At 42.5% G+C, this 57,671-nt stretch carries 46 protein-coding genes (1 of these 46 only partly in view); 18 read left to right on the forward strand and 28 right to left on the reverse strand.

Annotated features, from left to right (window positions below):
• From LLW17_RS08565 to LLW17_RS08590, 6 genes are all read left to right on the forward strand, one after another.
• Positions 1-997, forward strand: partial view of a hybrid sensor histidine kinase/response regulator gene (locus LLW17_RS08565; RefSeq protein ID WP_228229841.1) — the 3' end only. 1,736 nt of this gene lie to the left of the window's left edge; 997 of the gene's 2,733 nt are visible here — the last part of the coding sequence; its start codon lies beyond the left edge, outside the window; its stop codon occupies positions 995-997.
• Positions 998-1,154: 157 nt separating this feature from the next.
• Positions 1,155-2,018 carry a sigma-70 family RNA polymerase sigma factor gene (locus tag LLW17_RS08570; RefSeq protein ID WP_099646131.1) on the forward strand — a complete coding sequence of 288 codons (864 nt, stop codon included), beginning with the start codon at positions 1,155-1,157 and terminating at the stop codon, positions 2,016-2,018.
• 176 nt (positions 2,019-2,194) lie between these two features.
• Positions 2,195-2,605: a BLUF domain-containing protein gene (locus tag LLW17_RS08575; protein ID WP_228229842.1), complete on the forward strand. Its 411-nt coding sequence runs from the start codon at positions 2,195-2,197 to the stop codon at positions 2,603-2,605.
• A gap of 26 nt (positions 2,606-2,631) precedes the next feature.
• Positions 2,632-3,291 carry a ribulose-phosphate 3-epimerase gene (gene rpe, locus LLW17_RS08580; protein ID WP_228229843.1) on the forward strand — a complete coding sequence of 220 codons (660 nt, stop codon included), beginning with the start codon at positions 2,632-2,634 and terminating at the stop codon, positions 3,289-3,291.
• 87 nt (positions 3,292-3,378) lie between these two features.
• Complete coding sequence (locus LLW17_RS08585; RefSeq protein ID WP_228229844.1) at positions 3,379-4,503, forward strand: glycerate kinase; 1,125 nt, start codon at positions 3,379-3,381, stop codon at positions 4,501-4,503.
• Position 4,504: 1 nt separating this feature from the next.
• Entirely contained in the window at positions 4,505-5,851 is a 1,347-nt protein-coding gene (locus tag LLW17_RS08590) for a GntP family permease (protein WP_228229845.1), read from the forward strand.
• A gap of 346 nt (positions 5,852-6,197) precedes the next feature.
• Here the strand turns inward: LLW17_RS08590 and LLW17_RS08595 are convergent, their stop codons facing one another.
• The 5 genes from LLW17_RS08595 to LLW17_RS08615 all read right to left on the reverse strand — a co-directional run bounded on the left by LLW17_RS08595 (position 6,198) and on the right by LLW17_RS08615 (position 16,701).
• Positions 6,198-8,117 (reverse strand): OmpA family protein, encoded by a 1,920-nt coding sequence (locus tag LLW17_RS08595; RefSeq protein WP_228229846.1) that lies wholly within the window; start codon positions 8,115-8,117, stop codon positions 6,198-6,200.
• Positions 8,118-8,127: 10 nt separating this feature from the next.
• Positions 8,128-9,054 carry a PorP/SprF family type IX secretion system membrane protein gene (locus tag LLW17_RS08600; protein WP_228229847.1) on the reverse strand — a complete coding sequence of 309 codons (927 nt, stop codon included), beginning with the start codon at positions 9,052-9,054 and terminating at the stop codon, positions 8,128-8,130.
• A gap of 19 nt (positions 9,055-9,073) precedes the next feature.
• Positions 9,074-13,855, reverse strand: coding sequence for an Ig-like domain-containing protein (locus tag LLW17_RS08605; RefSeq protein ID WP_228229848.1), 4,782 nt, complete (start codon positions 13,853-13,855; stop codon positions 9,074-9,076).
• The gene (locus LLW17_RS08610; RefSeq protein ID WP_228229849.1) at positions 13,828-14,997 is read right to left on the reverse strand and encodes a hypothetical protein; all 1,170 of its coding nucleotides are present in this window, start codon (positions 14,995-14,997) and stop codon (positions 13,828-13,830) included. The genes LLW17_RS08605 and LLW17_RS08610 overlap by 28 nt, the downstream gene beginning before the upstream one ends.
• A gap of 441 nt (positions 14,998-15,438) precedes the next feature.
• Positions 15,439-16,701: an NAD(P)/FAD-dependent oxidoreductase gene (locus LLW17_RS08615; RefSeq protein ID WP_228229850.1), complete on the reverse strand. Its 1,263-nt coding sequence runs from the start codon at positions 16,699-16,701 to the stop codon at positions 15,439-15,441.
• Between the two features lie 325 nt (positions 16,702-17,026).
• Between LLW17_RS08615 and fbp the strand changes: the two genes are divergently transcribed.
• Positions 17,027-18,034, forward strand: a complete 1,008-nt coding sequence (fbp, locus tag LLW17_RS08620; RefSeq protein ID WP_228229851.1) for a class 1 fructose-bisphosphatase — start codon at positions 17,027-17,029, stop codon at positions 18,032-18,034.
• Between the two features lie 313 nt (positions 18,035-18,347).
• Here fbp and LLW17_RS08625 read toward each other — a convergent pair whose 3' ends face one another.
• The 8 genes from LLW17_RS08625 to LLW17_RS08660 form a co-directional block, all read right to left on the reverse strand.
• Entirely contained in the window at positions 18,348-19,229 is an 882-nt protein-coding gene (locus tag LLW17_RS08625) for an ABC transporter ATP-binding protein (RefSeq protein WP_228229852.1), read from the reverse strand.
• Complete coding sequence (modB, locus tag LLW17_RS08630) at positions 19,226-19,897, reverse strand: molybdate ABC transporter permease subunit (protein WP_228229853.1); 672 nt, start codon at positions 19,895-19,897, stop codon at positions 19,226-19,228. Before modB ends, LLW17_RS08625 begins: the two co-directional genes overlap by 4 nt.
• Positions 19,894-20,298: a TOBE domain-containing protein gene (locus LLW17_RS08635; RefSeq protein ID WP_228229854.1), complete on the reverse strand. Its 405-nt coding sequence runs from the start codon at positions 20,296-20,298 to the stop codon at positions 19,894-19,896. The genes modB and LLW17_RS08635 overlap by 4 nt, the downstream gene beginning before the upstream one ends.
• The gene (modA, locus tag LLW17_RS08640; RefSeq protein WP_228229855.1) at positions 20,291-21,073 is read right to left on the reverse strand and encodes a molybdate ABC transporter substrate-binding protein; all 783 of its coding nucleotides are present in this window, start codon (positions 21,071-21,073) and stop codon (positions 20,291-20,293) included. Before modA ends, LLW17_RS08635 begins: the two co-directional genes overlap by 8 nt.
• Positions 21,074-21,098: 25 nt before the next feature.
• Positions 21,099-21,509, reverse strand: coding sequence for a VOC family protein (locus LLW17_RS08645; RefSeq protein ID WP_228229856.1), 411 nt, complete (start codon positions 21,507-21,509; stop codon positions 21,099-21,101).
• Between the two features lie 125 nt (positions 21,510-21,634).
• Positions 21,635-22,342: a DsbA family oxidoreductase gene (locus LLW17_RS08650; RefSeq protein ID WP_228229857.1), complete on the reverse strand. Its 708-nt coding sequence runs from the start codon at positions 22,340-22,342 to the stop codon at positions 21,635-21,637.
• A 116-nt stretch (positions 22,343-22,458) separates the two neighbouring features.
• Positions 22,459-22,812, reverse strand: coding sequence for a cupin domain-containing protein (locus tag LLW17_RS08655; protein ID WP_228229858.1), 354 nt, complete (start codon positions 22,810-22,812; stop codon positions 22,459-22,461).
• A 22-nt stretch (positions 22,813-22,834) separates the two neighbouring features.
• Complete coding sequence (locus tag LLW17_RS08660; protein WP_228229859.1) at positions 22,835-23,650, reverse strand: SDR family oxidoreductase; 816 nt, start codon at positions 23,648-23,650, stop codon at positions 22,835-22,837.
• A 238-nt stretch (positions 23,651-23,888) separates the two neighbouring features.
• Between LLW17_RS08660 and LLW17_RS08665 the strand changes: the two genes are divergently transcribed.
• Positions 23,889-24,926 (forward strand): LacI family DNA-binding transcriptional regulator, encoded by a 1,038-nt coding sequence (locus LLW17_RS08665; protein ID WP_228229860.1) that lies wholly within the window; start codon positions 23,889-23,891, stop codon positions 24,924-24,926.
• 25 nt (positions 24,927-24,951) lie between these two features.
• Here LLW17_RS08665 and LLW17_RS08670 read toward each other — a convergent pair whose 3' ends face one another.
• The 11 genes from LLW17_RS08670 to LLW17_RS08720 form a co-directional block, all read right to left on the reverse strand.
• Positions 24,952-26,568, reverse strand: coding sequence for a UxaA family hydrolase (locus LLW17_RS08670; protein WP_228229861.1), 1,617 nt, complete (start codon positions 26,566-26,568; stop codon positions 24,952-24,954).
• A 33-nt stretch (positions 26,569-26,601) separates the two neighbouring features.
• Complete coding sequence (locus LLW17_RS08675) at positions 26,602-28,056, reverse strand: tagaturonate reductase (protein ID WP_228229862.1); 1,455 nt, start codon at positions 28,054-28,056, stop codon at positions 26,602-26,604.
• 22 nt (positions 28,057-28,078) lie between these two features.
• A complete protein-coding gene (locus tag LLW17_RS08680) occupies positions 28,079-29,365 on the reverse strand; it encodes a TRAP transporter large permease (RefSeq protein ID WP_228229863.1) in 1,287 nt (428 codons plus the stop codon).
• A complete protein-coding gene (locus LLW17_RS08685) occupies positions 29,362-29,832 on the reverse strand; it encodes a TRAP transporter small permease (protein ID WP_228229864.1) in 471 nt (156 codons plus the stop codon). Before LLW17_RS08685 ends, LLW17_RS08680 begins: the two co-directional genes overlap by 4 nt.
• 1 nt (position 29,833) lies before the next feature.
• On the reverse strand, positions 29,834-30,820 hold the full coding sequence (locus LLW17_RS08690; RefSeq protein WP_228229865.1) for a TRAP transporter substrate-binding protein: 987 nt from the start codon (positions 30,818-30,820) through the stop codon (positions 29,834-29,836).
• Complete coding sequence (locus LLW17_RS08695) at positions 30,817-31,488, reverse strand: bifunctional 4-hydroxy-2-oxoglutarate aldolase/2-dehydro-3-deoxy-phosphogluconate aldolase (RefSeq protein WP_228229866.1); 672 nt, start codon at positions 31,486-31,488, stop codon at positions 30,817-30,819. Before LLW17_RS08695 ends, LLW17_RS08690 begins: the two co-directional genes overlap by 4 nt.
• Before the next feature lie 10 nt (positions 31,489-31,498).
• Positions 31,499-32,512 (reverse strand): sugar kinase, encoded by a 1,014-nt coding sequence (locus LLW17_RS08700; protein WP_228229867.1) that lies wholly within the window; start codon positions 32,510-32,512, stop codon positions 31,499-31,501.
• Positions 32,512-33,939 (reverse strand): glucuronate isomerase, encoded by a 1,428-nt coding sequence (uxaC, locus tag LLW17_RS08705; protein ID WP_228229868.1) that lies wholly within the window; start codon positions 33,937-33,939, stop codon positions 32,512-32,514. The genes LLW17_RS08700 and uxaC overlap by 1 nt, the downstream gene beginning before the upstream one ends.
• Before the next feature lie 20 nt (positions 33,940-33,959).
• Positions 33,960-34,724 (reverse strand): SDR family oxidoreductase, encoded by a 765-nt coding sequence (locus tag LLW17_RS08710; protein WP_189319429.1) that lies wholly within the window; start codon positions 34,722-34,724, stop codon positions 33,960-33,962.
• Positions 34,721-35,554, reverse strand: a complete 834-nt coding sequence (kduI, locus tag LLW17_RS08715; protein WP_228229869.1) for a 5-dehydro-4-deoxy-D-glucuronate isomerase — start codon at positions 35,552-35,554, stop codon at positions 34,721-34,723. The genes LLW17_RS08710 and kduI overlap by 4 nt, the downstream gene beginning before the upstream one ends.
• A 153-nt stretch (positions 35,555-35,707) precedes the next feature.
• A complete protein-coding gene (locus LLW17_RS08720) occupies positions 35,708-36,712 on the reverse strand; it encodes a DUF4861 family protein (protein WP_228229870.1) in 1,005 nt (334 codons plus the stop codon).
• A 376-nt stretch (positions 36,713-37,088) separates the two neighbouring features.
• Between LLW17_RS08720 and LLW17_RS08725 the strand changes: the two genes are divergently transcribed.
• The 10 genes from LLW17_RS08725 (at position 37,089) to rhaM (ending at position 54,035) form a co-directional block, all read left to right on the forward strand.
• Positions 37,089-39,326, forward strand: a complete 2,238-nt coding sequence (locus tag LLW17_RS08725) for a fasciclin domain-containing protein (RefSeq protein WP_228229871.1) — start codon at positions 37,089-37,091, stop codon at positions 39,324-39,326.
• Between the two features lies 1 nt (position 39,327).
• On the forward strand, positions 39,328-41,706 hold the full coding sequence (locus LLW17_RS08730; RefSeq protein ID WP_228229872.1) for a SusC/RagA family TonB-linked outer membrane protein: 2,379 nt from the start codon (positions 39,328-39,330) through the stop codon (positions 41,704-41,706).
• 285 nt (positions 41,707-41,991) lie between these two features.
• Positions 41,992-42,612, forward strand: a complete 621-nt coding sequence (locus LLW17_RS08735; RefSeq protein WP_228229873.1) for a hypothetical protein — start codon at positions 41,992-41,994, stop codon at positions 42,610-42,612.
• Positions 42,613-42,623: 11 nt separating this feature from the next.
• Positions 42,624-44,117, forward strand: a complete 1,494-nt coding sequence (locus LLW17_RS08740) for a RagB/SusD family nutrient uptake outer membrane protein (protein WP_228229874.1) — start codon at positions 42,624-42,626, stop codon at positions 44,115-44,117.
• A gap of 9 nt (positions 44,118-44,126) precedes the next feature.
• Positions 44,127-45,812 carry a fasciclin domain-containing protein gene (locus tag LLW17_RS08745; RefSeq protein WP_228229875.1) on the forward strand — a complete coding sequence of 562 codons (1,686 nt, stop codon included), beginning with the start codon at positions 44,127-44,129 and terminating at the stop codon, positions 45,810-45,812.
• 31 nt (positions 45,813-45,843) lie between these two features.
• Positions 45,844-47,301, forward strand: a complete 1,458-nt coding sequence (locus LLW17_RS08750; RefSeq protein ID WP_228229876.1) for a fasciclin domain-containing protein — start codon at positions 45,844-45,846, stop codon at positions 47,299-47,301.
• Positions 47,302-47,321: 20 nt separating this feature from the next.
• Entirely contained in the window at positions 47,322-50,507 is a 3,186-nt protein-coding gene (locus tag LLW17_RS08755; protein WP_228229877.1) for a SusC/RagA family TonB-linked outer membrane protein, read from the forward strand.
• Positions 50,508-50,536: 29 nt separating this feature from the next.
• The gene (locus LLW17_RS08760; RefSeq protein WP_228229878.1) at positions 50,537-52,297 is read left to right on the forward strand and encodes a RagB/SusD family nutrient uptake outer membrane protein; all 1,761 of its coding nucleotides are present in this window, start codon (positions 50,537-50,539) and stop codon (positions 52,295-52,297) included.
• 59 nt (positions 52,298-52,356) lie between these two features.
• Positions 52,357-53,703 carry a sulfatase-like hydrolase/transferase gene (locus tag LLW17_RS08765; RefSeq protein WP_228229879.1) on the forward strand — a complete coding sequence of 449 codons (1,347 nt, stop codon included), beginning with the start codon at positions 52,357-52,359 and terminating at the stop codon, positions 53,701-53,703.
• Between the two features lie 11 nt (positions 53,704-53,714).
• Positions 53,715-54,035: an L-rhamnose mutarotase gene (gene rhaM / locus LLW17_RS08770; RefSeq protein ID WP_228229880.1), complete on the forward strand. Its 321-nt coding sequence runs from the start codon at positions 53,715-53,717 to the stop codon at positions 54,033-54,035.
• Between the two features lie 19 nt (positions 54,036-54,054).
• Here rhaM and LLW17_RS08775 read toward each other — a convergent pair whose 3' ends face one another.
• The 4 genes from LLW17_RS08775 to LLW17_RS08790 form a co-directional block, all read right to left on the reverse strand.
• Positions 54,055-54,588 (reverse strand): DUF8685 domain-containing protein, encoded by a 534-nt coding sequence (locus LLW17_RS08775; protein WP_228229881.1) that lies wholly within the window; start codon positions 54,586-54,588, stop codon positions 54,055-54,057.
• A gap of 43 nt (positions 54,589-54,631) precedes the next feature.
• The gene (locus LLW17_RS08780; RefSeq protein WP_228229882.1) at positions 54,632-55,369 is read right to left on the reverse strand and encodes a hypothetical protein; all 738 of its coding nucleotides are present in this window, start codon (positions 55,367-55,369) and stop codon (positions 54,632-54,634) included.
• Positions 55,370-55,457: 88 nt separating this feature from the next.
• Positions 55,458-56,453: a DUF3078 domain-containing protein gene (locus tag LLW17_RS08785; RefSeq protein WP_228229883.1), complete on the reverse strand. Its 996-nt coding sequence runs from the start codon at positions 56,451-56,453 to the stop codon at positions 55,458-55,460.
• Positions 56,454-56,473: 20 nt separating this feature from the next.
• Positions 56,474-57,652, reverse strand: a complete 1,179-nt coding sequence (locus tag LLW17_RS08790; RefSeq protein WP_228229884.1) for an AIR synthase related protein — start codon at positions 57,650-57,652, stop codon at positions 56,474-56,476.
• Positions 57,653-57,671: the final 19 nt, after the last annotated feature.

A 57,671-nucleotide genomic window follows, 5' to 3' on the forward strand; every position in this document is an offset into this window, starting at 1 on the left:
TGCCAAAATAAATGGTACGGGACTTGGCCTGGCAATTACCAAAGAACTAATCAATCTTAAAAAAGGTGAACTCCACGCGAAGAGTAAACTGGGTAAGGGTTCAGAATTTTATTTCAGCGTTAGCTTTAAGACAAGTAAATTAAAAACACTTAAAAACAGTCCTCAACAAAATAGTGCGAAAAATAAATCTGTTGAGGGTCTCAAAGTCTTGGTTGCAGAAGATAACAGGATGAATCAGTTTTACATCACTCAACTTTTACAGGGTCTGGGTGTTGAAGTTGACATCGCAGAGAATGGTCAGGAAGCCGTAAGCATACATCAAAGCGGAAAAAAAGAATATGATCTTATTCTTATGGATATGCACATGCCGGTGATGAACGGTTTGGAGGCCATTTCACACATCAGACAATCCAACAAGGACGCGATTAAAAAAGTACCTATAGTAGCCTGCTCGGCAGACGTATTTCCCGAGTCGCGCAAGAAAGCCATTAACGCCGGTATTGATTTTTATCTTACAAAACCCCTCAAGGAAGAGGCCTTAAAAGAGGTTCTATTCTGGCTGGTTGATGAAAATAAGGATATTGACCTGGAGTCTGTCACGGTCGCTCCTTCTCCAGATTCGGAATTATCAGAAAAATCGAAGTCTGTAGACATCGCAAATTTGCTGGAGATTTTTGATAACGACAGGGAATTTGTGATTGCACTTTTAGAGGTTTTTATTAAAGAAACCCCCGATGACTTAAAGAGTTTGCGTAAATGTGCAGAACAGGAATACTACCTGCAAGCCAGTACGGTCGCTCATAAAATGAAGTCGAGCTTTATGAATCTGGGAATGACCAGACACGGGTATCATTTGCAGCAAATAGAAAGTCTTATAAAGAGTGAGGCTACCTTAGAAGAAGCTAAAATGCATTTAAGGACTTTTGAAGATTTATACACCAAGGCGCTAACCGAGGTAAACATGAAACTTATAGAGCTCAAAACCAAAAAGAAATAAATCAACAAGCCGCTGATTTTCAGAATCATAACAAAATATCAATACAAATCACATCAGGGTCTGTTAAATTTTTCTAAAAAAAATCACATTCCGTTGTAACCTTTTCTCTACTTGTTACGTATAATAGGTATAATGCTCAATTAATACGTAAACGTCAATGAGACAACTCAAGATTACTAAACAGGTTACCAACAGGGAAACCGCTTCTTTAGACAAGTACCTTCAGGAAATAGGGAAAGTAGATCTTATTACAGCCGAAGACGAGGTAGAACTCGCTCAGCGCATCAAGGCCGGTGATCAACGTGCATTAGAAAAACTGACCAAAGCTAACTTGCGATTTGTGGTTTCGGTTGCTAAACAATACCAAAATCAGGGTTTAACACTTCCCGATCTTATCAACGAAGGAAACCTGGGCTTGATTAAAGCTGCCAGACGTTTTGATGAGACCCGAGGTTTCAAATTTATTTCCTATGCAGTTTGGTGGATTAGACAATCTATACTTCAGGCTTTAGCAGAGCAATCCCGTATTGTTAGGCTTCCGCTCAATAAAATTGGTTCGATCAACAAAATCAATAAAACCTATGCGTTTTTAGAGCAGGCCAATCAAAGACCTCCAAGTCCGGAAGAGATTGCAAAAGAATTGGACATGACCATCAACGATGTTAAGGAGTCTTTGAAAAATGCCGGCAGACACGTGAGTATGGATGCGCCGCTTATCGATGGGGAAGATTCTAACCTGTATGACGTTTTACGTTCGGGCGAATCTCCAAATCCTGATCGCGAACTCATAACAGAGTCACTGCGTACCGAAATTGAACGTGCCCTGGAAACCTTAACTCCTCGTGAAGCTGATGTAGTGCGCCTTTATTTTGGTTTAGGCAATCAACAACCTATGACTCTTGAAGAAATAGGAGAGACTTTTGAGCTTACCCGCGAGCGTGTGCGTCAGATTAAAGAAAAAGCTATACGTCGTTTGAAGCATACCTCACGAAGTAAAATCCTAAAAACCTACCTGGGATAGGCGTTTTTTACAAGAATTCGTTAAAAGTAAGGAGATAAGCAGGTTTTTTACTAAATTGCCAGCATCTCCAAGAAAATATTTAAAGCAACAACAGTTCATCATAACTGTTCGTTTTTTGATTGATGAATGAATCCCCGGCTGATTACCGGGGATTTTTTATTTCATACTTTTATCTTATGTTTTATTATTTAATTTACCTCAGCGATTCTTCTAACCTGACTAAGCAGGATGCTATTCAGGATATTTTAGACCATGTAGCAGATTGGAATAAAGAGCTCGATATTTCAGGATTTTTAGTTTACCGGGATGGGAATTTTCTACAGCTTCTGGAAGGAAATAAAAATGAAGTTCTCACATTATTCAATAAAATAAAGAGAGATCCCAGACATAAGAATGTTACCAAAATATTGGAGGATGAATCTGAAAACCGAATTTTTAGCGATTATGAATCCGGCTTTCTTGTTCCAAAAAACAAACTCGTCAGAGACAAACTAAATAATTATCTTTTAAATCTGAAACTTTTAGAAAATCCAAAAATCAATTCGACCCTTTCTATTTTAGAGAATATTTTGACCAAAATGTATTAACCTCTTCTCTAGCAAAAAAATATTACATGAAACCTACATACCTTGCTCCCTCCCTTCTAGCCGCAGATTTTGCAAACCTTGAACGTGATATTAAAATGGTTAATGCCAGCGATGCAGACTGGTTTCATGTAGATATTATGGATGGTGTTTTTGTACCGAATATCTCATTTGGGATGCCGGTAGTACAGGCCATCACCCGTCACGCCACCAAGGTCATGGATGTTCACCTGATGATTGTAGATCCTGATCGTTATATACAGGCCTTTGCAGATCTGGGAGCTACTCACCTTACCGTACATTACGAGGCGTGCACGCATTTACACAGAACCCTTCAGGCGATAAAAGCTGCAGGTATGAAGGCAGGTGTTGCCCTTAACCCACACACTCCGGTAGACTTACTCAAAGACATTATACATGATATTGACATTGTCATTATAATGAGCGTCAATCCCGGTTTTGGAGGTCAAAGCTTTATAGAGAATACCTACAAAAAAATACGGGCCCTTAAAGAAATCATCATCACGCATAATGCCCCTACCCTAATTGAGATTGACGGCGGCGTGACCGATCAAAATGCAAACAAACTCATAGATTGTGGTGCTGATGTACTGGTGGCCGGAAGCTTTGTTTTTAAAGCCAAAAACCCAACCGAAACCATAGCTGAATTGAAAAAGCTCATGGGCTAAATCTAAAGCCTTACCCGGTTCAAGAGGCCGACAGGATTTCAGAATTAACAAATTAAGATTAACTTACTTAATCTTAAATCGTTTCCATTGAAAATCCTAATCGCACCAGACTCGTTCAAAGAAAGTTTACAGGCCACACAAGTTGCTGAAGCTATTGCTGAAGGAATCAAAACCTCGATACCTGATGCAATTTGCAAACTCCTGCCCTTTTCTGACGGTGGCGAAGGTGCTTTTGAAGTACTTGAGGCGCTTAATCTGGGGGCATTGGTAAACACCACCACTTACGACCCTTTGGGAAGAATTATTGAAGCTCCTTATTTTGCATTTACAGATAACAAAACAGCCTGGATCGAACTTTCACAGGCTTCGGGTCTGGCACTTCTTAAAAACCACGAGCAAAACCCACTTAACACTTCAACTTTCGGAACCGGAATCCAGATTAAAAAAGCAATTGAAGCCGGTCTACATAATATTATTCTGGGCATAGGCGGTAGTGCCACGCACGATGTCGCCACCGGAATTTTCACTGCTTTGGGCGGAAGGCTTTTAGATGCCGGGGGCCATGAACTTAAAGCAGATGGTGCATCACTTCAAAATTGCAAATCCCTTGATTTCAGCCAACTCATACCGGAATTACAAAAAACCCATTTCACCATTGCCTGCGATGTGATCAACCCGCTTACCGGTCCCAACGGTGCTGCACATACCTATGCTGCTCAAAAGGGCGCTCATGCTGCAATGATTGAGCAGTTGGAAAAAGCCACACGTTCCTTTTCAAAATTGCTGGAAGTCAAAACACAAAAAGATATTGTAAACCAGGAAGGTGCCGGTGCTGCCGGAGGCACTGCGGCCGGTATGCTGGCTTTTACCAATGCCCGCCTCAAAAACGGCTTTGATATCCTGGCTGAACTTACCAATCTGGAAGAACGTATTCAGACCGCTGATTTGATTATAACCGGAGAGGGCCGTACCGATGACCAGAGCAGATTTGGAAAAGTTCCCTTTAAAATCGCCAACCTTGCTAAAAAACACAATAAACCGGTACTGCTCTATTCCGGTGGGATCACAGCAAATCCTCATATTCTCAGCAACTCAGGTTTTACAGCCACCTTTGCTCTGAAAACCCCGGAAATGTCACTGGATTTTGCCAAGCAAAATGCCTTTAAATTGCTTGCGCAAAAAGTGACTGATACCATTAAACAATTCATTTGATATGGGCATAGATCTTATTCTAATCGCACTGGTCATCATCTGGATCATTTTTGGAACCAGTTATTTACGCTGGCATCCGTTTTTCGTTTTGCTCATCAGCGCTCTTGGGCTCGCCTTTTTATTGGGAACTCCACTACAGGAAATACCGGGAGTAATCAATCTGGGTTTCGGAAAAATGTTTCAGAATATCGGCCTGCTCATCTTATTTGGGTCTTTTATAGGTTCGGCTTTAGAAGCGAGTCATGCCACAAAAACCATTGCTCGTAGTATTCTAAAGAAGCTTCGTTTTTTACCTCTGCCTTTTGTCATGAGCGGGCTGGGTTATTTGGTATCAATCCCCGTATTTTGCGATGCTGCATTTGTAATTTTGACACCTTTGACTAAAAAACTGGCTCTGGGCAACCCCTTTAAGCGCAATGGCCTTACCATTGCCCTGTCTACCGGTTTATTTTCGGCACACGTTCTGGTGCCTCCTACTCCCGGCCCACTTGCTGCAGCCTCAAATCCGGGGCTCACTAATTTATACCTGCTTATTTTGGGCGGTGGATCTTTCGCTCTGATTTTAATGCTTATCGGTGCCGGGTATGCCTTTTACCTTTTTAGAAAAAAACCTCATAATTCTGAAGAGCATATTCCTGAAGTACAGGTCGAAGAAGCAGAAGAAGAACACAGTCATCCTGCATTTATGCCGGCCATAATTCCTTTGGCTTTGCCAATTGTTCTAATGGCTTTAGCTGCCTGTACGCCCTTTTTTAAAACCGATGCTACTGTTCTACTTACAGGATTAATCGAATTTTGCGGGGATCCGGTAATAGCGCTTTTGATAGGAGTACTTACAGCCTTTTATCTGTTCTTAAGACAAAAGATAGCGATTCAGGAAATTATAGAGTCGGGCATACGCCAGGCAGCTCCTATTCTATTAATCACTGCAATGGGAGGCGCCTTAGGTACTGTGATTCAACAGGCTAATCTGACTCAGGGTATTGATCTCAGCGCATTTAATACCGGCATTGGTCTGGCAATTCCCTTTCTATTAGCCGCTATTTTAAAGTCTGCACAAGGTTCATCTACGGTAGCCATGATAACTGTTTCATCTATAATGCTACCACTCCTGGCGGCGATGGGTCTTGATTCAGAAATTGGAAAAGTATGGGTTATTTTGGCCATTGGGGCCGGCTCCGTTACCGTTTCGCACGCAAACGATTCGTATTTCTGGATTGTAAGTCAACTGGGCGACATGACGGTTAAACAAGCCTATCGTACGCACACCTTTGCCACATTTCTGCAGGGTGTCTTGGGATTCCTAATTCTTTTGGCAGCTTACAACCTGTGGCTGTTAGGAAACTAAATAAAAAAAGGCAGATCAGCACTCCAGCATATAATCGGTACGCCCCCTACAGCTCACGAATTATATTTTAAATGGAGTGTGATCTACCATCTTTTTGAAATCAAATGACTGAATTTACTGGTAATTCATTTCTTAATTCAGACTTTCCAAAGAACTAAAATACCCGTCATTATTTTTTACGGAATTCCTCATTTTCGACAAAATTTAACAGAAAAATGAAGACTTTAACACTTTGAACTTTGCTCTATTGTGCCAAATCCTAAAATCAAAAGCCCGAAGCTTTAAAGCTTCGGGCCTCTCCCCAAATCAACAGCAAAGGCTGCCTAAACCCTTCCTTCTTTAAACCCTAGCGTCTCAACACAATAAATTCTGACCTTCGATTTTCAGAATACTCCACCTCCGTGCAATCAACTCCCTGTTCATCACAGATATTTATGGGTCTGCTTTCGCCATAACCAATAGCACTCTCAATGCGGTTTGCTGCTATTCCGCGACTAATTAGCCAATCTCGAGTCGCCTCTGCACGGTTTGTAGATAATACTTTATTAAAATAATCTGTACCACGCTGGTCTGTATGTGACTCAATTTTTATGACCATTTCAGGATATGCATTCATAACGTCAACCACTTTTTGAAGTTGAATGGCCGCTACCGAATTTATATTATATCGGTAATATTCAAAATAAATGGGATCGACCTTTATTTTTTCGACATCACCATCTGTTGTAAAAATATCTGAGAGATCTTTGATTTTAAAATCAAGCATTTTCATTGTTCGCCCCGGTGTGACATCGGTACTTAAATCTAAACCGTCTTTGCTATAGCCTGCTTTGTGCGCTTCGATAGTATATTTTGTTTCACAAAGCACTTCAAGCTGGTACTCCCCGTTTTCATCTGTTCGTATCTCACTATATTTCTCATTTTCGTTTACATATAGCGTAACTGTTGCATCCGCTAGAGGCTGCTTCGTTTCCAGATCGTAAACCGTTCCTGAAATAAACTGCTGACAACGCTCGAGATTATAGGTGAACTCATAAATATCATCATCGCCTTTACCCCCTGCGCGATCTGATGAAAAATAACCGGTATTAGGCTTCTTTCCTTCTACGTAGGCAAAATCATCTGCGTTGGTATTGATCACCGGGCCCAGATTTATGGGAGTTCCAAAAATGCCATCTTTATAGAATGACTTATACATATCAAGACCTCCAAAACCCACGTGGCCGGCAGAGCTGAAATACAAAACATCATTTTTAAAGAATGGAAAAAAATCATCTACAATTGTATTAATTTCAGGTCCCAGATTTCTAGGCTGTGAAGTCGTACCATCTTCATAAACATCGCAAACATATATATCTGCCTTACCGTAGCCTCCGGGCATATCTGAAGCAAAAAACAGCTTCTTCCCATCTGGTGTGATATAAGGTTGGCCAGTCGAATAATTATCTCCGTTAAAGGCTAAAAGCTCTTTTTTCAATTTCTTTTGGGTCAGATCTACCCGGTATATTTTGAAAAAATTGCGCTTTTCATCATTAAATACTTTTTTACTTCCACTTTGAAAACTTGAGGCGTAATACATGTAACGACCATCAGCCGTGAAGGATGTAGTCCCATCGTGAAAGGGGGTCTCAATATCTTCACTAAAAAGGCTTACTTCGGAAGCAACTTCAGGCCTGGAAATTTTGTAAATAGACAAATAGGGCGTTTTATTTCGCTCGTATATTTTGTTGTCTTCCTTATTTCTGGATGAAGTAAAAACAAAATCCTCTTTATAAAAACTAGCAGCAAAATCTGCGTATTGGGAATTTAAGGGCAAATTTTTTACAGTATATAGCGTATCTGCCTGTAATAACTCAACAAATCTCGATTGCTCCTCATCATAATTCAAATATTTATTTCTGTTATTTGCTCGGCTAAAAAAAATCATTGCCATCTGATTTGCCTTATCATATTCCTTAAGCCTGCGAAGCGTGTCGTAATAATAATACCCTTTTGAAACATCATCATCAGGGCTGTCAATATCCCGCCAATTTTTGTAAGCCTTAAGTGCATTGACATAATCTTTTAAATTGTAGTAAGTATACCCCAAACGCTGCCAGGTTTCAGGCGATACAGTTGCAGCATTTGCAATATAACTTTCATAAGCCAAAGCAGCATCTGCATAGGCAGAGCGTCCAAAAAGAGCGTCTGCCTCATTGAGATCTTTCTGAGCAAAGCCTGAAAGAACTATACTGAAGATTAGAAATACAAAAATTTTAATTTTCATGGAGTTTTATTTAAAAGAATCTGGGTGAATACGTAGCACCGCGTTTACGGGCCAAAGAAAATTTAATCAGCAACTCGTGGCTACCGTCGTTATATTGATTAAAATCTGAGGTATTGTATTCATAGGCATAACCTATAAAAATAGAATCGGTAATTTGAAAACCGGCCAGCGCTCCTACTGAGGCATCCATACTGTAAGCCAGACCTAGTGTGAGTTTTTCGTATAATAGAAAATTTGCAGAAAGATTAGTACGTAAGGGTGCTCCCTGCACGTAATCAAATAACACTGCAGGTTTAAATTTGGTTCTGGAGCCTATATCAAAAATATACCCACCTATTAAAAAGATACTCATCTCTTCGGTCTCTACACGAGTATCTTCCTCATCAAAATATTCCTGCGAAAAGAAATTAGGGGTAGATAAACCCAAATACCATTTATCAGTGTATAAATAAGTCCCGGCACCTAAGATCCCTAAAAACTCATTATCTATGTTATTCATAAATGCGGGATCATTGGGGTTCTCGTAGATCCCTTTTGTAAAATCAACGTTGAGTATCCTAAAACCTGCCTTAAGACCGAAAGCCAGATAGGTATCAACCCCAACCTGGAGGGAATAGGAAAAATTACCATCTATATTCACATCTTCTATGGGCCCCAGAACATCTCGGGTAATGTTAAGCCCCAGACCCACATTATAGGTTACCGGACTTTCAATGCCCACATTATTCGTTTCCGGTGCTCCATCTATCCCCGTAAGCTGATTCTTATAATCTGCAGTAATATTGAGATAGTCGGTAGAACCCACGTATGCTGGGTTTATAGTCATAGTATTGTACATGTACTGTGTGTAATTAGGGTTTTGCTGTGCTGAAATCTCAAAAACAAAGCTGATAAAGCCAAAAACAAGCACTATGTTGGTTTTAATTTTAAAAATCATGATTATCGCTTTTGAAGTTTTAGTTTGCCAGATATAACCAGCCTTTGAGTGTACGTCCTCCGTTTATTTCCAGTACATAATAATAGGTTCCACTAGGAAGACCTTTTGAGGTATTGAAACCGGTGGTTACGTTGGCAATACCATCCCAATCATTCTTATAATTTACACTTGAGAAAACTTTTTGCCCTACACGATTAAAAACCATCAGGGTATTTTCAGGATACTGCTCAAGACAGCGTATTTTAAACAGATCATTTATACCGTCTCCATTTGGTGAAAACTCGTTGAACACCATCAGACAATCGGGATTAAGATCAACCTCAGCCCTGTTGTTCCCCAAGTCCAAATCCATGGGATAGGAGTTTATGATAATCGCTTGATTGAGATAATTTTCGCCATCTTTTACACGTGCCGAAACCATCAAGACTGCACTGTCGTTTGCTGCAAGTTCTGGTATGAGCCAAATTCCGGTAGATGAGTTATAGGTTCCTATTGAAGTTTGGAAACTCACCAACTCCAGATCTGACGGAAGCTTATCCTCAACCTCTATAAGACTGGTACTAACAGAACCACTATTCTCAACAGTCACGGTATAAACCACGACCTCTCCTATTGCAGGCATATCATTATCTACGGTTTTGGAAATTGTTAAGTCTGAACAGGCCACTGGAGTAACTTCTACAGAAGCAGCAGTATTAAGAATACAACCTGTATTAGCCTCATAACTTACCGAAACGCTTTCAATACCCGGAATATCCCAAATCACGACCACAAAATTATCTGTGGCTGAACCTCCCGAAATCACATTACCTGATGCAGATACCTGCCAATTGTAGTTAGTCATACCTGACTGCGTTGTATAGGTAACTTCTGCCCCCAGACAGGGAGTATTTACCGAAGCACTAATTGTTGGAGTAACCGGATTAGTTAGTGTAACTGTGACCGCGAAGCGAGCATCAACCTCAGCTCCCAATACGACCAAAGCGGCATAATAAATTTTTCCATCTTCCAGCAGGGTATTGTCTGCAAGCACATTACCTCCTGTTGCTGCATCATACCAGATTACGGTATCCTGATCGAGTTCCAAATCTGCCACCACAGCCGCTTCGCTAATACAGAAAGCCTGTTGCGGGTTTCCGGTTGCAATTGCAGATTGAATCGTGAGTTCATTTGAAGTAACATCAGAACTGGAATTTCCAAAATCATCAGTCGCCGTTGCCATCACATCGTAAGTGCCATCTGCAAGCGGACTCGGAATTGTAAGCGTCCAGGTATTATCGCCGTTGTCGATCAGGTTTCCATCACCTTCGGTATAGGTCACTCCGGCTACAACCATTACCAAATCATCAGCCGAGTCAGCAGTTCCGGTAATCGTTGGAGTGTTGTCATTGGTTACCAAAGGATTTACCGTTGGAACCGTAGGTGGCGTGGTGTCAATGGTGAGTTCATCAATTGTAGCATCGGTCGAAGTATTCCTGGCAGTATCGGTAGCTGTAGCCATCACATCATAAGTACCATCTGCCAACGGACTAGAAATTGTTAGTGTCCAGGTGTTATCGCCATTGTCAACTAAATTTCCGTCTCCTTCGGTATAGGTCACCCCAGCTACAATCACTACCAAATCGTCAGCTGAATCAGCAGTTCCGGTAATCGTGGGCGTGTTGTCATTCGTTACCAAAGGATCTACCGTTGGGATCGTAGGTGCCGTGGTATCAATCGTAAGTTCGTCAACAGTCGCATCGGTCGAAGCATTCCCGGCAGCATCGGTAGCTGTAGCCATCACATCGTAAGTGCCATCGGCAAGCGGACTCGGGATTGTCAGCGTCCAGGTATTATCGCCGTTGTCAACTAAGTCTCCATCACCTTCGGTATAGGTTACTCCATCAACCACCACAACCAAATCATCAGCAGAATCAGCAGTTCCGGTAATCGTTGGAGTATTGTCATTCGTTACCAAAGGATCTACCGTCGGAACTGTAGGTGGCGTGGTGTCAATCGTAAGTTCATCAACTGTAGCATCGGTCGAAGCATTCCCGGCAGCATCGGTAGCCGTTGCCATTACATCATAAGTACCATCGGCAAGCGGACTGGGAATTGTCAGCGTCCAGGTGTTATCGCCATTGTCAACCAGATTTCCGTCGCCTTCGGTATAGGTTACTCCAGCTACAATCACTACCAAATCATCAGCAGAGTCAGCAGTTCCGGTAATAGTCGGAGTATTATCGTTTGTTACCAAAGGATCTACCGTTGGAACCGTAGGTGGCGTAGTATCAATCGTAAGTTCATCAACTGTAGCATCAGTTGAAACATTACTGACAGGATCAGTGGCTGTAGCTACTACATCGTAAGTGCCATCAGCAAGCGGACCCGGGATTGTCAGCGTCCAGGTATTATCCCCGTTGTCAACTAAGTTTCCGTCGCCTTCGGTATAAGTTACTCCAGCTACAACCACCACCAAATCATCAGCCGAATCAGCGGTTCCGGTAATCGTTGGAGTATTATCGTTTGTTACTAAAGGATCTACCGTTGGGACCGTAGGTGGCGTGGTGTCAATGGTGAGTTCATTAAAAGTGGCATCCATACTGGTATTCCCCACCGCATCGGTAGATATGGCAATCACATCATAAACCCGATCTGCAAGAGGGATAGGTATGTTCAACGTCCAGGTATTGTCGCCGTTATCGATTAGATTTCCATCTCCTTTAGCATACGAAATACCACCAACGATAATGGTCAAATTGGCTCCTGAATCTGCAGTACCTGTTAGCACAGGAGTATTATCGCTGGTTACCAGAAAATCTACTGTGGGTATTACAGGTGCTGTGGTATCAATCGTAAGTTCATCAACAGTCGTATCAACCGAAGCGTTACCGGCGGCATCGGTCGCAGTAGCCATCACATCGTAAGCACCATCGGCAAGGGGACTCGGGATTGTTAATCTCCAGGTGTTATTACCGTTGTCAACCAGGTTTCCGTCCCCTTCAATATAGGTCGTTCCATCAACGCTCACCGTGAGATTATCTATGGAATCAGCAGTACCGGTAACAATCGGTGTGCTGTCGTTTGTAGTCAGGAAATTTACTGTAGGAACAGTGGGCGGCGTAAGATCAATTACAAGTTCATCGGTAGTGGGATCTGTTGCCGAAAGCGCACCCTGAGTAGCAGTTGCAGTTACTTCATAGGTTCCTTCTGCTAAAACAACCGGAATAACCAGGGTCCAGGTATCGTCTCCATTATCCGTGAGATTTCCATCCCCTTCAGCATAGGTCACACCTGCTACATTAACCGTAAGATTATCTACAGAATCAGCCGTACCATTGAGTGTAGGACTCGTATTTGTCGTAATCAAAGGGATAACCTGAGGTGTAGTGGGCAAACTGGTGTTGATCGTCAGCTCATCAACAGTGGCATCTGTACTTATATTCCCGGCGGCATCGGTGGCTTCAACTGCAACATCATAAATTCCGTCTTTAAGTACATTTCCGGCAGGAATGGTCAATGTCCAGGTATTGTTTCCATTATCTACCAGATTTCCGTCCCCTTCATCATAGGTTATTCCATTTACGGTAACCGCAATCTGATCCATAGAATCAGCCGTACCCGTAATTACAGGAGTAGTATCGCTGGTTTGCGTGGCATTTACAGTAGGAACTGTTGGCGCTAACGTATCAATGGTTAATTCATCGAGCGTAACATCTACCGAAGTATTACCGGCTACATCAGCAGCCATGACGATTACATCATAGATTCCATCAGCAAGAGGATTTGGAACGTTTAGCGTCCAGGTATTATCTCCGTTATCGGTAAGATTTCCATCTCCTTCGGCATAGACTACACCGTCAACACTTACGCTTAAATTATCTATAGAATCAGTAGTACCCGTAAGTGTCGGAGTGTTGTCATTGGTTACCAAAAAGTCAACCGTTGGAACCGCGGGGGGCGTATCATCAATGGTATAGTTTACAGCAGTTTGTACTGTTGTTTCACAAAGCAGTAAATTTTGAGAAGTAACCGCAGCTTCAATCGTCAAGTCATCATCTGCCAATAATTGAGCTCCGGGAACGTCTACCGTAAAGGTCAAACCTGAGGCGACAGTTGTATTAAAAGCAAAGGTATTTACGGTCACCTGTACCGGATCTCCTATCTGCGCATCGCCTCCTACACTACCCCTAATAGAAACAGTAGAATTAATTTCTGCAGTATTTAGAATATTGTCTGTTGTAACCGGATCCAGAGCAATGGTAGGCTGCGGACCTCCGTCAAGCGTCACTTCAACCAATTTTAGATCTCCCGGGGCATTTTCACAACCTGTTACCGTATCAACCAAACTTACATAAACCCTAAACGGATTGTCTGCTTCAGTTAGACCTTCCACTTCCAGCTCACCGGCCGCATTGATGGTATAGGTAAGATTTCCCTGTACCAAACCATTAGTGATGGCTACGGAGCCGGAAGAATCCAGATAGTAGTTAAAACTGCCGTTGAGGGTTGTGGTGGGAACAATGTTTAAAATTTCGGGAATACAAATGGGTAAGTCGAAGCCCAAAACCGTAATATCTCCCGACTCGGGTAACGGATTGACCGATACATTCACTGCTAATCTACCCGATTCTTCGGTGCAGCCCGCCACAAATGAAGCAACATAAAAAGTAGTGTCTGTACTGAGTGGCGCTGTTACAAAAGCATCGCCACTTGCAACACTAGCAAGCAGGTTTCCGCCTACAGGGCTATCGTACCAGCGCATTTGAGCACCGGCAGATGCTGAAGTAGCAATCAAACTGGCAGTATCTCCTGCACACACCTCAGATTTTGAGAAGCTGCATCGATAACCGGAATCGCAGGTGTAAGTGCCACATCAAAAAGGTCGAGACGCTGAAAAGCATTAACGCCCAGTAACGAACTGTATCTTATCACGATGCGATCTGCAGGTCCCGCAACTTCAAAAGGAACCTGCGTCACCGCACCGCTCTGCAATATTCCCAGCAAATCAAGGTTTAATAGGGATGCCAGATTTGAAGAACTAATTAATGCAGTGCCATTATAAGCTTCAAACTGTATGTTATTTAAAACACCTAGTGCAATTAATGTGGGATCTATTCTTAGACTAATCTTAAAGTCTTCATCAGGCTGAGAGGCTCTGTCAAAATAGATAATTTGTTCAATAGACGCAGCGACGTCAATAACCCCAAGACTTAGTTCAGAGAATGTAGTTGCATCATTATCAATAGCGCGCTCGGGGTTTTGCACTCCCGCATCCCCTATCTGCAAAATGTCTAGACTCAGACCATCACCATCAAAAGAAGTGAAGGCCGGGTCATTGCATTGTAAAGTTCCCGTAGCATAATAGCCTCCAAACACGTCAAGAGTTCTGGTATTGTTTAAGCCGATTAAGCTGCCCAGACGGTTGGCTATGTAAATACGGTTATAAGCCTGATCAGGTGTAATAGCAATATAATATTCACCAACAGTATCTGTTACCAGTCGAACTCGTGCATTGTCAAATGTATTAGGATCTACAGAATCTGCCTGTAAAATTGTTGTATTCCCATTTCTGGCCTCAACCAAAATCTCCTGATTTCCAACCAATGCGATGCCTAAAACATCTGACAGAAGATTTCCAAGACCACCGGAAAGCAGGAGCCTGAGAATATCATCTTCAGTTTGAATTTTAAGATAGGTGGTTGTATTTGCGGGTATAGTGCTTGTATAGCCCAGTTCAAGAAAACCTGTGTAAGCTCCAATACCCAGAGCTAACCCGGAATTAGACTCAATTTGAGCCCGCGTACCTAAGTTTTCATCTATGGCTAAAGCCGAATTGCTCACGTGATCTTCATCAATTACCTGAGTGGCGTAAACATCTGCCTGTGCGTAAGTGGTTAACCAAAAAACCGGAAGTAGAATATACCCCAGCCCCAATAAGATTGTGCGTAGTTTTAGATTCATAAAGTGAATTTTGAAATTAAACAGACCTTAAAACCAAAACCTATTGTAACCCAATAGAATTGCCTTCAAAATCCTGATGCAGAAATACATTTCTGATCAAAATCTTAACTCAACCAAAGCCTAGGAGCTCTTTGAACCGAGTGAACGTTTTTGGAGAATAGCTGTGAATGGGCATTCACTTCGAGAAACAAAAATAAACGCAGTAATCTTTAAAATGCAAATTTTATACGACTAAACGTAAATTAAACCGTTTTAGTTGATGGTTTTTGCAATTTCTTACAAGTAGATAAATAATGAATAATAAATGTAAAAACATCAATTTAAATGAATATTTACAAGTAAATAATCCTATTTTTTAAGAATAAATTGATTATAAGGAATAAAAATAGTAAATACCTCACAAAAGCAGCTTCACAAATACGTAGGGTATTTCTTGTTAAATTATCGTTTATTTTTAGGCCTGATAATTAATCGTAAATCCTGATTTTTCGTGAAGTATTCTATAGACCAGTTGTAGAACGTGCGAACCCGGTTTCTATAGTCTATTAAAGCAAAAAGATGTACAAACACCCAAATAAACCAGGCCAAAAATCCATTAAAATGAATCGTTTCAGGCAGGTCTGCAACTGCTTTATTGCTGCCTATTATGGCCATTGAACCTTTATCGGTATAAACAAAGGCCTGTAAAGCCTTCCCTTCTGCAGCCCGTTTAAAATTCTTTGCCAGAGCAGTCCCCTGTTGCATAGCAACCTGAGCCAATTGGGGATGCCCTTCCGGGAAGTTAGCGTCTGAAGTCATAATACTTGCATCACCAATTGCATAAATATCCTTAAGATTAAGTACCTCATTGCTGGCATTTACAGCAAGACGATTCCCCCGCTGATAGCATTCTTCCGGGATTCCTTTAAAACGATAACCGGTCACACCGGTCGCCCAAATCAGGTTTTTACTGTAAATGTGGGAACCGTCTTTCATCATGACTTTTTCGCCATCGAAATCCACAACCCGGGTATTAAGCAAAACCTCAACTCCCATTTCCTGAAGCTTTTTCAGCGTATACTCCTGGCTTTTTGCACTCATTGGGGACAACAACTCATTGCCGCCATTAACCAGATAAATACGCGAACCACTACCTGCAAGCTCCGGAAATTCTTTACGAATGGTGTTGTTTCGCAATTCAGCAAAAACCCCGCTTATTTCAACCCCAGTTGGCCCTCCGCCTGCGATAACCATATTCAGGTACGGCAGGCGCATAGACTTATCGTTAATTCGTGTAGCCTCCTCCAGACGTTGCAGTAAAATATTGCGCATATCAAGGGCGTCCTCAAGGGATTTCATTGGGATGGCGTACTTATGGCAATTGTCAAGTCCAAAAAAATTAGTTTGAGTACCGGTGGCTAAAACCAAAAAATCATACTCCAGTTCTCCGGTATCTAAAACCAGTCGCTTCTCTTCCGGTTTAATTTCCTGAAGGCTGCCCATATGAAACCGAAAATTTTCCTGATCTCTGAATAGATTACGAAAAGGGAACGTAATGCTCGAAGGATCTAAAAATCCTGTAGACACCTGATACAGCAAAGGCGGGAAAAAATTGTAATTATTCTTATCTACCAGGGTGATTCGGTAATCTGCAGAATTCCCGATCTTTCTTACCAGATTCACACCGGCAAATCCGCCACCTATAACTACAATGTGTTTTTTCATATCGCTGCTGTTCGTATTTCGAAATTACCGGTTTTTACGCAGATGCACCGCTTTTTAGGTCTTTTTTAAGCTGAAATAAAACCGAAAACGTAATAGTAATTCAATGAGATTCAACAGCTTAATTTTTTAATTTCAAAACTGAAATTTATTGCTAAAAAGAAATCGTCTTTTAGTACTGTTTTGAGATGTTTGAAGTATTTTTACCTTCGAAATAATTTAAACTATTCGTATTTTAATCAAACCGAAAACGATTTCGTTTTAAATTATCTGTACCACTATTTTAAAATAAGCCTTAATTATTCAACAAAACAACCGACACTCATTTATGGAAAGACACACCACTCTTGGCGAATTTATCATTAAGAACCAACAGGATTTTCCCTATGCAAAAGGTGAACTCACCTCTCTTTTAAGCGCCATACGTCTTGCCGGTAAAATGGTAAATCAGGAGATTAATAAGGCGGGGCTGGCCGAAATACGCGGGAAAGCCGGAAAAGAAAATGTGCAGGGAGAAGTACAGGCTAAACTGGATGTTCTCGCCAATGATATGTTCATTAGTACACTAAGGGATCGTGGCGACATCTGCGGTTTGGCTTCCGAAGAATTAGAAGATTTTCTGGTCTTTAATGAAGATCGCCATAAAAATGCAAATTATGTGGTGCTTATAGATCCGCTTGACGGTTCTTCCAATATTGATGTAGGCATAACGGTAGGAACTATTTTTAGCGTTTACCGGCGTTTGAGTCCGCTGGGGACTCCCGTTACTGCGGAAGATTTCCTGCAACCGGGAACCAGCCAGGTAGCTGCCGGATACTTGATCTACGGAACCTCAACCATGCTGGTCTACACTACGGGTAGCGGCACACACGGATTTACCTTCGACCCCGGGATTGGCTCGTTCTTTTTATCGCATCCTGATATGATGTACCCGCAATCAGGGCGCACCTACTCCATTAACGAAGGGAACTACGTGCATTTCCCTAGTGGAATTAAAAAATTTATTAAGTGGGTTCAGGAACTTGATGAAGAAGAAAACAGACCGTTTTCAGCTCGCTATTGTGGTTCAATGGTAGCTGATTTTCACAGAAACATGATTCAGGGCGGTGTGTTTTTATATCCGGAAGGAACCAAATCTCCTAACGGAAAGCTGCGCTTGCTTTACGAATGCAACCCGATGGCCTTTTTGGCAGAACAAGCCGGTGGAAAATGTTCTGACGGCTACGGAAGAATTATGGAGCGTCAACCTAAAGAACTGCACGAGCGCGCCCCGTTTTATTGCGGTTGCAAGACCGAAGTTGATAAAATTGAATGGTTTTTACAGCAGGAAAACTAGTTTAATGCTGAGTTCTGAATTCAGAGTTCTGAATTTCTTATTTCTTAAGATGTAAAAAAGGTTTAATCGTGGAAGCGTTTAATCGTTAAATCGTTTTTCTTTTGATCCGCATTGTATCTCTTACTCGCTGAAAACTGAAAACTGAGACTGCATACTGTTGAAAATCGTGGAAAAGTTTAATCGTGGAATCGTTTTCTTTTAATACGCGTTTTACCTCTTCTTCACTGCATACTGACAACTGAGACTGCATACTGTTAAGAATCGACTAGGCGTTTGCAGTAACCTTAAACTTTAAATCTTGAATCTTGAATTTCTATCCGTTTTCCAGTTTATAGACTAACGGATTGAAAGCCTTACTCACCACCAGAACATGATCGCCGGGCTGAAGCTTTTCGGCTTCCTCGTGACTTACGACCACTTTTACCACCTGTGTGTGAATCAGTATTGACAGAACACTTACAATCTCTTCCTGTTCAAGTTTTAAAACTTCGCCGGTAAACTTAAATTTTCCGCTGATGCTTTGACCTGTAAATAAGGTTTCCGGCTTGCCCTGTGCAATGACTTTACCGGCTTCAAGATGATACACATAATCGGAGAGTTTTATGATTTCGCTCACATCGTGAGAAATGAGTATCGTGGTCAATTTAAACTCCTCGTGAATGCGCTTCAGATACCCCTGCAATTTATGTCGAATACCCGCATCAAGCGCGGCCAGAGGCTCGTCAAGCAGTAAGATTTCCGGTTTTTGAACCACCGCGCGGGCAAGAGCCACGCGTTGTTTCTGTCCGCCACTAAGGCTTTCGGGTTTGCGGTGCTGCAAATCTCCGAGTTCCATCAATTCCAGTAACTGGTTGACTAAAGTTTGCGAGGTACTTTTCGCCTTTGCGAAATTCAGATTTTCTAAAACCGTCATATGCGGAAACAAGGCGTAATCCTGAAATACATAGCCTACTCCCCGCTTCCGGACACTTCGGTTCGTGCCATTTTCAGCATCAAACCACACCGCTCCCCCAACGCTCAACATCCCGGAATCAGGCTGCATCAAACCCGCGATCATCCGTAAAGTCGAGGTTTTTCCGGCACCAGACGGGCCGTAAAGCGTCACAAATTGACCTTCTGCGATCTCCAGATTGAGATCGAGCTGCATCACTCCGTTTGCGCCTTGCAAAGATTTTTTGAGATTGATCTGTATCATTTCCAAAAGCCCTTAAGATATTTACCATTTACCAGATACACTATCAATAAAATACAAAAGGTAATTGCGAAAAGTACCAGTGAGTAGGCATTTGCAGCATCGTAATTAAGCGCTTCAACCTCATCGTAAATCGCTATTGAAGCCACTTTGGTCTTTCCGGGAATGTTGCCGCCTATCATCAAAACCACCCCAAATTCGCCCACCGTATGCGCAAACGAAAGCACGATACCCGTGAGTAATGCAGGTTTAATTTGCGGCAGTTGCACACGCAGCAAGGTCTCCCATTTTGATTTGCCCATTACGTAGGAAGCTTCGGTGATTGATTTTGAGATTCCGCTTAAACCCGCCTGAATAGGATGCACCATAAACGGTAAACTGTAAATAATCGATGCGACCACCAGCCCGGGAAAGGAAAAAATAAGTTTGATGCCCAGCCACTCACTCAGCCAGCTTCCAAAGGCATTATTCGGACTAAAAGCGACTAAAAAATAGAAGCCTAAAACCGTGGGCGGCAGCACCAAAGGCATACTCACTAAAGCTTCTACAACCGGCTTGATGCGCGAGGTCGAACGGCTTAATTTATAAGCGATAGGTATCGCGATTACAAATAAAATCAGCGTAGTGACGAGCGCCAGTTTAAAGGTGAGTAAAAGCGGTTCCCAATTCATAAGGCGCGCAACATTACTTCATTCAACTTTATCATAGCGGTCACTTCCTGACCCAATTCTAAATTCAGATTGTCTACAGCATTGCTGCTTATGATGGCACTAATGCTTCCGTTGGTAGTTTCAAGCTTTAGTTTAGACAGCAATTTTCCCTGCTCCAGTTGAGCAATTGTTGCGGGTATTTGATTTTGAAGACTAATTTGAAACTGAGTTCCGGTACCGATGATGACTTCAGTCTCTTTAAAAACCACAGCTACGGCGGTTTCGGGCTTGAGATACGAAGCGCTTTGCGGGGTATCAATCACGATGGCTTTAAACAGCTGCCCGTTTTGGAGTTCAACGCCCACAAGACTGAGATTGCCGCTCACTTCAACCGTTTTTATATGCCCCCGGAGTTCATTCATCTACCGAATATCCAAAATCTTTCAGGATTTTCTGCGCTTCGGGCGAAAAAAGATAGGTATAAAAAGCGCGGGCTGCTTCGGTATTGCCCCTTTCACGCTTGATGACAACCGCTGCCTGAGCGATGGGTTCGTACAGGCTTTCATCCAAAAGCAGGTATTTCCCCTGAGCATGCTGAGCTTCACTTTTCACCACAGCGAGCGCGGTAAAGCCCATTTCGGCTGCGCCGGAAGTAATAAATTGATTGGTCTGCGCGATGCTTTCGCCGTAAACCAGTTTAGCCTCGATCTGTTCGTAAATTCCACTGCTTTTTAAGACCGAAACAGCCGCACTGCCGTAAGGCGCCGTCTGCGGATTGGCCAATGCGATATGCTGAACAGAATCAGTTATCAAAGTCGAAAGTGCAGGTGTTTGATCTGCCTTATAAGACCATAATACCAGTTTGCCGAATGCGTAAATTTTTGGTTTATCTAAGGCAAAACCGGCTTCGTAAACCGCTTGCGGATATGCCGTATCTGCCGAAATAAACACATCGTAAGGCGCGCCTTCTTTGATCTGAGCGGTGAGTTTACCCGACGAACTGATCACCAGATCGCTCGCGATCCCCGTTTGGGTCTCAAAATCTGCAGCGAGGGCTTTCATCGCAAACTGCATATTGGCAGCCGTGGCCAGTCTTAAGGTTTGATCCTGTGATTTTTTCGCGCAGGCGGAAAGCAACAGCACTGCAAGAACAGCCGCAATAGGAAACTTAATACATTTACAAGGAACAGATTTCATCCGGAAGGTTTTCGCCTAAAGAAAACTAGAGAATCTGATTAAATTCCAAACGTTCCCCATCGGGTCCCGTGATGTTGAAATACTTGCAGCCCTTGTTCCAAAAATTGAGAAACACCGGAGCATCTTCCTGTATCTCATAACCCGCAGTCTGAAGCTCCTGAAAAACCGCTTCCACATCGTCTACATCAAAAGCAATGTGATCAATATGACCGTGCGATCTGCTGCGGATCTCTTCCAGATCTTTGGCGGGAAACTCGTAAAGCTCCATAATCACGTCGCCACTCTGCATCATCACGACATTTCCCTTTTCATCATTATGGTCAAACTGGGCACGCATGGCTTCTGTAAACCCGAGTTTGCTGTAAAATGCAACCGAAGTTTTGAGATCGGTAACCGGAATGCCCACGTGTTGTATTTTGGAAATTTTGAAATTCATAGATTTAAAAATTGAGTTCACAAATTAGGATTTTTGAACAAGATTTCGATCCACGAATGATCCCATCTTGAAAACAAAAAACTCCTGAAACACATTTCAGGAGTTTTATCATTTAAAAAATGCTATTAATCACAGTTACCATCCACATCACAGCTTGTGCCCTGCAGGACTTCAAGCTCCGGATGGTCCTGCCTGGCATACCACTCGCTGTAGGATTTTTGAAGTACGTTTAAAAATTGCTCTTCGGGCTGCGCTCCGGAAACGGCATATTTACGGTCAAAAACAAAAAACGGAACACCGTTCACGCCAATTTTTCTGGCCTCAACAATATCCTGTTCAATATGTGCTGCAAACTGACTTTCGTTCAATTCGCTCTCAATCGTTTCTTTTTCAAGACCTACTTCCTGCCCCAACTCAACAAGGGTTTCGACATCGTCTATGTTTCGGCCCTCTATAAAATACGCCTTTAAGAGACGCTCTTTCATAGCATCCTGAAGCCCAATCTGCCCGGCCAGATGAATGAGTTGATGCCCTCTATGGGTATTGGCCACTACGATCTTATCGTAATCATAGTCAAGGCCGGTTTCTTTAGCAAAATCAGTAACGCGCGCAATGGCCTGTTTAGCCTGTGCTTCGCTCATTCCTTTATGCTTCTGTAAAAAATCTACACTGTGAATAGAGGTATCTGTCTTTAGGCCCGGAGCCAGGTCAAAACTTTTCCAGATTACTTCGATGTTATCGCGTTGCGAAAACTGCTCAAGTGCATTATCAAATTTACGCTTGCCGATATAGCAAAACGGACACATGATATCACTCCAGATTTCGACTTTCATTTTTTCAATTTTCATCATCTTTAATTCAAAAGTTCAGTGAATTCGTCGGTATTTGACCTCATCACTAACACCAAATTCGGTGTTTAATTAGCCCTAAAAATCAGCTTAAAACTGTTTTAATCCTGCTTTAAAAAATCTTGCCGCGAGGGATTAAAGGAATCTATTAATATGCCGGGCTCGATACATTCTGCCCAGTGAAGAGCGTTTGGCGGCACAAAAAAACCATCCCCGGCTTCTAAAATTTCGCTCCTCCCGCTTATCGTGATCTTAAATTTCCCGGAAACCACGTAGGAACCCTGAGAGTGTATGTGAGCGTGAAGAGTTCCCACCGCTCCTTTTTCAAATTTAACACTCACGAGCATAAGATCGTTATTGTGTGCGATAATCTGGCGTGTGATCCCGGAATCTGCGTGCTCCCAATTTGCATTTTGAGATTTGAAAAACGAGTCGCTTTCTTTTACTTTCTCCATAAATATCTATTACGGCATTAGGCTATACCCCCGAAAAAGCTTTAAAACCACCGTCTACCGTAACCACAGTACCGGTTACGAAATTAGCGGCATCGCTACACAACCAGTGAATGGCACCGTGCAAATCTTCGGGATTACCAAATTTACCCAAAGGGGTATGGGTAATAATCGTCTCGCCACGTGCAGTAAGACTGCCGTCTGGGTTGGTAAGCAATTCGCGGTTTTGCTCAGTTAGGAAAAAGCCCGGAGCCAAAGCATTGACGCGAATGGGCGTTTTCATTTTTTGAGCGAATTCAACCGCTAAGTATTGTGTGAGGTTTTCAATCGCTGATTTCGCCGAAGAATACCCCATAACCCGCGTAAGCGGCAGGTGCGCCGATACTGAAGAAATATTTAGAATACTGGGATTTTTTGATTTCTCAAGAAGCGGCAGAAATACCTGAATGGGTAAAAAGCTACCTATGTAATTCAGATCAATCACCTTGCGCATCGCCTCCAGATCTACATCGTGCAGGCTTTGGTCTGGTGTGATTACCGCTCCTTTCATATTACCCCCTGCTGCGTTGATGAGCACATCAATATGGCCATAATGGGCTTCAAGCTGTTCTTTGGCTTGTAGCAATTCTTCTTTGCTGGTAACATCTGCCAGAAGACCACTCGCCTTATGCCCGGCTTTGTTGATATTATCAACCAGAGCATCTACTTTTGATTGGGTTCGGCCCAAAACAACTACGTGCGCCCCGGCTTCTGCAAGGGAACGGGTCATGGACTCTCCGAGTACACCGGTAGCCCCGCTGATGACAATAATTTTATGGGTAACTGAAAGTTTTGAAATCATTCGGTTTTATAAATGTTATAGTTACGTTTAAAAATACAAAATATATCCTTTTAAGCCCGTTTACAAAAGCATTTATCACCTCAATGAGATTCCTGCCTTCTTTGATAATTATAAATATAATTTCAGGCAGAAAGCGTATTTTTAACAGAAGGAAGTCTGTTTTGTGCATTTCATTTCAATTTGCCATTTAAATTTGTACTCCACTACGTAAAACGAAACATTCCCAGATCATCTAAGCATGTCTCAAAAAGAAAAAACAACGATTTACGACATATCTCGAGCTCTAAACATCAGCGCAGCTACGGTCTCGAGAGCCCTCAATAACAGTAACCGTGTAAGTACCAAAACCCGCGAACTGGTTTTAAAAACCGCTAAAGCCTTTAATTACCAGCAAAACAGTCTGGCAGTGGCTCTTAAGAGTGGACGTACTTTTAATGTCGGGGTGGTTGTACCGTTTATTAATCGTGCTTTTTTTGCTTCGGTAATACGCGGTATTGAAGAAGAACTGGAGCCCAAAGGTTATCACGTCATCATTTGCCAAACTCACGAAGACGCGAGCAAGGAAGCCCGCCAGCTTCAGGCTTTACTAAACACCCACATAGACGGCGTATTTATTTCGGTATCTAAATCAACCGAAGACCTCAAACACCTGCAAGCGGTTTTACAATCTAAAATACCTCTTATCTTTTTTGACCGAAAAAAAGATTTAAAAGGAGTAAGTGCTGTAAGCATCGATGATTTTCAGGGTGCCTACGATGCGGTTACACACCTTGTGGAACAGGGGTATACTAAAATCGTACACCTGGGAAGCGATCGTAAACTAAACATTTATGAAGACCGTTATCGCGGATATATCGCAGCACTTAAGGCTCACGGAATTTCGAGCCGGAATCTGTTTACTCTACAAATGAGCAGTACCATAGAATCTGGGATTGAGGCAGTAAATCAACTCTACGATTCTCAAACCGACTTTGATGCGATTTTTTGTGCCAGTGATTATATCGCGCTCGGCTGTGTTCAGGAATTGCGCAGTCGCGGAATACAGGTACCACAGGAAATAGGAGTTGTTGGTTTTAGTAACGAACCTTTTACCAGTCATCTGGAGCACCCGCTTTCTACCGTGGGACAAACGCCTGTTCTTATGGGAAAAATAGCGGCTCAGGTTTTTCTGGAGCAAATAAATGCCGGAAAAGACAGTGATCCAATCGAGAAAAGTGTGGTGCTAAAGCCTGAATTATTTATACGAAGTACTTCATTAAAAAAGGGAACCCTTTGATCCCCTTTGATTTAGCATTAACTGTTTATAACGAAACCCCGCGCTTCCATGGGATAAAATCATCCTGACCTAAAGTATCGGCTTTGGCTTCGACTTCACCACTGGCAACCTGAATTACATATTCCAAAATTTCTTCACCCATTTCTTCGATGGTTTTTTCACCGCGAATTACAGGACCGCTATCAATATCAATAATATCGGGCATTCTGCGTGCCAGAGTACTGTTTGAAGCCACTTTTAGAACCGGTGCAATGGGATTTCCGGTGGGCGTTCCCAGTCCGGTTGTAAAGACCACTACATTGGCTCCGGAGCCTACCATTGCCGTGGTGCTTTCCACATCATTGCCGGGAGTACAAAGTAGGTTTAAACCGGGTTTGGTGACGTATTCCCCATAATCCATTATGGCCTGTATAGGAGAAGTCCCGCCCTTTTTAGCTGCTCCGGCAGATTTCATCGCATCGGTGATGAGACCGTCTTTGATATTACCGGGCGACGGGTTCATATCAAAACCGGAACCGGCATCGATAGCTGACTTTTCGTAATCTTTCATCAATTGCATAAAGCGCTGCGCATCGTCCTCGTTCACACAACGATTCACCAGCTCCTGCTCTACCCCACACAATTCGGGAAACTCAGACAGAATGGGCGAGCCACCCAAAGCCGCCAGTAAATCTGAAGCATAACCCAAAGCGGGGTTTGCCGAAATCCCTGAAAAACCATCAGAACCACCACACTCCAGTCCCATTTTTAACTTTGACAAAGGCGCCGGCTGGCGTTCAATCTGGTTAGCTTTCTTGATTCCTTCAAAGGATTCTTTGATGATTTTAGCCAGCATATGCTCTACCGTACCTTCCTGTTGCTGTTCGTAAATAAGCACCGGTTTTTTCAGATCCGGATTTTTTTCGCTCAAAGCCTTTTTAAAAATATCGATCTGCAGGTTTTGACATCCCAGACTCAATACCGTAGCACCAGCCACATTGGGATTGTTTACATAACCCGCCAGTAGTTTGGATAAGGAAACCGCATCCTGACGAATTCCTCCGCAACCGCCCTGGTGGGTGATGAATTTGACTTCAATATTTTTAAAGATTGCCTCTTCGGCTTCCGCTTCGGCGATAGCAGTATCCTCAGGTACACCGCTTATCAGATTGCGCAACAACTGGCGTTGTTTGCTGGCTTTATGAAACGAAAGTTCCTTTTCAAAAACGTCTTTAAGCAATTCAATATTTCGGTTTTCACAAAACACCAGTGGAAAAAATAACCAGACATTTTGAGTCCCTACCTGACCATCTTCCCGGTGATATCCCATAAACGTGCGGTCTTTCCACTTTGTGATATCAGGTGCACTCCAGGATGTGGTTTCGGTTTTTTGAGAAACGGAACTGGCCTCGTGCTTGACATTTTCGGTAGTTAGTAAACCACCTTTGCCAATAGGGCTTAAGGCTTTGCCCACCAAAACCCCATACATAAAAATAGAATCTCCTGCAGCAAGATCAACCAGAGCTACCTTATGTTTGGCTTTGGAATCGTTTAAAATGTTTACAGACTCGCCTTCAAAATCTACCACATCGCCCTGATACAAATCGACCAGCGCCACAGCTACATTATCTTCGGGCTGTACTTTTATTAATTTACTCTTCATAATCGTTCAGATATCTTTAGACCCTTACTCCGGTTAGGCTTTACTGTATTGTGCTTCAAATTCATTAAATCCGGATTCTACGCCGTGCTCCTCAAGCAACTCAAGTGCCCGTGAAATTTCATCAGTGAGACCTTCGATTTCATTTAAATCCTGATCCCAAAAGGATTGCTCACCTAAAATATTTCGAGCGATTTCCTGATAGTTATTGGTTTTCCAAACCTCCTCAAAAACGGCTACCACAGCAGCATCATCCTGAACGGGAAGTTTTCGGCCCTGCCAATCTCCTCTATAAAAACGAATTAGGCAAGCCAAAGCAAAAGTAAGATGCTCAGGTAATCGATTGTATTTTTCCTGAAAGGCTAATAAACTGGGCAAAACGCGCACCTTAAATTTAGAGACGGTATTCAATGCGATACTCGACAATTGGTGCTTGATAAACGGATTGCGGAAGCGGTCAAAAACAGCGTTGGCAAATTCGTTTAGTTCGTCCTCAGACAAATCGAGGGTGTGGTTTATTTCCTGAAAAACGGCATTGCGAACAAAAGTTCCGGTAAACTCATGATCAACCGTTTCTTTTACAGTCTCATTGCCGAACAAAATGGAAAACGGAACCATCGTTGTATGCGCACCATTTAAAATACGCACTTTACGGGTGCGATACGGCTGCATATCTTTAACAACCAAAACATTCTCGTCAATCTGATCAAAAGGAATTTTGGCCTTTAAATGCTCGTCGCCTTCTATAACCCAAAGCAAAAAAGTCTCAGCGGAAACAATCAAATTGTCTTTAAATTCCAGCTGACTTTGATAGGCGTCGATATCATCTTTAGGATAGCCGGGCACAATACGGTCAACCAGCGTATTGTGAAAACTGTTTGCGGTCTCTACCCAGGATTTAAAAGCATCTCCCAGCTCCCACAAATCTGCATACTGAAGGATTATTTTCTTTAAGGTATCTGCATTATGGTTGATCAGTTCACACGGAATAATGGTCAATCCCATATCTGAAGCTCCTTCAAAATGATTGAAGCGTTTGTAAAGAAGCGCAGTCACTTTTGCCGGAAAACTGTTGTGTGGCGCACCTTCCAAGGTGTCGTTTTCATCAAAACTGATTCCGGCTTCGGTCGTATTTGAAATCAAAAACTGAAGCTCTTCCCCGGTTGCCAATGCCAAATATCTGTTGTAATCCTCATAGGGATTTAAAGCTTCCTCAATACACGAAATAGTATGTATTTCTTCGGCTTCGGTACCGTTTTTAATTCCGCGTAAAAACAAATTATACAGTCCATCCTGGTCGTTCAGCATGTTGATAAGACCGTTTGGCAAGGGCTGAATCACAGCAACGCCGGCATTAAAATCGGCCTCTTTGTTTAGCTTATCTATAATATAATCAACAAATGCGCGTAAAAAATTTCCCTCACCAAATTGAATAACTTTGATGGGTAATTTCTCATTATAACCGGCATTTGCCCTATTTAAATTTTTCATAGGTTATTTCTAAAAGGGTTAGTTATTCAAATAAAGAGGGTAACCACAAACTAATCGCAGGGATAAAGGTTACCAAAAGTAATACGATGGCCATCACAGCATAAAGCGGAAGCAGGGGCTTCATAATTTTCTGGATGGAAGTTCGCGCCACGCCCACACCTATAAAAAGCACCGCTCCCACGGGGGGTGTACACAGGCCTACGCAGAGATTCATCACCATCATAATCCCAAACTGGACAGGGTCTACTCCCATGCTGGTCACTACAGGTAAAAAGATTGGGGTAAAAATGAGTACCGCAGGCGTCATATCCATAAAGGTACCCACAAAAAGCAGCAGGATGTTGATGATGACCAGGATTACAAATTTGTTTTCGCTTAAAGCCAAAAGCGCGGCACTTACATTCTGTGGAATGTTTTCAAAAGACATCACCCAGGACATACTCATCGAAGTCGCGATGAGCAACATCACTATGGCGGTGGTTCCTACCGAATTCAGGAAAATACTTTTGAGACCGGAAATTTTTAATTCCCGATAGATGAAAGACAATACCAGCGTATACAAAACCGCAATACCCGAAGCTTCGGTTGCTGTGAAAATACCGGTGATGATTCCGCCGATAACCACAACAAGCAAAAGCAAACTGGGCAGCGCATCTAAAAAGGTCTTTAAAATCAGCTTAATGCTGCTGCGCTCTCCTGCGGGATAGCCTTTCTTTTTAATCCAAAAGGTCGCTACCAGCATCAACGCCAGTCCCATTAATATCCCGGGGATATAACCGGCCAAAAACAACGAAGCGATAGAAACACCACCACTGGCCAGCGAATACACAATTAAAATATTAGAAGGCGGAATGATCAAACCTGTAGTTGACGAGGTAATATTGATGGCCGCTCCAAACTCTTTCGAATAGTTTTCTTTCTCCATAAAAGGGCCCAGAATCCCACCAATCGCAGAAGTCGCAGCTACTGCGGAACCGGAGATTGCACCAAAAAGCATAGCTGCAATAACGTTCACATAAATGAGACCGCCGGGAAGTGCTCCCATTAAAGCTTTGGCAAAATTGATGAGCCTGAGGGCAATACCTCCCTGATTCATAACCTGCCCTGCGAGCACAAAAAGCGGTATCGCGAGAAGCGAAAAACTATCAAGTCCTGTTGCCATACGCTGGGCGATGGTCGTAAAACTGGCCATAGATTCTATGGAAATCATTATGGTGCACAAACACGAGATCCCAATAGACCATGCCACCGGAACACCAATTGCAAGCAGCACAAAAAATACCAGAACCAATACTACAATCTCAATCATGACAACAGGTATTTTTTAGGATTAGCCAATTCGATAACTTTATAAACGATGATCAATGCGCCGCTAATGGGCAAGACCATATATACATAGCCCAGCGGAATTGCCAATGCGGCTGAGCTTTGACCCAGTTCAAAATTTACATAAACCAGATTGCCACCACCGATGATCATCGCAAAAATGGCAAACAAAATCACAAGGATATTTATGCCGATGCGCAGTTTAATGCGGTTTTTCTCATTGAGTTTAGGCGGAAGAATATTTATAGCCAGGTGATCCTGCTGGCCTGAAGCATAAGCGGCTCCCAAAATGCCAATCCAGATCAATAAATACCTTGCAATTTCTTCGGTAAACGAGCTGGCAGACTGAAGCACATAGCGCGAAAAAACCTGCCACAACACAGCGATAACGATTGAGGCCATTAAAAAAACCAAAACCGAACCTAATATTTTATCTAATGTTTTTTTCATCTTAATCGGTAGTTACATTTTGTATTTCTTCGATAAGCCGTTTCATTTCCGGGTTCTGTTTGAACTCTTCATACATAGGTTTTACCAGTTCCCTAAAAGGTTCTTTATCCGGATAGGTTACCTTAACTCCGGCTTTTTGAATTTCAGTGAGTGCTTCCATTTCGGCCTCGTGCCAGATTTTCTTTTCAAATTCGGCAGATTCCATCGCGGCTTCCTTGACCCATTTTTGTTCTTCGGGTGAAAGGTCGTTCCACACCAAGGTGCTTATCAAAAGTTCGTCCGGTAGCGCGGTATGCTCATCTACCAGAAAGTATTTGCAGACTTCATAATGATGGGACAGGTAAAAACTGGGCAAATTATTTTCGGCTCCATCTACTACGCCCTGTTGCAGGGCTGTATACAATTCTCCCCAGGATATCGGCGTAGGCGAGCCCCCCAGATACTTTACCATATTGATTGCCGTCTGGCTTTCCATCACCCTAAGTTTAAGACCTTGCAGGTCCTGCGGACCTTCGATAGGCTCTTTGGTATAAAAACTGCGACTTCCGGCATCGTAAAAGGTTAATCCCTTAAGGCGTTGGGGAATACTTGCGTTCAATAATTCTTCGCCTATAGGACCTTCCAGTACTTCAAAGCGGTGCGCTGCATCTCTGAACAAAAACGGAAGTCCAAAAACCTTCAGCTGCGGTGCAAAATTTTCAAGTACCCCGGTAGAAACCTTGGTCATCCCGAGGCTTCCTATTTGCAACAATTCCAGACATTCACGTTCAGAACCCAATTGCTGACTGGGATAAATATCAAGGCTCATTTTTCCGCCCGACTTTTCGACCAGACGTTCCCCCATAAACACCATGGCTTTATGTACGGGGTGCGAAACATCAAGCCCGTGTGCCAGTTTAATCACGCGTTTATTAGAACTTTCCGCACAACCAGAAAACAGTACTACTGATCCAAAAACAAATACGATAAAGAAGCGCCAAAGTCTCATGAGCGCAGTTCTTTTACAAGGTTCAGAGCATTTTTGATGGTTTCGGTAATCGCAGGATAATCGTACTGCCCTTCCCTGTTTTTAACAAAAAGCTTAGAACCAATACCCACACAATGCACTCCGGCATCAAACCAGGTTTTCAGATTTTCTTCGGTAGGGCTCACGCCGCCGGTGGGCATAATGCTCGCCCAGGGCAACGGACCTTTTACCGCTTTGACAAAAGCAGGACCTCCTACCTGTGCTCCCGGAAAGATTTTGACCACCTCAGCACCCAGCTCGAGCGCATAAGCGATTTCGGTAACCGAGCCACAGCCCGGCATCCACCCCACTTTGCGGCGGTTGCATACTTTGGCCATTTCTTCGCTAACAATTGGGGAAACGATAAAGTCAGCTCCCAACTGCAGGTATAAGGCCGCAGTGCCGGCATCAAGTACCGAACCTACGCCCATAATCATCCCGTCGAGTTCTGCTTTAGCATACTTATTCAGGTCGCTAAAGACCTCGTGGGCATAATCCCCACGGTTTGTAAACTCGAAGCTGCGCAGGCCGCCGTCGTAGCAGGCTTTTAAAACCTGTTTGCAAACCTCAATATCTTTGTGGTAAAAAACGGGAACGATGCCATTTTCGCGCATCTGTAAAACCGTTTCTATACGTGTGTATGTTGCCATTTGTGTGTTTTTATCGTTTTATGCGTCCGCCGGTATTGCCCTGCATGACTTCGGTGATTTCTGCAACCGAAACCAGATTGACGTCTCCCAAAATCGTATGCTTAAGAGCGCAGGCGGCGTTTGTAAATTCTAAAGCCGTGGCTGCATCAAAATGACGCAGGCCATAAATGAGTCCGGCGGCGTAGGCGTCACCGGTACCAATGCGGTCTACAACCTGTGTGATTTCCAGTTCGGGAGTTTCAAGGTACTCACCAGCTACCCAGGCGCGACCATAAATTTTTTGCCAGCTGGCGCTTACTCCGGTTCTGATTTTATCAAAAACCTGCGTGATAGTTGGGCATTGTTGCATCAGTTCTTTGGAGGCTGCTACAAAACCTTCCTGATCCTGACTGAATGAAGTCCCCAGAATCTCGTTGATTTCATTTACTCCCCCTATGAAAATAGTCGAAAGGCTCACCAGTTCTTTGAGCACTTCCTGCCCGTTACGCCCGTACTGCCATAAATTGCTACGGTAGGCCGGGTCTGCGGTGATGTGTAATCCTTTCGCTTGCGCGGAAACTAAAGCCGCTTTAAGCGCTTGATACGCGTTTTCAGATATTGCGGGCGAAATGCCTGTCCAGTGAAAAAAACCGGCGTCTTCAAATTCGGCATCCCAATCTATTTGGTCTGCCTGAATATTTGCAAACGAACCGTGAAGGCGGTTGTAAGCGATCTGGCTGCTGCGCATGGCAGAACCCACTTCTAAAACATACTGCCCGATGGGATGATTTACTTTTTGTACCGAAGAAACATCAAGCCCGTACTGACGCATACTCGCCAGAGCGGCCTCTCCTACCAGGTCATTAGATACTGCGGTTATGTGCTTTACCGGTTCACCCAGATAAGCAAGCGAAGCTCCTACATTCATTTCGGTTCCCCCAAAGAAAAAATCGAGGGATTTGGCCTGCATCAGTTTGCGGTTTTCGGCGGGCGAAAGGCGTAGCAGAACTTCACCAAAGGTGATTATTTTTTTTTGCTCACTCATTAAAAATCGAAATAGGCTTTCGCATTATTGTAACTGATGTCTGCAATGATTTTGCCCACAAGATCCATATCCTGAGGCAACTCGCCGGAAGCCATCTCGCGACCAAACAAATTGCATAATACTCTTCTAAAATACTCATGACGGGGGAATGAAAGAAAGCTTCGGCTGTCTGTCAACATACCTACAAAACAACTTACAAGTCCCATATTTGAAAGGGCATTTAGTTGCTTTTCCATACCGTCCTTCTGGTCTAAAAACCACCAGCCTGAACCCCACTGCACTTTACCTTTGATGCTTCCGTCATTAAAATTACCAATCATCGTGGCAAATACTTCATTATCTGCGGGATTGAGGTTGTAGAGTATGGTTTTGGTGAGTTTATCGGTACTATCCAGACGATTTAAAAAAGCCGATAAAGCTTCCGCCTGAGCATAATCGCCGATAGAATCCCAACCGGTATCGGGACCTAATTGCGCCAGCATACGTTTGTTGTTGTTTCGCAAAGCCCCTAAATGAAACTGCTGTACCCAGCCTTTCTCGTGGTAGTTTTCGCCCAGAAATACCAAAATTGTGGTTTTAAACTGCTCTGCTTCCAGGTGGGAAAGTGCTGCGCCATCGCGACGCTTCGCGAAAATCTGACGCACTTCCTTATCGGTTGCAGGAGCCCAGGAGAGATTATTCAAACCGTGATCACACAACCTACATCCATTTTTATGAAAGAAATCAATGCGCTGCTGCAAGGCCTCTTTTAAGCTATCATAATCTGTAATTGCCACGCCTGATACTTCGGCCAGCTGATCGAGATAGTCGTTGTAATTTTCGGCATCTATGAGGATGGCTTTATCCGGGCGAAAAGCAGTACTCATCGTAAGTCCTGCCTTTGAACCGTCGTATGCCCGGTGATGATCAAGCGGGTCTAGCGGATCTTCGGTAGTGCAAACGGTTTCAACATTCATCTGTTTTAGGAGACCGCGACATGAGTTTTCAGGCAACTGCAACTGGCGGTTGATCTCTTTGTAGATCTCAGATGCAGATTGCTCGTTTAACAATTCGTCTACATCAAAATAGCGCTTGAGTTCGAGGTGCGTCCAATGAAACAATGGATTGCGTAACGTAAACGGAACAGTTTTAGCCCAGGCTAAAAACTTCTCCTCGTCAGAGGCTTCCCCGGTGATGTATGCCTCGTCAATACCCAGAGCACGCATCGCACGCCATTTGTAATGATCGCCGTATAACCACACCTGTGTAATGGTCTCAAACTGCCGGTCTGCTACAATTTCTGCAGGCGGCAGGTGGTTATGATAGTCTATAATAGGTCGTGGCGCTGCGTAGTTGAAGTACAACTCTTCGGCAAAGCGATTTTGTAAAAGGAACTCTTTAGTAATAAAACTACTGCCTACCTTTTTGATATTTTCTTCTGTTAGCATACGTATTTTTCGATTGGTTCTTATCTGCCCATCCAGCCGCCATCTACGGTCATAACGGTACCGGTCATATAATTGCTTGCGGGCGAGGCTAAAAATACCACAGGACCTTTAAAATCTTCCGGTTCACCCCATCTGCCTGCCGGAATACGGCCCAGAATAGACGAACTGCGCTCAGGGTCATCACGTAAGGCTTCGGTGTTGTCTGTAGCAATATAACCCGGCGCGATAGCATTAACCTGCACACCTTTACCGGCCCACTCGTTAGAAAGCGCCATGGTTAACTGCCCAATGGCACCTTTAGATGCTGCGTAGCCGGGAACGGTGATTCCGCCCTGAAAGGTAAGCAATGATGCCGTAAATATGATTTTACCGCTGCCTCTTTTTATCATTTCTTTACCCAACTCCCTGCTGAGGATAAACTGGGCGTTTTGATTGACTTCGATCACTTTATCCCAATACGCGTCGCTGTGCTCTGCGGCGGGCGCTCTTAAAATGGTACCGGCATTGTTGACCAGAATATCTATGGTTGGATTCTCTGCTTTAACCTTCTCAATAAATTTGTAAAGGGCTTTACGGTCTGAAAAATCACATTGATAGGCACTGAATTTCTTTCCTGTTGCGGTAACTGCTTTTTCGATATCTGAGCCCGAAATTTCTAAGGACGCCGAAACCCCGATGATATCTGCTCCCGCTTCGGCAAGTGCTTCGGCCATTGCGAAACCTATACCCCGTTTACAGCCGGTTACCAATGCTGTTTTACCTTCTAAACTGAATAAACTCATTATTTTAAATCTTCAGGTGAGACGCCGTCCATATCGCCATAATCCATGTTTTCGCCTGCCATCCCCCAAATAAAGGTATAGTTTGAAGTCCCGGCACCGGAATGTATAGACCACTCGGGCGAAATAACCGCCTGATGGTTTTTCATAAAAATATGTCGGGTTTCATCGGGCTGACCCATAAAATGACTGATGGTCTGGCCTTCTTCCAGATCGAAGTAGAAATAGACTTCCATTCTGCGGGTGTGGGTATGCGCCGGCATGGTGTTCCATACATTGCCTGCTGCCAGCTCGGTCATTCCCATTTGCAACTGGCAGGTATCAACCACGCTGTTTACTAAGAGTTTGTTGATCACCCGTTTGTTTGAATATTTGGTGTCGCCAAGCTCTACGATCTCGGCTTCCTTTTTCGTTACTTTTTTGGTAGGATACGCGTGATGTGCAGGAGCCGAATTGATGTAAAAATAGGGTTGCTCTTCTGTGGCTTCAAAAATCACTTCTTTAACGCCCTTACCTACGTAAAGCGCTTCTTTATTGCCCAATTCGTAGACTTTGCCGTCAACGGTGACCTTTCCTTTTCCACCTACATTGATGACCCCAAGTTCTCTGCGATCCAGAAAATGTTGAGCCTTAAGATCATCTATTGGCTCAAGTTTTAAGGCTTTGCTTACCGGAAACGCACCTCCCGCGATATAGCGATCGTACATAGTATAGGTAAGGTTGATTTCATCTTTTACAAAAATGGAAGGGATTAAGAAATGCTCCCGAAGCTCCTGAGTGGTATAGCGTTTTACATCTTCCGGATGGTGGGCGTATCTAAATTCTGATTTTGTCATGGTGTGTTTTTTAAAAGATTTGATTCTTATCAAATTTACAAATCTCAATTTTAAATGTAAAATTTACATTTTAAAAGTCTTTATGTTTAGCGTTTTGATATCCAAATATAACCAGGGCTTTACCGAAGCTTATCCTGCACTGTAGGGTATACCTTATTCCAGGGTTCCTTCAGAATCCAGTGTGGCCAGCTTAGCTGTAAGATCTGCCTTGAAGGCTTCTTTAGATTTGATTCCTTCCTTTTCCTGCTCCCAGGCACTTAGAATGTAGTACGTCTGTGTTTCCGTAGAAGGATTAAAAACCACCAAATGATCGTGTGGCCCTTGGGTAGTAGCAGCCTGTGCGGTTTTGTAAAAAATCGCCATCCCGAGCTGGTCGTTTTCACCGGCAAGGCTTTGCTTGCCGTAGGTGGCGATATAGGCCCAGTCTCCACTTTCGCTGGTAGCCTGCATTAATGGAATATCTTCAAACTTAACGATGCCGGTGGCAAGACCCTCAAATTCAACACCGGGAGTAAGCTCTGCCTTTAAGAAACGGTCTTCCGGAAAAATACTGATGGTTGATTTTAGATCGGTAATCACATCTCCGGTCTTCCATCCTTTATAATCTATCGTAACACTTGATTTTGAATCTGAATTATCCACTTTTACCAGCGTTTTTTCGACCTCATCAAAATGCGCGATGGTATCTGCCGTAAACCTGCCGTAGCCACCAATGCCCATTGATTTTCCGGCTTTTAAAATATCCTGCCCCCAGGGTGCATTGTTGTGGTAGGAGTCAAAACCATCCTGCCCCACGTAAGGTAAAACCAGCGTATCTACTTTTTTTCCGAAAATATCAATCGCGTTTCTCCAGTCTAAATACAAGCGATAAGCGATTTGCTTGTTTTCCCATCCCGGACCTTCGTAGCGAATAAACCAGGAATGATCTGTGTGCTCTTCAGGAAGGTCTAGTTCATCAACATTTACAAATTTACCGCCCTGATATTCGCGGGATTCAGAACTCCAGTTCCCACCTTCTTTAATTGAAATTTCGGCGTAGGTGGCAGGAATCTCTTTAACCTCTTGCGCCGGTTCGTCCTGAGTAGTTTTGTTCTCCTGATTTTTACACATCGTAAACGTGGTAAGGATGCAGGCTAAAAGAAAAAGCTTTGATTTCATAGATCTGTATTGATAGGTTTACTAAAATCGATAAGGTTTATAGATTTTGGGAACTCAAGTCCCTTTTTTAACATTCTGTAAAGTAACAAAAATGTAATCGATTGCAAAAATTTGTTGTGAGATTACCTCATCTATTGCCAGAATATGTGCAATTCGACAGTATTTTTAGTTGTAGACATCTCAATCAAATCAGTAACTGATTGACTCTTAGCACAAAAAATATTTTGATAGAAATTTGAAAAATACTTGAGTAAAGCAGGTCAGAGCAGGACACTTAACTTTCATTTAACATATAAATTTGATTTCGAATATGCTTCTAGGACGGTTTTACTACATCGAAATAGTAGGCACTAACTAAATTTTTAAGTAAAAACTCATGAACCGAACTTTACTCAAAAAAACCATTCTTTTAATTTTTTGTGCAATCGTTTTCGCAGCGTGCAGCAGAAGTGAAGTTGATGAATACTACGAGCGGCCGTCTGATCTGGAACCCCCAATTTACCAAACTTTGGAAGCTCAGGGAAATTTCACCAACCTAACCACCTTAATTGAAAAAGCAGGTTATAAAGACATTCTCAGTAAAGCCGGTTACTGGACGATGCTTGCTCCTAACGATGCTGCTTTTACCACTTTTTTTCAGGAGCAGGGTATTGCCAATGTAAATATGGTAGATTCAGTAATGGCTGCAAAAATTGTTAGATATGCTCTGATTTACAACGCATTTCGCACCGACCGCCTATCAGACTACCAATCGCGTTTAGGCTGGGAAGAAGATAATGCCTTTAGACGCCGTACTGCTTATTACGATGGATTTGTAAAGAAAATGGTTAATGGCAGCGAAATCGTTATCGCCGGCTCTAACAGAAACACAAATTTAAGCGGAGAATCCTACATTCCCGGTGATAATAACAATAAATACATCACCTACTTTCTGGAAGACTTTATGAGCGCTGCAGGCCTTAGCGCTTCAGACTACAATTACTTCTTTCCTTCAGAAAATTATACCGGTTTTAATGTATTAAGCGCTGAAGCCCAGGAAACCAATATAATTGCTGAAAACGGAGTCATTCATGAGGTTGACCGGGTATCCCTTCCCCTATTGAATCTGGATCAAAAGCTGGAGGAAAGCTCCAATTACTCACTCTTTAGAAGTTTTCTGGAAAACAATCTTGTGCAATATATATTTGACCAGGACGCCACTACAACTTACCAAAACTTTACCCGAAATAGTGATCCTGTTTATGTAAAAGTTTATGATGCAGCACTCTCCTTTTCTCCGAATAATGAAAATTACTTAAAGGAAGAAGACAATGATGGCCAGGCTGAAGCCTATACCCTTTTTGTACCTGAAAATGCAGCCTTACAACAATTTGTAGATAACATTTTACTTAAAAACTACGCTTCACTACAACAGCTTCCTAAATACGTTTATGAAGATTTTATAAATGCACATATGGTGCAAAGCGCGGTATGGCCATCGCTGCTGGCTAGCTATAATAATGAGCTGGGCGAAGAAATACGTATAGATCTTAACAGTGAAGTGCGCGAAGCAGAGGTATTGAGCAACGGCTTCTTTTACGGCACGACGGTAGTACAGGAATCTAACCTGTTCTTTAGTGTGTACACTTCTGCTTATCTGGATCCTGAATTTACACTGGCGACCCGTTTATTTAATGACGGTTCAGGTTTTCGTGAAATCATCAGTAATCTTTCGAGTCAATACACCTTGTTTTTGCCCTCTGATGAAGTGCTGGCCGATTTAGGTTTTGGTTACGATATACCTACTTCTTCCTATACCTATACCGATCCCGCCACAGGAAATGTGCTGCCTGCAAATATCGCCCGATCCAGACTTTTACGAGTGCTTTACAATGGTATTGTGCCAACCCCCAATGGCGAATTGGATGACCTTTCCGGTTCCGGAATCATACGCTCAGGAGATTTTGACCTTCCCGGAGAATACATTAAATGGGAAAACGGCCAGGTGTTTGCCGCCGGTAATGAAGTCTCTGGTCAACGGGTCACTATTTTAGGAAGCGAAGACCAGCGTAATGGCCGCACCTATTATATAGATCACATTCTAGAATTTAGTGAAGAAAATCAGGGACGCGATTTACAACTTCTGGCTCAGGAGCCCGGCTCAGAATTTGCAAACTTTTACAATTACCTCAATAACTCGATAATTTACGATCGAAATTCTGGAGCAATAGATGGTATTGAACTGGGAACCTCTTACACGTTTGTGATCCCTAATAATGCGGCTATCGTGCAGGCTGTACGAGATGGCAGACTACCCGGAGATCCTAACACCGGCGTACCCAACTTTAACCCTGGTCCACAGGGTCAAAAAGATATTGTGGCAGATTTTATACGCTATCACATTCTTGCCACACGCACCGCCTCAGATGATGGTTTGATTAATGGTCTTACCGAAACCTTACTGCGTGATGGTCTGGGCGAAAAAACCTATGTAGATGTGAGCAGCGCTCCAGAGGATCTTTTCTTTACCGATTCTGCAGACCGAATCGCCAATTACATTCCGGCTTTTAGCAACAACCTTGCTGACCGAAGCTTAATTCACCTTGTTGACAACTATCTTTTATATACAGAATAAGATGAAGCAAAAAACTACCCATATTCTTTATTGTTTCTTATTGACCGTATTACTCGTCGGTAACTTTTCGCTTCAGGCTCAGGGATCTGACCTGGTAGTGCGGGGAACCATTACAGACTCCAGTAATGGTCAACCCATTCCCGGAGCTACCATTGCCGAGCAGGACGCCGAAAACCGAACCGTAAACGGAGCTATTTCAGACTTTGACGGAAACTTTGCGATGCGCATCAAGAATCCTAATAACAAACTGGTATTTTCAACCCTGGGTTATACTTCGCAAACCATTCCCTTAACCGGAAAGGCTTCTTACAATGTGAGTCTAACTCCTTCTGTTGATGAACTTGACGCCGTAATGATTTCCGTAGAAAAACAGGTAGAAAGCGGTTTGCTTAACATTGCCGAACGCAACCAGACAACCAGTAATGTGACCGTAAAAGCCAGTGAGGTTGAAAACACCCAGGCTGCTTCTATAGACGAGGCGCTTCAGGGTAGGGTTCCCGGGGTTGATATCGTTGCAAACTCAGGTGATCCCGGTGCCGGAATGCAGATTCGTATACGAGGTACCTCATCAATTTCCGGCTCTTCAGACCCGCTTATCGTCGTTGATGGTATGCCCTATGAAACTTCAATCCCTCAGGATTTCAATTTTGGTACTGCAGATCAGCAGGGCTATGCCGCTTTACTGAACATTGCACCTTCAGATATTGAAAGCATTACCATTTTAAAAGATGCCGCAGCGACAGCCATGTGGGGATCACGGGCTGCAGGTGGTGTTTTGGTAATCAATACCAAGCGCGGTGCAGTAGGTAAACCTAAAATTGGATACAATTTTACCGGTACGTACATGCAGCTTCCCAATACCATCCCCATGCTTAGTGGTGATCAATATTCTCAATTGATACCTGAAGCGGTGATGAACCGGGATGGGGTACCTCTAAATACCCTTACCGTAAAGGAGTTTCAGTACGATCCGCAGGAAGTGTACTGGTTTAAAAATTACGGAAATAACACAGACTGGGTTGAGGCCATTTCACAAACCGGCCTTACGGGGGAGCATGTGCTTTCACTACAGGGAGGTGGCGAAAAAGCCCGCTATTTTACTTCTGTAGGCTACTACGATTCTAAAGGGGTTACAAAAGGAACCGGTTTTGAACGTATTAATGGAAGATTAAACCTAGACTATATCGTATCAGACCGTATTCGGTTTAGAACAGATATTGCCTACACGCACACCAATACCGAACGTAATTATGTAAATACCTTTGGCACTTCAGATCGCGACAGACTTAGAAGTGTTGCCTATACCAAGATGCCAAACATGAGTATTTATGAATACGACGATGTGGGCGACCTTACTCCTAATTATTTTTCACCAGCTATAAATATTCAAGGTGCCTATCCCGGCACCTATAACCCGGTAGCTCTTGCAGAATATGCAAGTAATACTCAGGTAGGTGATCGCATTGTACCTCACTTTAATCTTCAGGTAGACCTCATACCTAAACGATTAATTTCCACATTTGACATTCAGTTCGACTTCAACAGTACCAAGGCAAAAGCTTTCTTACCACAAAACGCCACCGGCCGCCCCTTTACCGAAACAGTGGTCAATCAGGCTTCAGACGCCGATGTTGACATTGCCAGCATCACCTCAAAAACTAACATTATATACACCCCCGATTTAGGCAAAGACCAAAGTCTGCAGGCTCTGATGAGTTTACAAACCAATGATTTCAGGTATGAGTCACACCAGGCTTTAACTGCGAATACTGCGTCCTCTTTACTTACAGACCCATCGGTTCCGTCAAGAACTCAAAATTCTGACCTGAGATTGTACACCAATAACAGCCAGGCCAGAAGTGTCGCCGGGTTGGTTAGTGCCCAATACAGCCTGCTCGACCGTTATATTGTCAACGTAGGTCTTCGGGCAGATGGTAATTCTAAATTCAGCGCAGACAACCGCTATTCACTTTTCCCTTCTGTATCAACGCGATGGAGGGTTTCCGGAGAATCCTTTATGGATGGTTTAGATTTTATTGATGACCTGAGTCTTAGAGCAAGCTACGGTCAATCTGGAGGAACGCCCAGATACGATTACCGTTTTTTCAACATCTACGGAAACTTTGATGCTGAGTATCTGGGTCAAAATGGTGTATATCCACAAAATATACAGCTTGATAATTTACGTTCTGAAACCCTTACCGGTAAAAACCTGGGCTTAAACCTTCAGCTTTTTGACAAAAAAATTCAGCTTGATGTAGATATTTATCAAAACCGTACCACCAATCTGCTCTTCGAAAATCTGGCTATCTCTTCAGTTTCAGGTTATGGCAGCGTATCAGATCAAAACGTGGGTACCATTGACAATCAGGGTTGGTAAATTGGCCTTTACACAACGCCATATAAGTCTGATAAGTGGAAAGTTGAATTCAATTTCAATATTTCACGCAATCAGAACGTCATTCGTGAGATCTCAGAGTTTTTCCCAAGTGAGCAGGGTTTTGTTGACCGTAATGGCGAGTATAAAAGATTTCTGCAAATTGACAATCCGTTTGGTTCCTTTTACGGCTATCGTTTCAAAGGAGTTTATGCAGACCTGGATGCGACACGAGCCCGGGATGCAGATGGTAATGTGATCACAGGACCTAACGGACAAGAAGTTTTTATGCGCTTTAACTACCCGGCTATCGATTATACCTTTCAACCCGGTGATGCTATTTATGAAGACATCAATAAAGACGGAAATATTGACAGCCGTGATGTTGTGTATTTAGGAAACAGTAACCCAAAATTTATAGGCGGTTTTGGACCTACAGTAACCCTAAACAACCAATTTAAATTTATACTCTTCTTTACCTACCGCCTCAATTACGACATCATTAACGGTACAGACATGCTAACCACAAACCTATACAGCTATGACAATCAAAGTACTGCTGTGTTATCAAGATGGCGCAATCCGGGTGATGTAACAAATATCCCACGTGCAATTTTTAGAGGTGGATATAACTGGCTGGGGTCTGACCGTTATGTAGAAGACGCATCTTTTCTAAGATTGCGATCTGCAACCTTCAGTTACAGTTTTGACAAAGGCTTCCTCAAGAAATTTAAAATGGATGACCTGCGTGTGTTTTTTACTGCAGACAACCTTTTCACCTTTACCAATTACCGTGGCCAGGATCCTGAAGTGAGTATGCGCGGTGGTGATCCTTTTGGTATTGCAATAGATTACTCACGTACTCCGCCTACACGCAGATTTACATTAGGTATTCAAACCCGATTTTAATACAGCTTGATATGAACAAAAGAATTTTATATCCATTAGTATTCGTCCTGACCATTATTGCGCAGTCATGCGACAATTATCTGGACCTCAAACCTGAAGACGGTACCGTACGGGAAGAATTTTGGCAAACTAAAGAAGATGTACAGGCTGCAGTAATTGGCGTGTATTCTTCCTTACTGAATAACCCACCATCAGAACGCGGCCTAACCCTTTCTGAACATCTCTTTATGTACGGGGAACTACGCGGTGGCATGGTAAGCCCCGGACCCTTTGCTCTAGATGATCAGCGCGACGTGCTTACTACAAACATTCTACCTTCAAACTCTGTTGCAGACTGGTCTGTTTTTTACCGAATCATCAACTATTGTAACACGGTCATCGATCTGGCGCCAGATGTTTTAGAACTAGACCCTACCTTTACCGAGGTTCAATTAAACAATAACCTGTCTGAAGTACTTGCGATTAGGGCCTATCTCTACTTCACCCTGGCACGTACCTTTAAGGATGTGCCTTTAAAATTAAATGCCACACTTTCAGATAAGGAGAATTTTCAGATTCCCGCATCCTCGCAGGATGAAGTATTTGCTCAGGTGATCGAAGATCTTCAGAGAGCAGAACGTCTGGGTGTTGAAGAATATTCCACTACTCCTGAAAACAAGGGGCGCATTACAAAAGCAGCTATAAATGCGATGCAGGCAGACGTGTACCTTTGGACCGAAAATTATAACGAAGCTCTCAATGCAGCCAACAAGGTTATCAACACCGGTAAATTTTCACTGGTAAGCAGCAGAACACAGTGGTTTAATACCGTGTTTGCTGAGGGGAATTCTTCAGAAAGTATCTTTGAGTTTCAGTATACCACACAAAATCTAAACCCCTATTACGGCATCTTTTTACAAAGACCCCAGTACCTGGCAGCGCCTACGGTTTTAGAACAGGTTTTTGGGGTAGATTTTGACGATCCTGAAAACAAGGACATTCGTGGTGAGCGCGCATCTCTGGTTCCGGGAACTAACGAAATCTATAAATTCACCGGTTTAAGTACCAACATTCGTAAAAATCTACAGGAATCAGACACCCATTGGTTTGTGTATAGATATGCTGATGTTTTGCTAATGAAGGCAGAAGCTCTTAACGAATTGAACAGGGGTGCAGAAGCTTTAGATATTGTAAGTGAGATACGCGAAGAGCGGGAAGCTATTCAGCAAACGGCCCAGCAACTTGGGGCAGATAATAAAAGTGGCATACGACTTTACATACTTGCTGAACGCGCCCGTGAACTGGCATTTGAAGGCAAACACTGGTTTGATGTATTGCGCAATGCCCGCAAAGAAAACTACGCGAACATTGATATTCTTATCGGTATCGCGTTGAGAAGTGCACCGGCAAATCAACAACAAATTATTACTGCAAAACTGCAGGACCCCAACAGCCATTACCTTCCTATCAGCGAAAACGAACTTATAACCAATAAAGCATTGGTACAGAACCCATTTTACAAATAGACTTTAGCTATGAAAAAAACACAATCATTTCCGTATTTATTGAGGCTTATCTTAATTGTTGCGATAGCCGGTCTGGTCTATAACTGTACAGATGAAAAATACAAGGAGTCTACAGACGAAACGTTGAACATTACTGAATTTTTAAGGGCTAATGATGAATATTCTGATTTTCTGGAGATTCTAAAAATTACAGGTTACGATTCATTTATGAATACGTATGGTACCTATACCCTGTTTCTACCCAATAACGAAGCTGTAGCAGCTTACATGGCAGATCTGGGAGTTAGCAGCCTCTCCGAAATACCCTTAGAAGATTTACAGGAACTGGCGAAACTGCACATTTTAGATCAGGTAATCAATACCACAACCTTTACCGATGGTAAAATTGCTACTCCAAGTTTACAGGGACAATTTTTGATTACCGGCGCCAGAAATGCTAATGGTACCTCTAATATTACCGTAAACAAAGATGCCCGAATAATAGCTTCTAATATTGAGGTTGGTAATGGTTTAATTCACGTTTTGGATAAAGTATTACGGGTAGCAGACCAAACCCTAGCCGAAACCCTCGAAGCAGACCCGTCACTTTCGTTATTTACAGAAGCTGCAAAAGCTACCGGATGGTTTGAAAAACTTGATCAACCGGTAACTTATAACTCAGACAGCATCCCAAGCTATCTTACGGTTTTGGCTCAAAAAAATGAAGTATTTGCAGAAGCAGGTCTGGATAATTTAGAAGATCTGAAAGCACGCTACAGTCATCTAAACGATCCTACTAATCCTGCAGACAGTCTTAACCTGTTTGTGGCCTATCGCATCTTACCCGGACTTAATTACATGGCTGATCTGGCGGTAACACCTGCTGTAACAACAAAAGCTCCTCTTGAAGTAATAACCGTGAAATTAGCTGTTGACACGCTTTTATTAAACGAAGAAACCTTTAATGGCGTTTTAGAAAAAGGGGTGGTTGTCAATAGACCACAAAGCGACATAACAGCTTCTAATGGTGTAGTACATTTGGTAAATGAAAACTTTTTCATCAAAAAGAGATTGCCGGCACCTGTTTATTTTGATGTGGCAGACCAGCCTGAATTCAGACAGCTAAGTTCAGTATTTAGAGTACCTGGAAACAGTGTCTACCTTAAGAAAGAAGAACTCAGCCTGGTTGACTGGCCGGACAGTCAATCTCTTGGCTATGTAGCTGCCGCCATAGGTGATGGTGCCTTTTTAAGTCAGGCCTGGCACGGGGATGTTATAGATATGGTTCGGTTTAGAAACGGGTTTCTTGATCCTATTACCTTTGATACTCCCGTAATAATAAAAGGGCAGTACAAGGTATGGGTATCTTATCGCTCTAATGGACGATCATCTGCTGCTACCGAAGTGCGCTTTGATGGTGTGGCCCTACCCAGACTCATAAACTTTAGAGAAGGTGGTAATACCGATCTACCGGAGCGTGTACTCGAGTCCCAGGGTTACAAACGCCATATCGAGCCTTATACAAACCGTTTTAACTGCCGTCTGGTAGGTATTATCAATGTAGAAACCACAGGCAGACATAAAATTACTCTTGAAGCAATTCAGGATAGTAGCAACGGTAACACCTGGATTGACGTAATTGAATTCAGACCTATAGACATGGATCAACTCTATCCCAAATTTGAAGCCGGAGGTGATGGCCTTATCTACCAATAATTTAATCTGTTAAACATTTAATCCCTTAAGGATGATATCTATAAAATTGAATAAAAACTATCTCGGTCTTGGTTTGCTGCTATTGGGCCTGGTTTCGTGCTCAGAACCCTGGGAAGACCACGCGGGAGTGAATGATCCTAATCTCACGCTCAATTTGAGTGAGGCTATTTCTCAAAACGCGCAAACTTCAGAATTTGGAAAATTGCTTGCAGAAACAGGTTACGATCGGGTTTTAGCGGGGTCTAAAACCTATACTGTGTTTGCCCCTTCCAATGAAGCTGTTGCCGCTGTTAGCGCCGATGCACTAAGTACAGCTCAGGCCAGGAAGCAATTTGTGGCCAATCATATTGCGCTGACTGCATTCTCTTCAGTAACGCAACAAGACACGGTAGTTATTCAAATGCTTTCAGACAAGTACCTGGACTTTATAGATGGCTCACGAGTTGCAGATGCCCGGATTACAGATGCAGATAATTATACATCTAATGGTTTATTCCACATTATAGATAAAGATCTTGCTCCCCGAAAAAATATCTGGGAATTTATTAAAGAACGTGCTGCTACCAGTGATATGAGTGCTTATTTACTGGAGCTTAATGAATTTAACCTCTACACCAGAGACTCGGTAGCAAAAGCTAATGCTATACCCGGTATGCAGGCAGATTCGCTTAGCAATTCCTATTTCACCAATGTCTATAACCTCAACAACGAAAAAAACAAATACACCTTTTTTCTGTTAGATAATGAAAGTTTCAGTGAGGAGACCGATAGACTAAGACCCTATATGAATTGGCCGAGTGAAGATACTACTACAGTATACACTAATTACTTCACCACAAGGGATTTAGCATTCCATAAAGCCATCGCGCGTGAAAACCTCCCGGATACCCTGGTTTCTAGGTTCGGAGTCAAAGTCCCGCTTACCGAAGCTACCATTGCCGAAGAAATTCAACTGAGTAACGGAGTGGTTTACGTGATGAGTAAACTTGAGGTTCCTTTAGAAACAAGGTTGCTTACCACCACTATTCAGGGCGAAAATCCATTTGGCTTTAGCCAGTCTGACAAGCGCGCCAATACGTTTTACCGGGAAAAAGCAGATCCTCAGGGAAATGTATTCTTTGATATTATGGTTCAAAATCATCGGGTTCCGCGGTTTACAATCTACTATACCGCTAGCAACCTGTATACTACTACCTATAAAGTTTACTGGAGGGCGATTAATGACATTCAGACAAACACCTTTCAGCAACGGGTGAGTTTTGGAGGATTTATTTCACCAACAGACGGCTCTTTACAACAGCCTTTTGCGGAGTTGCCGTATACCAATGTAGAGCCTAACACCTATGAAGAAGTTTATATCGGTGAGTTTTTCATTGATCGGCAGGGAAGATCGGCGCTGCTTGTGGCGCTACAGGCCGCCAATTCTGCTGCAGATGGAGTTAATACCCTTACTCTTGATTATTTAAAACTAGTTCCTGTAATTAAATAAAGTCTTTTAAACCAATAGTTATGCTCAAAAAATTACAACTAACCTGTTTTCTTAGCCTGCTTTTTTGCGTTGCATTGCATGCGGGGCTTTATGCTCAGGATTCTGCTGATTCTACCGCTGTGCAGAATAAAGAAAGTATGGAGGTAAAAGGCTTCGTGAAAGATGCAAAAACCGGTAAAGGTATAAGTGGAATCAACATTGCAGTTGAAAATTTTTCTGCCGCTATTACCAATGAAGACGGAAGCTTCACCATAAAAACTCCGGACCTCAACGCATTGCTTACAGTAAGTGGTCAGGATTATCAGACCAAAGTGTTTCCGGTAAATAATCGGGAAACTAACCTGGAGATTATGCTCTTTGAAGCGCATTACTCGCAGTTTTATGAACTTGCTCAGCTTCCATCCGGTGAAAAATTGCAATACTCAAATACACAAGCTGCCGGTGTGGTAGACTTTGAGGCCCTACAGTGGGGCAACCCTGTAAACGAGTCTGTTGGAGACTTTCTGCAAGGTCGCGTGGCCGGTCTTAACAGCGTAAGAAAATCTGGTGTCCCCGGTTCTGGATCCTATTTAAACCTAAGAGGTTTCAATTCACTATATGCGACAAACAAGCCACTTATTGTTGTAGACGGGATGATTTATGACGATGAAGACTATGGCTCCGGTATTATACAGTACAATTCCTCTTCACCGCTATCTATGCTAGAAGTTAAAGACATTGAAGATGTAACGGTCCTTAAAGATGGCTCATCGCTTTACGGAACAAAAGGAGCTAATGGAGTTATAATCATCACCACTACCCGACCCAACGAGCTAACTACTAAGATTGATTTTACGATGTATGGCGGAATGAATCAGCAACCCGATGCATTACCGGTTATGAGAGCGGGCCAATACCGTACCTATTTGACTCAGCTAGTCGCCTCAAGGGGCGATAGTCAAGCGCAAATCGCAAACCAGCCCTGGTTGAGTGACAATCGTGCAAATGGGGATTTCTTTGTGTATAACAACAATACCAAATGGCAGGACCAGGTTTTTAGAACTACTTCCAATCAAAACTACTTTCTAAGAATTAAGGGAGGTGATGATATAGCAAAATACGGTCTTTCTGTAGGTTACCTTAATAATGAAGGCATTACCTCTTACTCGAGTATGGAACGTTACAGCACACGACTTAATGCCTCTCTCAGATTGACTGAAAAACTTACTGTAGATGCCAATCTATCTTTTATACACAATACCGAAAACTTGAGAGATCAGGGCCTGGCCTATAAAACAAGTCCTTTATATCTGGCTCTTACAAAATCGCCATTTGTTGCAGTTAATGCTATAGACGCAAATGGCCAATTCTCACCTAATCTGGCAGATGTAGATATTTTTGGGGTTAGTAACCCGGTAGCTATACTGGAGAACGGCCTGGGAGTAAATAAAAATTACCGGTTCTTCGGTGATCTGCATTTCAATTATGTATTCAATCCTAATTTTAGTCTGAATAGTATTTTAGGAATCACATTAAATAAAGAGCGTGAAACATTTTTCATTCCTGATTTTGGAGTAGCAGATATAACATTACCCACCGCAATAGCAAACAACCGAAGTGGTAGCGAGGTTCAAAGACTCTATTCCATTTATACCGATACATATCTTAAATACAGTAAGCAACTGGGACAGAAAAACTTTTTTGACTTCCGCCTGGGCTTTCGCAGTCAGAGCAATAATTCAGAAAGCGACCTGGGACTGGGATATAACTCTGCGACAGATGATTTTACCAGTGTAGGTTCAGGCAGTAATTTACTGCGCTTTGTAGGGGGCTCTCTGGGAGAGTGGAACTGGATTAACGGTTATTTTAATGTAGATTACAACTACCTCAACAAGTACTATTTAACGCTGAATGCTGCGGTTGATGGTTCGAGTCGTTTTGGAGATGAGATTCAACAGGGTGGTTTTGCTTTAGGTGACTCTTATTACTCGGCACTAGGCTCTGTGTCAGGAGCGTGGTTGCTTTCTTCAGAAAGCTTTATGAGAAATGCCGAAGCCATTAATTTACTTAAACTGCGTGCCAGCTATGGGGTAAGCGGTAATGATGACATCGGCAATTTTACGGCTCAACAACTCTATATATCTCAAAATCTTTTAGGAGTACAGGGTTTGGTACGTGGAAATATTGGTAATCCTGAGTTGAAATGGGAAACGGTTTCAAAACTCAACCTGGGACTCGACCTTTCGATGTTTAAAGACCGCTTCAATGCCTCTTTAGATGTCTATCAAAATAAAACTTCAGATATGATAACCTATGAGTCAACCACCACCACTACCGGTTTTGATTACATCGTCACCAATAGCGGAACGATGAAAACACAAGGTTACGACCTAAGTTTAAATGGCAGGTTGATTCAAACCTCTGATTTTGGTTTTGATTTTGGACTTAATCTTTCCCGTTATGTTAACGAAGTAACCAGCCTACCGGGCGATCCAATAATTACAACCTTTGGAGGTGCTACTTACATCACACATGAAGGGCAGGATGCTAATCTGTTTTACGGTTATAAAACAAAGGGCGTTTACTCGACTACTGCCGAAGCCAATGCTGATGGTCTTAGCAGACCTTTGGGCAATGGGAACCTACTGGCATTTGAGGGTGGAGATATACGTTTTGAAGACCTTAATGGAGACAAGATTATAGACGATCGCGACCGTACCGTAATAGGCAATCCCAACCCCGATTTGACCGGAAGTCTTAATACCCGATTCAAATACAAAAGACTCAGCCTTTCTGCCCTGTTCTATTTTTCGGTAGGCAATGACCTTTATAACGGAGTTAGATACAATCTGGAAAAAATGAGCGGATATGAAAATCAAAGCATAGCTGTGCTTAACAGATGGGTTGCCGAGGGACAACAAACCGATATACCAAGAGCAGCCTGGGGTGACCCGCTGGGCAATGCATCGTTTTCAGACCGTTGGATTGAAGACGGTTCGTATCTAAGACTTAAAACACTAATGCTATCTTATGACATTCCTACTCAGCTTCAGTACATAAAAGCAGTTCAGGTTTATGCCACTGCAAACAACCTGTTGACCTTTACTAACTATCTGGGATACGATCCCGAATTTAGTGCGACCAGCTCTATTTTTGGCCAGGGTGCTGATCTTGGTTTAATGCCGCAATTTACCACGATGCAGTTGGGCTTACGTCTGGGACTGTAATTCAATTAAAATCATTAAGCGCTACACCTATGAAAACCTTCATAATTACGAACAGAAATACACTTTTACTCGCAGTACTCGCCATACTCCTGAGCTTTACCTCCTGTCAGGAATATTTAGATGTAGAACCACAGGATCAATTAAATTCAGACCAGGTTTACAGGGATGTATTTGATGCCGATGCGGCAATAATAGGAACTTATGGCAAGTTTATGCAACTGGCCGAAAAATATGTTTTGCTTAATGAATTACGGGCAGATTTAATGGCTACGACACGTAATTCTGACCCTGAAATGATCGCCCTTTCTGAACATTCGGTCACTACAGATAACCGGTTTGCTAACCCCAAGGATTTTTATGAGGTCATCCAGAATTGCAATGACAACCTTAAAAACTTTGACATTATGCTGGCTGAGAAAAAGTTTACCCAAACGGAATACAATCAGCGTTACGCAGACATAGGTACCCTGCGATCATGGATTTATCTTCAACTGGGAATTCACTATGGTTCTGTTCCCTATATTACAGAACCCATAGAAAACCTTGATGACGTTAGAGATGCATCGAAGTATGAACGAATTCCATTTGAAGAATTGATCGACGAACTGGTAGCCTTTACTGAAGGTTTGGCTTATACCAGTCCCTACTCTTCAGACAGTTCGCTTGTTATAAGTGTAGATGGATATGACACTGCAAAATTCTTTATCAACAAAGAGTGTCTTCTGGGAGATTTACACCTTTGGGACAATAACTATACGCAAGCCGCCATACACTATAAGAATGTAATGGAAACCGGAACGATGAGTGGCAATGACTCTGATCGTTTTGATACGTACCGGATAAAATTTGCGGAGGTTGCTACAAATAACGATTTGGCAGTAGGTTACCTGCGTTTTAGAGAACAGGATCGGCTGGCTCTAATCGATAATAATGTGCAGGGCTGGAGGTCTATATTTGCCAGAGACCGCGACGTTTTGTGGAACACTGAATGGATCTGGTCTTTACCCTTTGACAGCAACTTCGCTCCTAAAAATCCATTTATTGATCTTTTTTCAAACCGTGGCGGTGAGTATTTGGTTAAACCTTCTCAACGTGCTATTGATCTTTGGGAAGATCAAAATCAACGTAATGGTTTTCCTTATGATGCCCGAGGAAAGCGGTTTACCTATAACATCATTGACGGCGATGAAGTGATCATGAAATATATTTATAAATTTTTAGATCCTGTTTCTCAGTCGCCTATAGACCTGTTTCAAACCGACGGAGACTGGTTTTTATACAGAGCCGCAAAATTACATTTACGCTATGCTGAAGCAGCAAACCGCGATAACCAAAGCCGTATAGCAGATGCTCTTTTAAACTTTGGTATACAAAGTGAATATACTGTGCCCGGGGTAACAGACAAAACCGATATTGAACAGACCTTTCAACCTTTTCCTTATAATTTTGACGCACGTAATGGTGACTTCCCAAGGTTTCGAGCAGACTGGCACAGAAACGGAGGGATACGCGGCCGGGCTTATGTAGAGCGCGCCGAAGTTTTAGGAGACAGTGTCATCTCTATTGAGAACAACCTGATTGAGGAAGCAGCATTAGAGCTCGCCTACGAAGGTAACCGCTGGGGAGATTTGGTTCGTATTGCTTTACGCAGAAATGACCCTTCATTTCTGGCTGATCGCATCTACGAGAAATTAAATGCCGAAGGCAGCTCCCAGGCAGGTGCCGTTAGAACTAAACTGATGGTTCGCGAAAACTGGTATCTGCCATTTGTATGGAATGAAGAGGAATAAATAAATTTTAAGTGTTTATATTCAGGTCAAATTTTAGAATAATGCTAAGGTTAACAGCCTTGGCATTATTTTTTGCAACTGCATCGGGATGTGAAGATGTCAAAAATCAAGTAGAAAAAAAGGCAACAAAACAGGAAGTTCCAAATTTTCTGGTCATCATTGCAGACGACGCAGGATGGGATGATTTCGGTTTTCATGGTTCAGAAATACAAACACCTACCTTAGATAGCCTGGCTAAAGAAGGCCTCATTCTCAACCGGTTTTATACCTACCCAACCTGCTCCCCTGCTCGTGCGGCATTTCTCACCGGAAGACCCGCCAGCAGAATGGGTATTGTCGCACCTATAAGTGATAAAAGTGAGCTTAAATTACCCGACAGCATTTTAACACTTCCGCAGGCATTAAAAAAACTCAATTACAATACCGTTTTATTGGGAAAATGGCATTTAGGTCTACAACCGGAAAATGGACCTAAAGCTTACGGCTTTGATTATTCCTACGGGTTTTTACACGGTCAATTAGATCAATACGAACACACCTACAAGAACGGAGACAGCACTTGGCACAGGAACGGAACGTTCCTAAAGGAAAAAGGCCACGTTACCGATTTAATTACCCGGGCAGCTGTAAACTATATAAATCAGCACAAAGCATCCACACCCTTTTATATGCAAGTAGCCTACAGCGCTCCGCACATTCCGTTACAGGAGACCGAATTCTGGTTGCAAAACTATAAAAGTATTGAAGACCCTTCGAGGCGTGCCTATGCAGCAGCTATGTCGCATATGGATGCCGGCATAGGCCGTATTCTTAAAACATTGGGGGACAATGAGCTTAATAAAAACACGGTCATTCTGTTTTTTAGTGATAACGGCGCTCAGGAACAATGGATACCTACTACTCAATATTCAGGTAAATTTGAACCCAATCTTAGATTAGGTAGTAATGAACCCCTGCGCGATTTTAAAACAACTAATTATGAAGGCGCCACAAGAGTACCGGCATTACTTGTTTGGCCCCAAAATATACCCGGTGGTACATCTGATAATTTTGTGGGTATTACAGACTGGATGCCCACATTTTTGAATTGGGCTAAAGCCGAAAATATTCCGGCTTCAGTAGAGGGAGAGCTTATAGATTACTTACTTAAACCAAAGAAAGTAGAACGGCTCACTCCTATCTACACACGTGGTCATTTACAGGAGTCTGTTATTGTTCCTCCTTTTAAATTAATACGTACCCGGCATTTAAAATCCGGCCCCGATTACGAGTTATTCAATATAGAAAATGATCCTGCCGAAACGAATGACCTTTCGCAGAGCGATAAACACAGGTTCGATCAACTCCTGTCACTACTTAAAAAGGAATTTAGCAGGGATTACTTACGAGTTAATAAAGAACATTAGAATAGTAAATTATGATCACACACGCCTTTACCATGCAACTTAAACCGGGTTTTGAGGAAGAATACAAGCGCAGACACGATGCAATCTGGCCCGAATTACAGGAGCTGCTTGCAGAATCAGGTATCGAAGAGTATTACATCTACCTTCATGAGCAAACGGGTACTTTATTTGCATTTCAGAAATTGATGGCCGGTCACACCACAGCATCCTTACCCGAACATCCTGTGGTTAAGAAATGGTGGAATTATATGGCTGACATCATGAATACCCACCCGGATCATTCTCCGGTTGAGAACAGGCTGAAGGAAGTTTTCAGGCTTGATACGAAATGATTTAAGTAAAAAGGGCTATTTACTTGCTTTTACCCTCCCCTTTAAAGTTTTGCGAACTGTTTTTAAACAGCACATTAAAGGTGGTCAAACTCCCGTAAATACGGGTTATGTATTGCTGAAGGTCTATTTTCTCCTGGTCGTCAAGATTGGCGCTGGAATTGATTTTCTGCTCCATTACCCGAATGCGATCCCGTACCATAACTATTTTATGGAAAAACGTATCAATAGGTATTTCTTTTTGGGAAAGACTAGAATCTGCCGGACTCAGAATAAGTGTGCCGCCTTTATATTTGTCGGCAATAGGAACAATCTCTGAAATATCTGAATATTGCTTGAGCATCTCTCTCAGGGTGCGTTCTACTTCATAAAAACTAATCGTGTCTACCTCATCCTCAACGGCTTCAATCACCTCAAAATCTGCATCTAAATCTAGTGTTTCAAGACCATTCTCTATAAAGGTGACCCAGTAATGCTTTGAAGTAACATTGGTGACTACTCCGTCACCATAATCAGCGTGCTTAATGCGCGAACCAATGCCTAATAAATTTTTCATTCTAATTTCTAAAAGGTATTTAACGTGGGTTTAGATAAACGGCTCAAAGCTTTTTATCAATCATTTCATATTGATAATATTCCTCTTTTACACTTTCGTAATTAAGGCCATATTTTACAATTAGTGCTGTAGCACTTATAAAGAAAAATCTGTCAAAGAAATAAAAAACATCAAATTCAAAATAATATGCAAACAAGGCCGCAATATCTGAGAAGATAAAGCCAAAGGCGAAAAAAATATACATTAGCGACCTGTTGCTGTTGTATTTATTGTTGTAAGATATAGCCTGAACGCCTAGTACCATCATAGCAGCACCGTAAATATAGAAGAGTATGGGCTCGAGACTATCGTGAAAGGTGTAGGTAACCATTTGCATATTCATGATTATATACAACACATAAGTATTTGCCGCTACCAGAAGACCGGTTACCAAAACAACCCCGGGATTAAATTTTATCTGAGAAACCTTTGGAAGCCTTTCCAGAACTATCGTTAAATAAAACAATGTTCCAAAAATGAGATAAAACTTGTAACCCCATCCTTGTTCGTAGAATTGAAAGAAAATATCCCGAATAAGTAATACCAGTAATGCTGTAATTGTCCAGATATTAAGAATTTTTTTCGCTACAACATAATACAGCAAAAACGAAAAAATACTAACAAGTCGAATTAACCTACTCGTTTCCAGATCATAAAAAGCAATAACTCCAAGATTTAAGAGTAAAACAACGGCAAGAAATGCCGGAAAAAATAACTCAACTTTAGATTTGTTAGCCTGCATTAAAGTGTTTAATTAATTATGATGGGGGTACATTCATTAAATACTTACGCAAAAAGTACAAAAAGAGTTTTAAAATTCAATCACTTTTTTAAAAATCAACAATAACACCTATTCCTAGTTGCTGTTTCCACTGTACACGCGCACCCATGACCATTTCGTCACCATCAACATTAGTCTCGGTAATTTTAATGTCATTGTCATAGCGTAAGTGTGAACCCAATTTGGCGAGAACAAAACTGTTTACCTTGAAGTTTAAATTAAGTTCCCAATCTACATCAATGTTTCCAAAGCTATTGAGATAATCTGTATAAAGATTTATTGAGTTTGTGAAGTTAATATTTTCCATCAGCCGTGCTTTCCAGATGCTTTGCAGTAAAATACCCAGTTCACTATTAAAATTTTCTCCTTCCTTGATGATATTACCGTCGGCATCACGCACAGCAGGTTCAACACCAAACGAACCGGTATTGGCCAATACCTGGTCTAAGACGATGGTAGACTTATACGTAAGAGGGGAAGCATAAACCGAAAGATTGTCTATACGCTTACCATATTCACTCCCTATCCCCAAAAATACATAGCCCGGAGCCATGAACTGAGAGATGGGTGTCTTATTATCAGGATATTTATACCCGTTAGTAAATTGAGAAGCAAATCTAAATTTTGCCGAGTAATACCAGTTGGAAATCGTATCGCGGCGGTATCCAAAGTCTGAAGTTACCTCCAGCTGATCATCGGTTTTTCTGATTTCCCGCCCTTCCTGACTGTTAATACCGTAACGCCCTACAAATCTATTGCGCCACTTGGTTTGTACATCGGCGTAATTACGCTCGATCTTTACTTCTGCGAGACCGGAAAAAGAATTGGTACCACCGGAGTTCCAGTTCACAAAAGCAACCTCGCTAAGATCTACTCCTGCCTGATTTTTTTTGACCCAATTGGTCTCTTCTTTTTCAATAAAACGATCCTTCAACTGCTTAACCACACTTTTTTTTACGGGTAAGGGGAAGGTTATGTGCTGCGCATAATTTGCGCCGGAAAGAACAAAAAAACAAAGAACTAAACAAAAAGATAACTGCTTCAAAATAGGCGTATTATAAGATTCTAATATGTAAACGTTCCAAAGGTACTTTTAATTGTTAAACGCTTCTCTTCAGACGCCTCTACCCGGCCAATTATTTGTGCAGGTATGTTAAATGATTCTGAAATTCTAATTATTTGATCTGCAAGTTTGGGATCTACGTAGAGTTCCATACGATGCCCCATATTAAACACCTGATACATTTCGCGCCAATCTGTATTACTTTCTTCCTGAATAAGTTTGAAAAGGGGTGGCAACTCAAACATATTATCTTTCACAATATGGAGATTATCAACAAAATGTAAAATTTTAGTTTGTGCTCCTCCGCTACAGTGAATCATTCCGTGCAGCATGCTTCGGTCAACATCCTGAAGAATTTTTTTAATCACCGGCGCATAGGTGCGTGTAGGCGACAAAACCAACTTCCCGGCATCTAAAGGGCTATTCTCAACTGCATCGGTGAGCTTCTTCGAACCACTGTACACCAGATCATCAGGCACTGAAGCATCAAAACTTTCGGGGTAGTTTTTAGCCAGATATTTACTAAAAACATCGTGACGTGCAGAGGTAAGACCGTTGCTTCCCATACCTCCATTATATTGGGTCTCATAACTGGCCTGCCCGTAGCTTGCAAGGCCTACGATAAGGTCACCCAACTTTATTTTTGCATTGTCAATAACATCTGCCTTTTTCATTCGGGCTGTTACCGTAGAGTCTACGATTATAGTACGCACCAGATCTCCAACATCTGCGGTCTCACCTCCGGTACTTTTTATCGTAACTCCGTGTTTTGCGAGATCAGCTATGAGCTCTTCGGTACCATTAATTATCGCCGAAATGACGTCGCCGGTAATGAGGTTTTTATTTCTTCCTATTGTAGATGAAAGCAGGATATTATCGGTAGCTCCCACGCATAGCAGGTCATCTACATTCATAATCAAAGCATCCTGAGCAATACCTTTCCAGACTGAAAGATCACCGGTTTCTTTCCAGTACATATAAGCAAGCGAAGATTTTGTACCGGCTCCGTCAGCGTGCATAACGAGACAATGCTCGTCACTGCCGGTTAAATAATCGGGTACTATTTTACAAAATGCCTTAGGGAATAAACCTTTATCAACGTTTTTTATGGCTTTATGAACTTCTTCTTTACCGGCAGATACACCCCTCTGGGCATAGCGTTTTGAAATCTCTTCACTCATTTTTTGTGGCTATTCTGCA

The organism is Leeuwenhoekiella parthenopeia (assembly GCF_020782115.1).
Classification (GTDB): domain Bacteria; phylum Bacteroidota; class Bacteroidia; order Flavobacteriales; family Flavobacteriaceae; genus Leeuwenhoekiella; species Leeuwenhoekiella parthenopeia.

Excerpts from the sequence above, each read along its gene's own strand:
- LLW17_RS08570 (WP_099646131.1), top strand. The coding sequence starts at position 1,155 with ATGAGACAACTCAAGATTACTAAACAGGTTACCAACAGGGAAACCGCT.
- LLW17_RS08575 (WP_228229842.1), top strand. The coding sequence starts at position 2,195 with ATGTTTTATTATTTAATTTACCTCAGCGATTCTTCTAACCTGACTAAG.
- rpe (WP_228229843.1), top strand. The coding sequence starts at position 2,632 with ATGAAACCTACATACCTTGCTCCCTCCCTTCTAGCCGCAGATTTTGCA.
- LLW17_RS08590 (WP_228229845.1), top strand. The coding sequence starts at position 4,505 with ATGGGCATAGATCTTATTCTAATCGCACTGGTCATCATCTGGATCATT.
- LLW17_RS08595 (WP_228229846.1), bottom strand. The coding sequence starts at position 8,117 with ATGAAAATTAAAATTTTTGTATTTCTAATCTTCAGTATAGTTCTTTCA.
- LLW17_RS08600 (WP_228229847.1), bottom strand. The coding sequence starts at position 9,054 with ATGATTTTTAAAATTAAAACCAACATAGTGCTTGTTTTTGGCTTTATC.
- LLW17_RS08610 (WP_228229849.1), bottom strand. The coding sequence starts at position 14,997 with ATGAATCTAAAACTACGCACAATCTTATTGGGGCTGGGGTATATTCTA.
- LLW17_RS08615 (WP_228229850.1), bottom strand. The coding sequence starts at position 16,701 with ATGAAAAAACACATTGTAGTTATAGGTGGCGGATTTGCCGGTGTGAAT.
- fbp (WP_228229851.1), top strand. The coding sequence starts at position 17,027 with ATGGAAAGACACACCACTCTTGGCGAATTTATCATTAAGAACCAACAG.
- LLW17_RS08625 (WP_228229852.1), bottom strand. The coding sequence starts at position 19,229 with ATGATACAGATCAATCTCAAAAAATCTTTGCAAGGCGCAAACGGAGTG.
- modB (WP_228229853.1), bottom strand. The coding sequence starts at position 19,897 with ATGAATTGGGAACCGCTTTTACTCACCTTTAAACTGGCGCTCGTCACT.
- LLW17_RS08635 (WP_228229854.1), bottom strand. The coding sequence starts at position 20,298 with ATGAATGAACTCCGGGGGCATATAAAAACGGTTGAAGTGAGCGGCAAT.
- modA (WP_228229855.1), bottom strand. The coding sequence starts at position 21,073 with ATGAAATCTGTTCCTTGTAAATGTATTAAGTTTCCTATTGCGGCTGTT.
- LLW17_RS08645 (WP_228229856.1), bottom strand. The coding sequence starts at position 21,509 with ATGAATTTCAAAATTTCCAAAATACAACACGTGGGCATTCCGGTTACC.
- LLW17_RS08650 (WP_228229857.1), bottom strand. The coding sequence starts at position 22,342 with ATGAAAGTCGAAATCTGGAGTGATATCATGTGTCCGTTTTGCTATATC.
- LLW17_RS08655 (WP_228229858.1), bottom strand. The coding sequence starts at position 22,812 with ATGGAGAAAGTAAAAGAAAGCGACTCGTTTTTCAAATCTCAAAATGCA.
- LLW17_RS08660 (WP_228229859.1), bottom strand. The coding sequence starts at position 23,650 with ATGATTTCAAAACTTTCAGTTACCCATAAAATTATTGTCATCAGCGGG.
- LLW17_RS08665 (WP_228229860.1), top strand. The coding sequence starts at position 23,889 with ATGTCTCAAAAAGAAAAAACAACGATTTACGACATATCTCGAGCTCTA.
- LLW17_RS08670 (WP_228229861.1), bottom strand. The coding sequence starts at position 26,568 with ATGAAGAGTAAATTAATAAAAGTACAGCCCGAAGATAATGTAGCTGTG.
- LLW17_RS08675 (WP_228229862.1), bottom strand. The coding sequence starts at position 28,056 with ATGAAAAATTTAAATAGGGCAAATGCCGGTTATAATGAGAAATTACCC.
- LLW17_RS08680 (WP_228229863.1), bottom strand. The coding sequence starts at position 29,365 with ATGATTGAGATTGTAGTATTGGTTCTGGTATTTTTTGTGCTGCTTGCA.
- LLW17_RS08685 (WP_228229864.1), bottom strand. The coding sequence starts at position 29,832 with ATGAAAAAAACATTAGATAAAATATTAGGTTCGGTTTTGGTTTTTTTA.
- LLW17_RS08690 (WP_228229865.1), bottom strand. The coding sequence starts at position 30,820 with ATGAGACTTTGGCGCTTCTTTATCGTATTTGTTTTTGGATCAGTAGTA.
- LLW17_RS08695 (WP_228229866.1), bottom strand. The coding sequence starts at position 31,488 with ATGGCAACATACACACGTATAGAAACGGTTTTACAGATGCGCGAAAAT.
- LLW17_RS08700 (WP_228229867.1), bottom strand. The coding sequence starts at position 32,512 with ATGAGTGAGCAAAAAAAAATAATCACCTTTGGTGAAGTTCTGCTACGC.
- uxaC (WP_228229868.1), bottom strand. The coding sequence starts at position 33,939 with ATGCTAACAGAAGAAAATATCAAAAAGGTAGGCAGTAGTTTTATTACT.
- kduI (WP_228229869.1), bottom strand. The coding sequence starts at position 35,554 with ATGACAAAATCAGAATTTAGATACGCCCACCATCCGGAAGATGTAAAA.
- LLW17_RS08720 (WP_228229870.1), bottom strand. The coding sequence starts at position 36,712 with ATGAAATCAAAGCTTTTTCTTTTAGCCTGCATCCTTACCACGTTTACG.
- LLW17_RS08725 (WP_228229871.1), top strand. The coding sequence starts at position 37,089 with ATGAACCGAACTTTACTCAAAAAAACCATTCTTTTAATTTTTTGTGCA.
- LLW17_RS08730 (WP_228229872.1), top strand. The coding sequence starts at position 39,328 with ATGAAGCAAAAAACTACCCATATTCTTTATTGTTTCTTATTGACCGTA.
- LLW17_RS08735 (WP_228229873.1), top strand. The coding sequence starts at position 41,992 with ATGCGCTTTAACTACCCGGCTATCGATTATACCTTTCAACCCGGTGAT.
- LLW17_RS08740 (WP_228229874.1), top strand. The coding sequence starts at position 42,624 with ATGAACAAAAGAATTTTATATCCATTAGTATTCGTCCTGACCATTATT.
- LLW17_RS08745 (WP_228229875.1), top strand. The coding sequence starts at position 44,127 with ATGAAAAAAACACAATCATTTCCGTATTTATTGAGGCTTATCTTAATT.
- LLW17_RS08750 (WP_228229876.1), top strand. The coding sequence starts at position 45,844 with ATGATATCTATAAAATTGAATAAAAACTATCTCGGTCTTGGTTTGCTG.
- LLW17_RS08755 (WP_228229877.1), top strand. The coding sequence starts at position 47,322 with ATGCTCAAAAAATTACAACTAACCTGTTTTCTTAGCCTGCTTTTTTGC.
- LLW17_RS08760 (WP_228229878.1), top strand. The coding sequence starts at position 50,537 with ATGAAAACCTTCATAATTACGAACAGAAATACACTTTTACTCGCAGTA.
- rhaM (WP_228229880.1), top strand. The coding sequence starts at position 53,715 with ATGATCACACACGCCTTTACCATGCAACTTAAACCGGGTTTTGAGGAA.
- LLW17_RS08775 (WP_228229881.1), bottom strand. The coding sequence starts at position 54,588 with ATGAAAAATTTATTAGGCATTGGTTCGCGCATTAAGCACGCTGATTAT.
- LLW17_RS08780 (WP_228229882.1), bottom strand. The coding sequence starts at position 55,369 with ATGCAGGCTAACAAATCTAAAGTTGAGTTATTTTTTCCGGCATTTCTT.
- LLW17_RS08790 (WP_228229884.1), bottom strand. The coding sequence starts at position 57,652 with ATGAGTGAAGAGATTTCAAAACGCTATGCCCAGAGGGGTGTATCTGCC.